The sequence below is a fragment of the Haloferula luteola genome, from assembly GCF_014201715.1.
Classification (GTDB): domain Bacteria; phylum Verrucomicrobiota; class Verrucomicrobiia; order Verrucomicrobiales; family Akkermansiaceae; genus Haloferula; species Haloferula luteola.
Genome location: NZ_JACHFD010000002.1, coordinates 1 through 57,671 on the forward strand (window position 1 = coordinate 1; position 57,671 = coordinate 57,671).

Genomic DNA, 57,671 nt, shown 5'->3' on the forward strand with positions numbered 1-57,671 from the left:
CGGTCACCGCAAAAGGCATGGAGGTACTCATGAATCGCCACCAGAGTGAACGCCCAGGCTCGAGGCGAACTGAAGTGCTTCACCGGTTCGAGGCCACGCTGGAAGAGCAGAGCGGAAAGGTTGCGGAAGCCCTCGTTTTGCGAGTGTCCGAGTGCCGTGCCGACCGCCCACAGCGCGCGTGCATGGCTGTCCTCAGAGCCTTTGCTTTCGAGCCAGTGCCGCTCATGGTTCATGAAGTTCCGGAAGCGGCGCGTGTTCGCGTCGAAGGCATACCACAGGAACGCGAGATAGGTGCTCGCCAGACGGTCGATCGCCGGATCAGGTCCATGCTCCCGCTCGTGGAAGACCGTGTAGATGAATGCCCGGGCGTTGTCGTCCGTACAGTAGGCCTCGTGGTAGTTCGGCACGCTGTAGATCGCATGCTGGAAAATTCCCGTGTGGTCGGTCATCCGGAACAGATGATCGAGCTTGACCGCGGGGATCGGATAGCTGCGCCGGTCCATCCCCGTGACAGCCGGCACGCTCAGTCCGGCGCGGGCGCGGTCGAAGCTCTCCATGTAGCGTCTCGCCACCTCCGGCCAGATCATGTTCCGGCCTTCCTTCCACGCCCGCTTGCGCATGGCGGTCATCCGCGTGGGATGCTCCAGCAAATCGTTCACCGCTGCCGCGATGGCCGACGCGTCGGCAAAGGGCACCAGCACCCCGCGGTCCCCCGCGAGCAGTTCCCTGGCGTGCCAGTAGGGCGTGGAGACGATCGCCTTCCCGGCCCCGAACGTGTAGGCCAACGTCCCCGACGTGATCTGTTCCTCGTTGCGGTACGGCGTGAGGTAGATGTCCGCTCCGCCGATGAATTCCTTCAGCTCGTCCACCGGAACAAAGCGGTCGTGAAAGACCACCTGCTCCGAAACCCCGAGCGTGACGGCAAGAGCCTCAAGGCTTTCCCGGTACACCTCGCCTTGCGTCGCGACAAGGTGCGGATGGGTTGCTCCGACCACGAGATAGACGAGCTCGGGATTCTCGGCGAGGATTGCCGGCAGCGCTTCAATCGCCGTTTCGATTCCCTTGTTGGGCGACAGCAGACCGAATGTCAGCAACACCGTCTTGCCCTCTGCGTCGAAGACGTCTTTGTAGAAATTCGAATCCACGAAGGGCATGTCGATGACCCCGTGCGGGATAAGGTCGATCTTCGCGGGGTCCACGCCGTAATCCTCCACAAGCAGTCTCTGGCCGCGTTCCGCCATCACGACGAACCGCTCCGACAGTCGATCGAGCCGGCTCATCACCTCGCGCTGTGCCGTATCGGGAGCCTTCAGCACCGTATGCAGCGTGGTGACAACCGGCTTCTTCAACTGGTCCAGGAAACCCAGCAGGTTGGAACCCGCAGGACCCCCGTAGATGCCGAATTCATGCTGTACCGAGACCACCTCGACGTTGTTGATGTGCAGGAACTCTGCCGCACGCGTGTAGGAGTCCGGGTCATTCTGGTCGATTTCAAAGCGGACACTCGGTGGATAGTCGTAGCCCTCGGCCCGGTCGTTGACCGCCCCGGCGAAACAGCTCGAATCGGGGAACTCCTCGGCAATCGCCTCGCAGATCGCCGCGGTGAATGTCGCAATCCCGCAACGCCGCGGCGTATGAGTGCCAATGAATGCAATGTGGCGGGTGGGCTGGGAACGCATCATGTCGGCGGAAATCAGAAACGATCTCGCGCACTTCATGGCAGCGGTGTCAAAAAACACCGACAAGCAGCCCGTTGGCCACCTACGAAACGAGTCACCCTAGACCTTCGTCGAGGCGAGTCAAAGACTATAAAATGGGTCGATCATCCGTCGGACCTCCGGAGACGTTGGATCTGTGACTGCATGGGAAGTCGCGGAGTCCCGCACCACCTCACGTAGGTGTCGGGGCAAGTGCCGAAACGCGCTCCACCAACTCGCGGGTCTGGCGACGCCAGCGGGCGAGGGTCCGCCGCGAGATCTCGGCTTTCCGGTCGATTGCCTCGCCGAGCTCGTGATACGCCAGCGCGAGTGTCTCCTCCAAGGCATGGACCGCTTGCAAGGCATTGTCACATACGCTGGTGCCCGATTGATGGATATCGGCGAGCTGCCGCCCGACGTGTTTCCTCGCCTCATCCATTTCCGCGAGCAGGATCTGGTGCTCCGGGACACGTCGCAACCCCGACACCAGGCCGACCTTGGCAAGGCACCAGGTCGCCCACTTGGTGGGATCGAAGGCCCACGCCTTCACGCCGTTGCGGTAGTCGTGTTGAAAGCGGTGGTGGAAATTGTGATAGCCCTCGCCGAAGGTGAGGAATGCCATCAGGGTCGAGTCCCTTGCGCTGCAAGTGCTGGAGTACGGCTGGCGGCCGATGGTGTGGCAGAGGCTGTTGATGAAGAAAGTGCACTGTTGGACCACGAAGACCCGCAGCGCGCCAACGATGAGGAAGCCGGCGAGCGCCCCTTCCGTCCCGTTCCACCAGTAACCGAGGGCGGCGGGCAGGATCAGTCCCACGCCCACGGCAATCAGCTTGTCCGTGCGATGCTGGAGCATCACCAGGCGGTCCCGGCGCAGATCGGCCACGTTGTCGAGCGGGGGCTCGGGAAGAACCTTGAAGAGGATCCAGCCGATGTGTGCCCACAAGAAGCCCTGCTGGATGTTGTAGGGATCGTCGTCGTGATCGGTGTGCTTGTGGTGGCGGCGATGGTCGGAGGCCCAGTTGAGCGCCGAATTCTCGAACGCGCAGGCCCCGAATACGAGGGTGAACAGTCTTACCGGCCACTTCGCCTTGAACGAGAGGTGGGAGAACAGCCGGTGGTAGCCGAGCGTGATGCTCATGCCGGTGGCGATCACGTAGAACGCGAACAGACCTCCGATGAACCAGTCCAAGCCGTGGCGGAACAGGTGGATCGGTGCTGCCACGAGGGCGAGGAGCGAGATCGCGAGGAGGAAGATCGTGTTGATCCAGTCAACGCGGGAGTAGGGAATTTTGAGAGCCATGTTGTTGAGCGATGGCCGGACTTATATGGTCCGGCGGTGTTGGGTGTAGGTTAATCTAAGGCCGACGGAGCTCGATACGAATCCTGTTAGTCCGGAACCGGCGTGCCCGTCTTCCCGAGCGACCCGTCGAACGAATGGAGTCGCCCCGAACTGAAACAAGGACGGCCCGGCAATCCCGGCCGCCCCTGTCCCATTCACGCATCTTGGGGGGGCGGATGTTTGAGCATTCAATGGAAGGGCGGCGCATGCTCGCCGTTTCCGTGTTCACCGTAGCGTCTACGCGAGGAAAGCGGACGTTTCGCCCATTGGGGGAGTGGGGAAGCGGGATGATTGGGGCTGGAGCTTGGGCGGGCATGGAGGTGGCGGCGGAAGGGTCCCGCGCCATTCCCGGCAAAGGGGCTCGTCACCCCGAAAGGGCACAGACGGACTGCCCTACGAAACTAGAGAAAGCATGATCCGTCACCCCCGGGAGGAGCACCGCCTTTTGAATGAGTCGCAGGAGAAGGGACTACCAGCGGCGCCCTCCGCCTCCACGGTTGCCGCCGCCACCGCGCTGGCCACCACCGTGACCGCCACCGCGTTCCTCGCGGGCCAGCGCTTCATTGACGCGCAGAGCGCGGCCCTGGAAGTCCTGGCCGTCGGTACCCTTGATCGCGGCTTCCATTTCATCCTTGGAACCCATCGTCACGAAGGCGAAGCCGCGCGGGCGGCCCGATTCGCGGTCGGTGGGCATGTGGACATCGGTTACGGTGCCGTATTCGCTGAACAGGCCCTGAAGGTCCTGGTCGCCGGAGGTGAAGGGGAGATTCCCCACATACATTTTCATAATATCAGGTGGCTCGCGCGATCCCTTGGGTATCGTGCAGACTGTTCCCGCTTATCGGGTTTCAGATTACCACCGAATCACTAAACTCACCTGGCAACGCTCCATGCCTTGAACATGCCAAGGCGCGGACCACAGGAGTACCTTGGGGCAGAAGACCATGGCGGGCAAGCTTATTCGCAAAAGTTTTTACACCAAGCGTGTCCGGAGTCATCGTCCAGTGTCAGCCGAAAGCCCGACTCCCAGCGCCCAGCGGTTCGACCCAGACCCCCACGTCCATCGAGGCTCCCGGGCAGCCGTGAAAAGATCCGGCGATCGGTGGCACGGATTCGGGGTCCCTCGCCACGGCTACCGGAATGTTGTCGATCCCGGCGAGCCCGCCGGTGGTCGGATCAAAGCCCTTCCAGCCGGCACCCGGGAGGTAGACCTCCAGCCATGCATGGGTGGAGCCGAAGTCGCGCGGGGACGGCGGCGCGTTGAGATAGCCGCTCACAAAGCGAGCCGCCAGGCCCAGTTGCCGGGCGGCTGCGATGAAGAGCGCCGAGAAGTCGCGACAGGATCCGCTGCCGAAGGCCAGCGTCTGCGCGGCCGACTGCACTCCCGGCTCCTCCCTGGTGCGGTATTGCAGGGTTTGGTGAATGCGGGAGTTGATCCGCCCCAACAACTCATAGGTTTCAATCCGCTCCGCCGGATTCCAGAGCGTCGCGATCCAATCCCGCACGGCAATTTCCGTCGGCCCTTTGCTAAGGTAGGGCACCAGAATGCCCCGGTCGGCGGCAGGATACTCGAAGGGATAGTTCGTAGCTGCTTCATGGACGACGAAGTCCAGCGGAGCCTCGTTGAATTGCTGGATGATCATCTCGCTCTCGATCGCCAGTCGGCTGGCGGGTTGGGAGAAGCTTGCCGTGGCGACGGAGTTGTCCTCGATGTCGCGGTGCCATCGGACGACCGCCGTGGGCGAAATGTCCAGCTTCGACGACTCGATCCTCAGGTCATGGCCCTCCCGCGGGCGCAGCAGGAGCTGGTGGGTGCCGAGGATCACCTGACCCGTGAATCCGTAGTAGGTTCGGTGAATGATGCGGAAGCGGTGCATGAGGGTCAGGGCTGGTGGCCGAGCGTGCAGCCGCGGATGGCCTCCTTGATCGCCGGCACCAGCGGAGGGGCGACACTCAGGGTCCGGATGCCGCACTGGAGAATGCGCGAGACCTGGTCCGGCCGCCCGGCCAGCTCGCCGCAGAGCGAGACGGCGAGGTCGCCCGCCTCCTCGCAACCGATCTCCAGCAACCGGAAGATGACGTCCGAGGCATCGTCGAAATAGCGCTCTACGGCGGCATTCTCCCGGTCCGCCGCAAAGGCGTACTGCGTCAGGTCGTTGGTTCCGAAGCTTACGAAATCGGAATGTCTCGCGATCTTCCGCACGTCGAGGACCGCGGCGGGGGTCTCGAGCATGGCCCCCAAGGGCGGGAGCTTCGAGATCCGCTGTCGCGTCGCGATCGCACGGAGCCGCTCCCGGACCGCGAGCATGTCCGCGGCCACGCAGACCATCGGCACCAGCACGCTGAGATCGAAATGCTCCGCAAGTTTCAGGATCGTCCGAAGCTGGGAATCGAGCAGTTCGGGATACTCCAGCAACAAGCGGATCCCCCGGCGCCCGAGGGAGGGATTGGACTCGGCGAGAAACCCGAGGAAGGGCAGCGGCTTGTCCGCTCCGATGTCCAACAGCCGAACGCAGACGGGCATCCCCCGGGCTGGATCGAGCGTTTGCTCCATTTCCTCGAAGAGCTCCTGCGGGTCCGGTGGTTGGGTCCGGCCGATGTAGGCTTGCTCGACCCGGTAGAGACCCACCCCCTCCGCCCCGCTCTCCATGGCCATCCGGGTGTCGTCGGCGTTCCCGACGTTCGCCATCACGGCGATCCGTACCCGATCGCGGGTCAACGCGGGACCCTTGGCGTGTTCCAATGCCATGCGGCTGGCTGCCTTCTTCCGCCTCACCGCGGCATGGAACGCTCTGACCTGATTCCGCGCTGGATGGACCGTCACCTTGCCGTGCTCGGCATCCACCAGCGCCAGAGCACCGATCGGCGCCAATGCGACCAGCCCGGCAAGGCCGGAGATGCAGGGAAGCCCCATTTCCCTGGCGAAAAGAGCGGCGTGGGATCCATGACTGCCATGCTCAAGGAGCACGGCGACCGTCGATCGCGAGCGGAGGATCATCGTGTCCGATGGCAGGAGGCGCATTGCCACCAACACACAACCCTCCGGAATGTCCTCCAAGGGGTGGGCGCTGATCCCTGCCAGTGCTCCCCGCAGGCGGCGGGAGAGATCCCGCATGTCGTCGCCCTTGTCGCGGGCGATCTGCGACTCCATCAGGAGAAACCGGTTCTCCCAACGCAGGAAGACCGTCTTCACAGCGCTGCCAGCACTGACGAGGTTCTCGGTGATCTCCCTACGTAGCTCTGCCTTGAGAGACGCGTCCTCCAGCAGAATGTGGTGCACGCTGAAAACCTGCGCGAGTTTCGCATCAATCTCCCTTTCCACTTTCTCCGCCAGCGCAAGGAGTTCCTCGGAGATGCTGAGTGTCGCTCTGTCGAGCCGCGAGATCTCCTCGTCCGAGTCATGCGGGCCCAGATCGTTCGCGAACCAACCATCGAAATAACCGCCGAGTGGATCGCCGACATGAAGGGGACCTTCGGCAAGGCCGGGAGAAATCGAAGTGCCGACGTAGATCTGAGGAGTGACAGCGTTCATAAATCCGTGCATTGGTGCCGGTGAATGCGTCGCGCCTTGATGACGGTACCAACGGCACGAATCGGCCGAGTTGAATTAAATTCACGCTGAACGCGATTCTTCCTCCTCGGTCAGGACACTGGCACCGATTCGCCACTGCGGCAAAGATAATCCGAAGCGGACCTGGGTGGCTGGAAGCGAAATTCGTCTCCCATCTCTGTGGGCGGGCTGCGTCACGAGGATCGCTCGGATCGGGGCTGGGGCTTCGCCTGACTCGGCAACTGGCGTTGTCTGGTCTTCAGACACAACGTGCGTTCTCACAGTCTATTCGAGACTTTTAAACTCGCCTGCTCGACGATCCTCGTTAAAAATCCTTAAACCACCAGCATCAGAAAAGTGCATTGGATCCCTAGATTTGAATCAAAAAGTTCGCAATAGAGAGATGCCGAGATGGCGGAGGGGGTGGGATTCGAACCCACGGACAGTTTCCCGTCTCCGGTTTTCAAGACCGGCGCATTCGACCACTCTGCCACCCCTCCGTTGCGCAGGGGTATGCACCGGCCCGATAGCGGTCGGCAAGCCCTGAATCACTGGGGAGGCAGTGGCCCGCGCCGAAATCGGTCATTTTGGCGCAGGATCTCAGGAAATAGCACCATCGGACCTTCAAACATCGCCAACGACTCGGAGGACCAATGAATCGCCTGTTCACGATCCCCACGGGCAAACCACACCTCCGCCAAGGTGTCCAAATAGGAGCTCGTTCCAGGCTCCCATTTCAGAGCGCGGGTCACCGCCGATTCGGCTTCGTCCAGTCGACGGTTGGCGCGGCTCGCTACCCATGCCGCAGTGTTGAGAGTGTTGGGACTGTCTGGAAAGCGCTCCAGCACGGCCTGAAAACGGGACCACCGAAAATCGAACCATTCGTCGTGTAGCTCGACCAATCCAGCTTCGCGAAATGCTCCGTCAAAGAAGTCCGCAAGGTCTTCGTCATCGCGGACAACTTTCTCCCACTTTCGCAGATGCGCCAGTCCTCCTGACCGGTCGCCCTCCGCAATTTTGGACATCCCGCGCGATAGCTCGATGCTCGACCGCAGCGTCACCAAATACGCTGGATTCGAATAGGCGGCCTCTCCATTCATCACGATCAGGAGAAGCTCAAACTCTTCCAATGAGGCGGCGACCTTCCAGTTCTGCAGGGTCTTTTCTTCCGACACCAATTGATGGCAGCTGTGGATGAATTCATCACCGCCGTCGATGCTCATCATGGCCGCACGAAAATACCACTCGCGAGCCCGCTGCATGTCCCCTTCCTCGCTGTAGATTTCCCCGACGATGCGCATGCTCGCCGAATCACCGAGGAGAATGGACTCCAATTTCCTCTCCAGCACTTCTGCCTCCTCTTCCTGGCCGACGCGGCGATAAGCCGTGGCCAAGTCCACCATCGGACGCGCACCCTTCGGAGTGGCGGAGAACCTCTCGACGTAGGCGTCCCTGACCTTCTTCCAATCGCCGAGAAGCTTGGAGCATTCGACCCGTCGACTTGCCAGATTGAAGTCTTCTGGCAAATCCCCAATGTCTTGCAAGGAGATCCCCGCCTGGGTGTATTGCTCGTCAATCTCGAGGAAGCGCCGGGCATTGGGATGATAGCTGGCCAACTGCAGCAGAAGACTGCCACGCAGCCGGTCCGAAGGATCTGCAGCGTCGGGCACGTCTTCGATTTGGCGCTTCCACCACCCTTCCCCCTGCTTGTCGACGTCAGGCAGGTTTCCCACCAAGATCTCGGCCAATTTCAAACGTTCAAGAAACGGGCGTCCCGATTCGGTCCGCTCCAATTCATCCCAGAGATCCGTGATCAGGGATCCATCGCCCAGCAGGTGATCCAGAATTCGTCCCTCGCGAGCGGGATCCTGCTCCACAAAACGCGCGGCGGATTCGATCACCCCTTCGCTGAGCCGATCACGGCGGTCCCTACTATCCGGACTGAACATGGAAGTAAGGACGTCGAGATACCAATCTTCATCCTTGCGGGAGAGTTCATCAAGAAGGGGGCCATACAGCGCGGCGGCTTCTTGGACCAAGCCACGGCGTTCCATGAAACCGGCCATCAATTTCAGCTCCTGTTGCAGGTCGTCTGCCGTATCTCGGTCTTCAAGCATTCGCCGAAATCGTGGACGAACCCACCCTTCGAAATCGGGTGCATCGGGATCCAATCCCAGCACCTGGAGCGCTTCATCCGTCCGTTCGCTCGAATCCAAATAATTGAATGCCCGATCGACTGACATCTGCACCAATGCCCCGTCGGCTTCCTGACGGGCACCGAGGGCATAGGCGACGGCGACCGAATGCCAACTTTCACTTCCCGGATCCCCGGAGACGTCCTGGGTCAATCCCTGAATCAAGTTCGGCGGCGGATTCTCGCCCTCCCACAAACCACGCACCGCATCGCGGTATGCCTCAAAGGACTCCGGCACGATCTGCAGCTCCGTGATCGGAACCGACATCACCCACGGAATAGGATCGCCCGCGAGCAACTTCCAGCGCGCTGCGGAGTCGGAAAAGCCTCCAGCCTCCGCCTCCCGGGCCGCTTCAGCGGGTCGTCCCGCCGCAGCCTGAAGATATGCCCGCCACAAATTCCCGGATTTCTTGCGGTTGGCGCGAGCCTTCTTCAGTTCGGCCTCCAGAGTGCCATGAACTCGGTGAAAATCGGCAAGCGCCATCAATTGGCCGGGGTCCGCCCGGCCCATCTCCAGGATTTCCCGAATCTTGTCGGTGTCCTCCTCCCCGGTCAAAATCCGTCGCCGAGCCTCGTTGATGGCCACTCCCCTCATCAGGGGCGACATCATTTCGATCCGCTCGGGATCCGTTTCGATTTCATAAAGTCTCAGCAAGATCACGGCGGCCTGCTTGCGGGAGAGCGCCGCGACAATTCTCCGCTGTTCCTGCAGATCAGCAGAATCGTATGCCTCGATCCACCCGATCCACTCCGGGTCGTCATCGGGTTGGAGACCGATGCGGATCTTTCTTTGGAGATCCCGAGCTCGCGCGACCACCTCTGGATCGGCGCTATGCATGGCCTCATCCAAAAAGGGCAGCACAGGTTTTCCCATCGACCACAGCTCCTGAGTGGCGGTTACCCGGACCGGATACGACTCATCGCCGAGATCCTCGACCAACGCAGCCGGGTCGAGGGGCACAGCCCTTTCTTCCTCGGCACCATCGGCGAGGATTCCAAGGAGGAGGATCAAAGAGAGGTGGCTCAGTTTCATGGAAAGATTCGAAAAAACGCCGTGAACCCTGCAACGGATCCACGAGCCATCACCTATCGTTTGCCCAGACATTCGTCCACCCAGGCAGGCACCTGCTCGCTCGCGAGACCGGTGCGATGTTCGTCAAAATCACGAGAAGTGCCCCCGGGGTCGAGATTGATTTCCAGCGTCCGTGCGCCGCTCTCTTTTGCTGCACCCACAAATCCGGCGGCCGGATAAACCTGCCCGGAGGTGCCAATCGCCACGAACAAGTCCGCGCGATTCAACTCGCGCTCAATCCACCCGAGGTGAAATGGCATTTCACCGAACCAGACGACATGAGGACGCATGCTATCCATTCCGCCACAGGCCTTGCACAGGTTGGCGCGCGACAAATCTTCGCGCCACGCCACCACGGCACCACACTGCCGGCAGCGGGCCTTCAACAGCTCGCCGTGCATGTGGATGACTTCCCTTGAACCCGCTCGTTCATGCAGGTCGTCGATGTTCTGGGTGATCAAGGTAAGCTGCCCGTCCAGCTCCCGCTCCAAGCGCGCCAATGCCCCATGGGCTGCATTCGGCTTGACCTCGAGGAGCTTTGCCCGCCGCCGATTGTAGAACTCGTGCACCAACTGGGGATCCCTGGCGAAGCCCTCCGGAGTGGCGACGTCTTCGACTCGGTGCCCTTCCCAAAGGCCGTCGGCACCCCGAAACACGGGGATCCCCGATTCGGCAGAGATGCCCGCTCCGGTCAGTACGACGATGTTCATTTTCCGATGCAAAATCGGCTGAAGATCTCGCCCAGAATCTCTTCGGTGTCCACCTGTCCGGCAATTTCGCCCAAGCCATCGAGCGCTTCGCGCAATTCGAGGGCCGTCATCTCCGCGGCCAGCCCACCCGCCAAGGATGCGCGAGCCCGCCCGATGGCGCCGGCCGCCTTGCGCAAACACTCGCGGTGCCGCGCATTGATCGCCACGGAGTGTTCTCCCCAATCGGCTTCCCCCAGCTCCGCCATTTCTCGGATCCGCGTGCGCAGGGCTTCGACGCCGGCTCCCTCCTCGCAGGAAATCCTTTCCGCCTCCACATCCCGCCACCCGGCATGCTCCCCGAGATCGGTCTTATTCAAAACCCGCAGCACCCGGGAAACTGGTGGCCATTCGTCGGGCCAGGCGACCTCAGGGGAAAGCGTCGCATCGGCGACCACAATGAGGAGGTCCGCTCTCTCCGCTTCCCGCCGGGATCGGCGGATCCCTTCTTCCTCAATCGCATCCCCAGCATCACGCAAGCCTGCGGTATCGACCAAGCGCAGTGGAACTCCATCCACCACCAAAGACTCCTCAATGGTGTCTCGAGTCGTACCCGCCGTCTGACTGACGATCGCCCGATCCGCACCAAGCAATCGGTTGAGCAAACTGGATTTGCCGGCGTTGGGTCGTCCGCAAATCACCGTTCGGAGTCCTTCACGAAGAATCCGGCCTTGGTCGGCTGTCGCCAACAAAGCCCTGATTCCTCGCTCAACCTCTTCCATCCGAGCATCGAGAGCTTCTCCCGTGTCCGGGTCGATGTCTTCCTCGGGAAAATCGATCCATGCTTCGATTTGTGCGACGATCCCCAGAACATCCGCTCGGAGGCCCTCGGTTCGCTGTCCCAGGCGGCCCTCAAGCTGCTCGTGGGCCGCGCGCAATGCCAAGTCACTCTGGGCAGAAATCAAGTCCATCACCGCCTCGGCCTGGGTCAGATCGAGCTTCCCGTGAAAAAAGGCCCTTTCGGTAAATTCGCCGGGCCGCGCCGATCGGGCGCCACTATCCAGCAGCCGCTCCAAGACTCGCTTCGTCACCCAGCGGCCTCCGTGAGTCGCCACCTCCACCGTGTCCTCGCCAGTGAAGCTCGCAGGGCCCCGAAAGGGCGTCACCAGCACCTGATCCAACACTCGCCCATCGGCATCGCGCAGCGATCTCAACACCGCGCGCCTTGCCTCACCCAATGGACGTCCGCAGGCCAGTTCGACGACTTGCCAAGCTTGTGGTCCGGAAACCCGGATCAACGCCACCGCCCCCGTCCCCCCTGGCGTGGCCAAGGCTGCAATCGTTTCACTTTCCACCATTCGTCACGCCTCCTCCTGGCAAGGCTTCTCCGCCCACTCCCAGAAACTCCCAGCAGATGAACCGGCTCATCTCCAACTGCGGAATCTCGTCGTCGGACCAGCGCAGTTCGACGGTCGCTGACTTGATCACTGGTCGACCTTCGTCCGTTCCCCGCCAGTTCAACACTGACAAGACCCGCCCAATCTCCGAATCCACCGGAATCTGCAGCCGTCCGCTATCTTCCGACGAGTAGGCGGGATCGACCGCTTGATAAACTCGCTCACCCGCCGGCAGCTCCCGATTTTCCGGAACGGTCTCCCAGAATTGCAGGCGAAACACCCCGGTCTTGCCCGATTCCGGAAGTTCCAGAAACTCACGGAAGAGGCGGTACTTGGTTTGCACAAACGCCTCCCAGTCGACCTTCAAGCCATCGGGGCCCTTTTTGAAGGGGGCCATCACCTTGACTGGATCAGAAGCAAAGTTCGCGGCCTGACCGGTCATTTCCGTCAGCAGGCTCGGCGCTTCCACTTGATACTGAACTCCTAGTGGCACCAGCGGAATGAAGAAATCACTGATACGGAAAGCGGGAGGCTGGTCATACATCAGCATGAAAATCCCCCTCTGGCGGTCCTTGATCTCGAGAGGATAGACGGCGAACGCCTCCTCCGGCGTGGTGCCATCCCACACCGGCCGATTTTTGTAGAAGGCCTGCATTTCGGGAAGCAGCTCCTCCCCGCGGATCGACAACTGAGCCAGTTGCTCGGGCGTCCGTGCCTGCAGGAACTCGGACAATACGCCTCGAGCGTCGGTCTCCCATCCTTTCTCCAGATAGTGCTCATCCATGCGCCCCACCATTCCCGGAGGAGGCTTGGGAATCTTGAGCCCCGGTGTGGCCGGCGTTTTCAGGAGAAACAAGGCCACACCCAAGCCGGCGAGCACGAGCACCATGACCACCACCGCTCCGACCAACAGACCTTTTCGTGAACCCCCTGAGGAAGGCTTCCCCGCCTTCCCTTGCGCAGGCTTTGGCTCTTCGCTCTCGGGACTCGCTGGCGCAGGCACCTCGGGCTGAGGAGGGGCACCTGCCACGTTTGATGCAGGAATCGGAGATACTGGCTCCGGCAACGGGACTGGCGAAGACACCACGACGTCCGGGATCCTCTCCCCCGCCGAAGCGGAGGGATGCCCCCCCGCAGGAATGGCGGGAGAACCCGGAAACTCCGGAACCGGAGAAGTGATCGGCTGCCCGCAATGTGGACATGGCCCCGTCGTCGGAGGCAAGTCGATCGGGATCAGAATCTTGCCATGGCAGTGATCGCACCGGAACTCACGCTGACCGGCAGGAATGGACTCGTTCGACATCGGGCCTCAATCTGGGACAAACCCTCGGTAAGCTCAAGCGGGCATCTTCGCTGATTCACGCATATCCGCGAGTGCCTCGTCGAAGACCTTCAAACCCCGGCGATTCTGCTCGCTCGTTCCGGTCGAAATCCTCACCCAGCCAGGAAGCTTGTAGCTCCGCATCGCACGGATGATGACCCCGCGTTTGAGCATCTCGCGAAACAGCGCATCCCCATCCCCCACTTCCACCAACACGAAATTCGCTTGGCTAGGAACATAGTTTAGCCCCCGCTCCTCAAAGGCACCCTGCCAAAACTTAAGCCCTTCGTCGTTCAGACGCCGGGTTTTCAGCATGTGCTCCTCGTCCTCCAACGCTGCCAGGGCTGCTGCCTGAGCCATCGCGCTCGCATTGAACGGCTGGCGGGCCTTCTGAAGAATCTGCGCCACGCCCTTGGATGCCAGACCGTAACCGATCCGCAGACCGGCAAGCCCGTGGATCTTCGAACAGGTCCGCAAAACACACACATTCCTCCCCTCCCGAACGTACTTCAGAGTGTTCGGGGGGCTTTCCACAAACTCAAAATACGCCTCGTCGAAGCACACGACGACGTGCTCCGGCACCTGATCCATGAAGCGATCGATCGCGGCTTCATCCACCAAGGTTCCAGTCGGATTATTGGGATTCGCGATGAATACCAATCGGGTCGCTGGTGTGATGGCAGCGACCATCGCTTCCAGGTCGTGAACAAATCCTGGGTCCGGGACTTCCACATACTTCGCCCCAAACAACGTCGCCATCAGTTTGTAGACCACAAAAGCGTGCTCAGCAGCAATCAGCTCCGCCTGCGGATTGAGAAACGAATGGCACAGCAACTCAATGATCTCGTTCGAGCCGTTACCGAGAACCACGTTGTCGATGTCGAGGTCCAGCTTTCGCGCAATCGCATCGCGCAGTCGATAACCGCCACCATCCGGATAAATGTGGATCCCGTCGATCGCGGCCAGCATGGCAGCCTTCGCTTTCGGTGAGGGTCCCAGTGGGTTTTCATTGGACGCCATCTTGATGATCGAAGCGGGATCGAGCCCCAGTTCACGAGCCGTTTCATCAATTGGCTTACCCGGCTCGTAAGCATGGAGGTCGCACACAAAAGCGTTGGCGGAATCGGCAATGGCCATGGCCAGACCGTAGCCGTCCCCTGCCACCGAGCAATGCAAACCCGTGAATGCCCAAATCCTTCGAGAGGCCACCCACCGAGGACGGAAATCCTATGCCCTAAAGCTGGCTCCGCGCTTTCTCCCAATCCGCTTTCTCCAGACAACAGGGATCGGCAGCGGCCCAATGTCCTGGATCAATCTCCACCAACGGCATGTCGAGCCCCACAGTGGATTCGTAGTCAGGATGGCCCAACCGATGCCCGAAAGCACTTCCTTCCGGCGGGTTGATCGGAGATGGAACGTCCCCTTCCAGCAGCATGCGGCGCACCTCCCGCGTAGGATCCGGATGCGGGATCGCAGACAGCAACGCCTTGGTATAGGCGTGCTTCGGATCGCGATAGATCGCCTCCGAACTGGCCATCTCGACCATCTTGCCAAGGTACATCACCGCCACCCGATCAGAGATATGTTTCACCACCGCAAGATCGTGAGCGATGAAAAGATAGGACAACCCCAATTCGCGCTGCAACTCGAGCAGCAGATTGAGAACCTGGGATTGCACCGAAACATCCAAGGCGGATACCGGCTCATCGCAAATGATCAATTTGGGCTCGAGGGCGATCGCCCGGGCAATCCCAATGCGTTGGCGCTGCCCCCCCGAAAACTCAAAGGGATAACGGTCGGCGCTCGCCGCCGGAAGTCCAACACGGTCCAGAAGCTCCGCGACTTTCTTGCGACGATCTGCTGGCGAAAATCCACCATGGATCACAAAAGGCTCCTCCAGGATTTCGCGCACACTGTGGCGGGCATTGAGCGATTCCACCGGGTCTTGAAAGACCATCTGCAGATCGCGCCGGATCGGCCTCATCCGCCCAGTCTTCGCCCGGGTGATATCCTCCCCTTCAAAAACAATCTTCCCGGCGGTCGGATCCACCAATCGAACCAAAGCTTTCGCAATCGTCGACTTGCCGCAACCGGACTCTCCCACCAGGCCAAGAGTCTCACCGGGCGCAATGCGGAGCGATACGCCATCCACCGCTTTCACCACCGCCTGACGGCGCATCATAAGCCCTCCACGGACGGGAAAGTGGACCTTAAGGTCCTCAACTCTCATCAAATCACTCATGCCTTCACCTCCTCGGCTTGATAGCATTCAGGGCAGGCTTCCACCCAGTGGCCAGGGCTGACTTCCAAGAAAGGTGGACGCTCCCGCAACGTGGGCCCCCGTCGCCCCATGCGCTGGCAGAATCGGCATCCTGGAACGAAATCCGAAAGCGCCGCGACCATTCCAGGAATGGTCGGAAGCACCGTTTTGGGTTCCGTCTCCAGCCGAGGAATCGAAGCCAGCAAACCCCGCGTGTAAGCGTGCAGTGGATTCGCGAAGAGTTCCTGCACGGGGGCCCGTTCGACCACCCGACCGGCATACATCACCACCACGTCGTCACAACTTTCGGCAATCACTCCAAGGTCGTGAGTGATAAGGATCAGTGCCATCCCCATCTCCTGTTGGAGACGCTTGATCAGATCCAAAATCTGCGCCTGCACCGTCACGTCCAGCGCCGTCGTGGGCTCATCCGCAATCACCAAATCGGGCCGGCAAGCCAAAGCCATGGCAATCACCACCCGCTGCCGCATCCCACCAGAGAGCTGGTGCGGATAGTCGCCCATTCGCATCTCCGGGGCCGGTATGCGCACCAAACGGAGCATTTCCACGGCCTCTTCCCATGCCTTGCGACGACTGATTTTTCGATGGAGCAAAATCCCCTCCATCAATTGGCGACCAATGCGATGCACCGGATTGAGGGCGGTCATCGGCTCCTGGAAAATGACTCCAATCTCACCGCCACGCACCTTCCGCAAATCCTTTGCACTCACCTGCGTCAAATCCCGCCCCTGAAACATAACGCGGCCACCAAGAATACGACCTGCAGGTTGAGGCAGGAGTCGAACGATCGACATCGCCGTCACGCTCTTCCCACATCCCGACTCTCCTACGATGCCGAGAGTGCGGCCTTTTCCAACCGAAAACCCGACCTGATCCACGGCACGGATCAACCCACGATCCGTATCAAATGCCGTGATCAAACCGTCCACTTCCAGCACCGCATCACTCATCGCCACCTCCTTCTTCCTGCATGTCGTCGTCCGAGTTCTCTGGAGCTACCGCGGGCTCCGGTGCCACGGGTTCCACCTCGGGCTCGATGGCTTCCGGTTGTTGGAAAATCCGGTACTGATCGTAGACGCGATTCACCTCGCCAAACGACCTCCCCGAGCGCATCGCCTCCAAAGTCTCCTGCTTGATCTCCGAATCGATCCAAAACACGTGAGAGACTTCTGGTTCGTTGGCGATCTTCACATTGAAGTCTTCCGGCCAGCGGAGCCAACGCCAGTATCCCACACGGTAAAAGGGCCTCTGATAGGCAGGCACCCAGACCGCGCGGTCATGGAAAATGCGCTCCAGTTCATGGCTGGTCCGAATCACGGTCTCCAAGCTGCGGGCGTTGCGATTCTCCTCGAGGATCTTATCGACCTCCTTGTCGGCAAAACTTGAGAGGTTGTTGGTCATCGGACGCGGCGTCTTGCCATCCTCAAGGAAGGCTTCCTTCGAATGGAACTGCTGGAAATAATCTGGAAACGGCGGCGTGATCGCCCATCCCGCAAAAGCGATTTCATGCTCCTTGCGTGACGTCTTTTGGAAGGCCGCCGTCGCATCCAGACCCTCTAGCTTGAATTCGACCCCGGCCTTCTTGGCCTCCTCTTTGAGCCGCAGCATCATGGGATCAATCGCTGGATGCTTCACGTAGGTGATGGGAAACGACAATCTCTCCCCTCGATCATTGCGAAGAATCCCATCCTTCCCCCGCTTGGAATAACCGGCTCGTGCAAACGCATCCAAAGCCTTCGCCACCGAGAATTCCCGGGCTTTGACATCTTTCGGTGAAATCTCGCCGAAACCTTCATTCAACAAATTCAATCGTTCCGCGTCTCCCCGCAGATCAAGGTTGATCACCTTGTCCCAGTTCGTCGCGTGGCTCAAACCCATACGAACATCGAGATTGTCAAGAGGCGGGCGGGCGAGATTGAAATACAACCCCCGAGACGGCCGGGGATAGTCGTTGTAAAACGTCACCCGCTCAATGTATCCCTTGAAAACCGGATCCACCTCGGTCTGCTCATACCAGCGCTTGGCATCGTTCAACCAATAGATATCGATATCCCCGCGGAGGAACATTTGGAAAATCTTCTCCTCATCGCGCACCAAACGATATTCGATGCGATCGACGTTGAATCGATTTTTGTAGTATTTGCGGTCTTTCGCCCACCAATCCTGCACTCGGCTCAGCGAAATCGAGCGACCCTTGAGGATGTCCTCCTTTCGAATCTGATAGGCTCCCGTCGTTGGGCGCGGGCGCCAATTGTAGCGCTCCTCAAAGTCGGGGCCGAACTGACGGTAGAACTCCTCCTGATACGGGGTGGCCGCTGCGAAATACGCCGCCATCGGTTTGGGAAACGCATTGCGGATGCAGACGTAGTCTTTTCCGTAGGTCGCGATGCCCCAGAATTGGTCGCCGTAATAAATCCGGTAGTAGGGCTCCGTGAGATACGGAGAAAGGGCCACATAGTAAGTCATCAAGAAGTCCGCCGAGGTGACTTCCTTTCCATCCGACCAACGGGCGTCGTCATCGATGTGGTAGTAGACGGTCTGACCATCTTCGGCCACCGCCCATCGATCCGCTAGGCCCGGAATGATTTCCCCCGTGTTGGGGTGAAGCGTCACCAGAGCCATCTCCACATCATCCCAATGGAAAGCCCGGAACGAATTGTTCGCCTCCTTGCCCACCACTCGGATCGTTGGAGGAAACGCGTTGCCTTGAATGTAAGTGTGAAGGGTGCCGCCCTTCTTCGCCTGTTCGGAGCCCAGCTCCGGTTGGTCCATGCCATCCTCCCACTGCAAGCCCTCAGGGAGGTCCGCCTCGGACAACTCCTCAAAGTAGTCAGGACGCTGCAATCGCCGCTCCAAATCTCCGAGATCACGCTGCGAATCCGCGTCACTGGGATCCGCCGCGATCGCCTGCTCAAGCTCCTGCTTCCGCTGGTCGAGCTTCTCGCGCACATCCCGGTTGTAGCGCTGATAAAACGCTTCTCGCTCGGCGGTGTTGTCGTAGGCCGGAAATTCGCGGGCTTCCCGACATTGGGTCAGCCACGGCACCACGGCCAACAGGGAGATGGAAACGAACTTCCGGATCATTGGTAGGTGGTGAATTTTTTCGGGTCGAAAGCCTCACGAATCGCTTCGCCGACAAAAGTGATCAGCAGCAACAGCAACACCATGATCACGAACACTGAAGAAACGATCCACGGCGCGCCGAGGTTCTCGACGCCATCATTGAGCACCCGGCCCCAACTGGGGTAGGAGTCCGGAACGCCAAATCCCAGGAAATCCAGCGCGGTGAGGGAGGCCACCACAGAAGACACACTGAACGGCACCAGTGTGACGATGGTGGAAATGGTGTTCGGCAGAATGTGCCGGAAAATCACCCGTGACGTTCCCGCCCCCAGAACCCTGGCGGCACTCACATAGTCACGGGCCTTTTCCTTGAAGGTCGAAGTCCGCAGATAGATGGCCACGCTGATCCACGAAAAGATGCCGAGCACCACGATGATCGTCGCCAAGCTGATGTTATCGCGACCAATCTGCGCAGTGATGATCAACACCACCAAGAGAAAGGGCACATTGCTCAGGATCTCGATGATCCGCTGCATGAACAGATCGAAAAAGCCTCCGAAGTAACCCATCATCGATCCCAAAACCGTGCCGATCACATAGGTCAGCAACAGGTAAAACACCGAGGCCTTGAAGACCACCTGCATCCCACCAAAGAGTTGGGCGAGAATGTCCCAACCCTTCGAATCGGTCCCCAGCAAGTGCCCCCTCTCGAGACTGGGGGGCAGTGGCATGTAGATCCGCCGCACCCATTTCCCGCCCGACGGGGCATCCACTCGCGCAGGAACGCTTGAGTTCACCATAGCACCATTCTGCCACACCTCGCGGCCCACCGGCGCACCGTCGGGCCCGTAGACTTCCGCGGGCCCCTCAGGTCGACCTTGGCGAATCCGGGCCGAGCGCAACAGATGCTCGCCTTGATCCGGATGATATGCGTAGGCGAATCCGTTGTAAGGTTGCGATTCCCCCTCCTCATAAAGCTGCCCATTCCGCACTTCGAGTGAGCGTTCCATCCATTCGTCCGAATCAAAGGTAGGATCCCATGGCACTGGCGGCATCCACACCTGAGTGGCCGTCCCTTCCGATTGCTTCTTGAGCTCGCGGTAATTGGCCTCCCCCCTGCCTTCCTGCCCAAAGGTGGTGGCATCGTAGGGCTTGGAAACAAAGGCCGGAAAATACCAGGAACCCTCGTACTTCACGGCGAGCGCACGGCGTCCCACCAGGGCCTGGTCGGCCATCGCCACCAGCACCAACAACAGTAGGAGGATGTAGGAACCGTAACCCCGCCCGATCGACCGGAAGCGTTCCATTTTTCGCAAAGTCAGTGGATTCCAATGAAATCCCCGGCTCTTCCACAAAAACACCCCGCCTACCAAAGCAAGCAACGCCGAGAAGGCGATGCCCACCACCGTCGCCTGATGCGCGCGCCAACTCTCCGGCTCGAAAGAACCAGGCGGAGCCGCAAAGGAGTAAAACCAACGCAGGGTGGGAATCTCCCAACCACGATAGTGCCCGTACGACGCCAATGCGGCGCATAGGATCAACAAGAATCCGGTCTTCCTCGGGAAATTCATTTCACTTGTAGCTCACCCTCGGATCGACCAGCGCAACACAAAGGTCCGAGATCACATTTCCCACCAGCATCAGCAGAGCGGAAACAAACAACACGCCCATGATCACCGGCTCATCAAATTCCAGAATGGAACTGAAACTCAGCAATCCAAATCCATTGATGTCGAAAACCTTCTCAATCAACACGCTGCCCGCGACAAAGATCGAGAGATTCGCCCCAAAAGTGGTTGCGATCGGAATGATCGAATTCCGGAAAGCATGCCGAAATACCGCCGTGCGGAACCCCGTGCCCTTCGCAATGGCCGTCCGCACATAATCCGCGGCGAGGTTGTCCATCAGGTTGTTTTTCATCAGCATCGTCATCATCGCAAAGGAACTCACCACATAGCACAGCATCGGCAGCGTCATGTGGTAAGCGAGATCCTTGAGCTTTCCTGCCAAAGAAAGCGTCGCGAAGTCATCGCCAATGAATCCGCCCAAGGCGAACCAGCGCCATTTCGCCGCCAGATAAACCACTAGCAAGGCTCCGAGCGCATAGCCGGGAATCGCGTAGCCACCGAACACCACGAGCGAGCTCAAGCTATCGAGCCAAGAGCGGTGTTTGATGGCCTTCACCACGCCCAGCGGCAGGCAAATCGCATAGATCAACACCAGCGAAATCCCTCCGAAAGTCAGCGAAACCGGCATCCGCTCAAGGATCATCGTCCACACGGGGTCCTGGTATTTCCTTGAGAAACCCAAGCTCCCCTGCAGCAGCCCGGCATACTTCGGCCGGAACAGCACCGCCCGGTATTCGGGCATCTTCGTGAGCGGCATGGACCCATCCACCCAGCGCTGCCAACGCTGCAACTGCTCATCGGGGGAAACCACCCGAGCTTCCCATCCCTCCGTAGAAACTCCCTCGGGGGCCCGGATCGCGGCCGTCTCTCCGGATCGGACAATCGTCACCTCGTCGATCGTTCCCGGCAGCGCAATCTTCACCTCGCTCTTTCCCTCAGGAAACTCCTTCCCAAGCTTGTCGGTATCCTTGGGCAACGCGCCCAACCACTCCAGATAGGCCCGCAAAATGCCCTTATCGCGATCGAATTCCTCCTCGATCTCCAGCACCTGAGCGGCGGTCAGTGAGAAACCCGCTTCCGCTCGGCTCCGTTTGGCGCCATCTCCCATCAACCGGGAAAGCGCCTGTTCCACCGGTCCGCCAGGGGTCAGTCGCACGATCGCGAAGACAAGCAGGGTGATCCCAATCAAAGTGACCGGTATCAACAGCAGGCGACGAAGGAAATAGGCTTTCAAGAGGGGCTTCTAAGGGCAGGGAAACTCTAAAGAAAAGGCGGCCGGACTAGCAGCCGCCATGCCGTTCTAGCTCTGCTCCGCGGCCATGCAAGCAAGGGATACCCGGATTCCGAAAGCCCTTTGCGAAAATTCGACCCATCTTTCAGTAGATTCCGAAGTTTCCGCCCTTTCGGGGCCCCTAACGCCCCGACTTCCCCGCCCCCCCTTGCCCCTCACCTGCCCTCCATCGCTGTCGCAAGGAAATCCATCAGATCGGCCACCAATCGGCTCGGAATCTGCAACAGAATCGCCCAACCATTCTCTAGCCCCCCAAGCCCATTGTTCGCTCTGACTTTTCGCCTCCACCCATCACTCCGACCTCTTTCCAAAAATCGCCCCAGCTCCCTTTGGCAAAAATCGCTCAAAGGTGCGAGCCACGGCCTGATTTTCCGGTCGGCGCATGCCCAGTCGCTCCCCCATGGGTCCGATTTTCCAACTTTTTCCCTGCCAAGCGGCATTCCCGCCCGCTAAGTCACGCCCGAGTCATGCCACGCCGTTTTCTCTTTCTGGCCGCCGCCGCCCTCGCCCTTGTCTCCTGTTCGCGTGAGACTCAGGTCGAGCGCGCCAATCGGGAAGGCATCCTGATTCTCGGCAATTCCGGTGAGCCCAAGTCCCTGGACCCCCAACTCGTCACCGGGGTCATCGAAAGTAAGATCATCAACTCCCTGATGGAAGGCTTGGTCGCCGATGATCCCGAAAATGACGACGGCCTGCCCCCTGGCGCCGCGGCCTCCTGGGAGCACAATGACGACCTCACCGAGTGGACCTTCCACCTGCGTCCCGAGGGACGATGGTCCGATGGAGTCCCGTTGACCGCTTCCGACTACGTCTTCTCCTTTCATCGCATGCTCCACCCGGACCTGATCGCTCCGTATGTGGAAATGCTCTATTTCATCGAAAACGCGGAAGCCTTCAACAAAGGCGAAATCTCCGACTTTTCCAAGGTCGGCGTGTGGGCGGACGATGACCTCACCCTGCGCTTCAAACTCCGGGAGCCAGTTCCTTTCCTCCCTTCCCTCACCCGCCACTACACTTGGTTCGCCGTTCCTCGCCACGTCATCCTCCAGCACGGAAAGATGACCGACCGCTTCACCGACTGGAGCGAGCCCCCCAACATGGTCGGCAATGGCCCATTTCGACTGAAATCCTGGAAGTTTCATGACTCCATCGAAGTCGAAAAAAACCCTCACTACTGGGGGGCGGACCAAGTCGCCCTCAATGGCATTCGCTTCCTGCCGATCGAAAACCCCTACACCGAGGCTCGGGCGTTTTTCTCCGGCCAGCTCCATAGCTCCTACACCCTGCCGCCCGACCTGATCGACTCGGTGCGTAAGAAATCCCCCAAATATCTCCGCCAGGAACCCTACGTCGGCACCGTCTTTGTGCGCCTCAACACCACTCGTAAGGGCCTCGACGACCCCCGTGTTCGCAGGGCCCTCGGTCTCGCCATCGACCGCGCCGCACTCACCGAATACGTCCTTGAAGGCTACTTCCCCGCCACCTCACTGACCCCAAAAATGGGCCAGTATGAGCCGGATCCCGTGCTTCGCTTCGACCCGGAAGAAGCCCGTCGGCTCCTCGCCGAAGCGGGCTATCCCGATGGCAAAGGCTTCCCTCGGTTTTCCGTTCTGATCAGCCGCCCGGCTGCCCGTGCCAGCACCGAAGCCCTTCAGGCCATGTGGCGCGAGCACCTCAACATCATCGTCGACATCCAAAACAAAGACTGGGGCTCCTACATCTCCGCCCAACAGTCACTCGACTTCGACATCGCTTCTGCAGGATGGATTGGCGACTACCTCGATCCCACCACCTTCCTCAACCTGTGGACCCAAGGCAACGGCAACAACAACACCGGGTGGAGCAATCCCGAATTCGAAAACCTCCTCGACCAAGCGGCCCACGAGTCCGACGCCGCCCAGCGCCTTGAAATCCTGCGCAAAGCCGAGTCCGTCGTCATGGCCGAACAACCCATCCTGCCCGTCGCCTACTACTCCCGCAACTACCTCCTCCGCCCGGAGGTGAAAGGCTGGCATCCGCTGCTCCTCGACAACCACCCGTTCAAAACCCTCCGCCTCGATCCCTGACATGCTCCGCGCCATTCTTCAGCGACTGCTCCAGGGCGTGCTCGTGCTCTTCGTCCTGTTCACGGTCACCTTCTTCCTCGTCAAAAAACTGCCATACGGCCCGTTCCAGCAGGAGAAAGCGATCCCGGACCACATCCGCGCCAAGGTCGAAGCCTACTACGGGCTCGATCAGCCGACTTCCGTTCAATATTTCAAGCGCCTCGGCAACTACCTGCATGGCGACACCGGGCTCAGCTTGCGGCTTGAAGGCCAACCGGTATCGGCCATCATCGCCCAGGCTTTCCCGACATCCCTTCAGCTCGGTCTCGCAGCCATGGTGGTTTCCCTCGGCGTCGGCATTCCTCTGGGCACACTCGCCGCCGCCAAGAAGAACTCCATGATCGACTTCGGCGCCATGGGCCTGGCCATGATTGGCATCTGCCTTCCTGCCTTCGTCATCGGCCCGATTCTTGCCGAAATCTTCGGCAGGGGTCTTCAACTGCTCCCCGCCATCGGCTGGGAGCCTGCCGACCCCCGCTCGTGGATTCTTCCTGCCATCACCCTGGGTCTCGCCACCGCCGCCTACCTCTCGCGCCTCACCCGCGCCGGCATGCTCGACACCCTTTCCCAAGACTTCGTGCGCACCGCCAAGGCCAAGGGAGTTCCCGGCACCACCATCCTTCTCCGCCACTGCCTGCGGGGCGGCCTCATCCCTGCCGTCGCCTACGTTGGCCCCGCCTTTGCCGGTTTGATTTCCGGATCGGTCGTCATCGAAAGCATCTTCCAAATTCCAGGCCTCGGTCAGCACTTCATCAAGGCCATCGAGACTGGCGATGAACCTGTCATCCTCGCTTCCGTCATGCTTTTCGGCACCTTGATCATCCTCGCGAACTTCCTCACCGACCTTGTCTCCGTGTGGCTCAACCCGCGCCTCCGCACCCGATGAGCACCGCTGCATCTTCTCCCGCTTCCCGCATCGAAAAAGGCGCCTCCCTATGGCAGGACGCTTGGCGACGTTTGTCCAAAAACCGTGCTGCCATGGTCAGCGTCGGCGTCCTCGCCGTCATTCTCCTTGCCTGCATCATCCTGCCCGCCATCCCGAAGTTCCTTCAGGACCCAGGCATGCAGAGCCTCGAAAACAAAAACCTCCCACCCAGTGCGGCTCACTGGTTTGGCACCGACCACCTCGGTCGCGACCTTTTCAGCCGGATCTTATTCGGCGGACGCGTGTCCATCATGGTCGGCCTCATCACCACAATGGTCTCCGTCACCATCGGTATCACTTGGGGGGCGATTTCAGGCTACGTGGGAGGCCGCACCGATGCCTTCATGATGCGGACGGTCGACACCCTCTACGCCTTGCCTTTCCTCGTCATCGTGATCCTGCTCGGTGCGGTCTTGGAGCCCATCACGGGCCACGTCACTGAATTCACCGTGCGTCTCTTCACGCCATCGGGCAGCAGCGCAGCCAAGGCCAATGAGGTGCGCACGGCCGTCGAACCTTTCACCACCCTGGTTCCGCTGTTCATTGCCATCGGCGCCCTGTCCTGGCTCAACGTCTCACGGATCGTTCGCGCCCAAGTTCAAAGCGTCGCCAAACTCGAGTTCGTCGAGGCGGCCCGTTCGCTCGGGCTCGGGCATCTCCGCATCCTTTTCCGCCATATCCTCCCCAACACCCTGGGCCCCATCATCGTCTATACCACGCTGACCATCCCCGGTGTCATGCTTTTCGAAGCCACCCTTTCTTTCCTCGGACTCGGCGTGAAACCCCCGAACTCCTCGTGGGGCATCCTTATCGAAGAAGGAGCCAACCGCATGCTGTCCAACCCGCTTTTGCTCTTCTTCCCCGCCCTCTTTTTCTCCACCACTCTGTTCGCACTGAATTTCCTCGGCGATGGGCTGCGCGACGCACTCGATCCCAAGTCCTCCAAGGACTGATTCTTGGAATGCTCCCGCCGCCTATCCATCGCGGCCGACGCAAAAATACCGACGGGCACACATGATCCTTGAGAATCAGGGAGGGATGAGCTTCAGATAGAAGCCTCCTCCCCTGCCATGAATCTGATTCGCCACCTGCCCAGCGACGAGCGCCCCCGGGAAAAGCTTGCCCGTCTCGGCCCTTCCGCCCTCGACAATTCTGAGCTCATCGCCCTGTTCCTTCGCACCGGGATCAAAGGCAAAAGCGCCATCGAAGTCGGCCGTGATATCCTCCGTCACTTCGGCTCCCTCCATGGGCTCGGCGCCGCCGGCCTCAGCGGCCTCCAGAACTGCCCCGGCCTCGGCCTCGCCAAAGCCAGCCAACTCGCCGCCGCCTTTGAACTTGGCGCCCGCCTCGCTCGAGAACGCATGAATCAACGGCCGCTCGATTCCCCAGAGCGCATCCACGAGGCCTTCGCCCCCCAACTGGCTCACCTCCCCCAGGAAAAACTCCTCCTCGCCATGGTCAATACCCGCCTCGAGCACCTCGGCACGGTCGAAGTCTCCAGTGGCACCCTCACCGAAACGGCCGCTCACCCGCGCGATATCTTTCGCCCCTGCCTCCTCCATCACGCCTGGGGATTCATTCTCATTCACAATCATCCCTCCGGCGATCCCCGCCCAAGCGCTGCAGATACCGAATTCACTCATCGCCTCCACGATGCCGCGGAAATCCTCAACATCCGTTTCCTCGACCACATCATCATCGGCCGCGCAACCGACCACCGCGATCCGTTCTTCTCCTATCGCGAAATGGGAATGATCCACCGCCGTTCCGCCTAACCCCCAACCCTTTCCCATCCATGGGACAGCCGAAGTGCTTGCACACCTCGGCTGCCTCGGGCTCCCGGGACCGTCCGCAACCCACGGACGGGAGTTCCCGGTCGATCAACCCCGAAATCATTCCTCCTCCACTCGGAAAAACCTCTGCTCCGAACCTTCGAACGGCACCGTCTTGGTCGTCAGCCCCACCTCTCCGGGGATCCCGCTTTCCAGCACTTCCGACCAATCCAAGAGATCCTCTGAGGCCGTGATCCGATAGCTCTGCCCCACACCACCCTGCCAGGAAAGGGTCACTTCCTCCAACAGGCGATCCACCGACCAATCGACGAGTTCGAACGCCACCGGCAGAGGAATCACCGACTCCCCCGGAAAAGGAATGAAGTCCGTATAACTTTGGCGGTTTGTCGGCACCGGAAGATCGAATGCCGTCATGTTCTCAATCAAAGTCCACGACTCTCCGTCCGCACTCCCCTCCATATAATAGCGCACCGGATCCCAGCCCGGCAGATTGCCCGCCGTCCCCATCGCATACTCCGTCACCCCGGGTGCCACCGATCCGAAATCAAAGACCACCGGAGCCTTCGCGTCATCGACCCACTTGGTTGTGGGGTCCCCGTCCAGCAAACTCTCCGGACCTTCCTCCGGCACCGGGTTCACCCCGCCGGGATTCGTCACGGCCACTGGAACCACCAAAAAACCCAGTTCATCGTAGAACTCGAATTCGGACAACTGCACAAAGTCCGCCGCGGCATCCCGTGTCGTCACCGGCGTGAACCTCACATAGCGGAAGTTCATTTCCCCTCCCACCACCGACCTTAGCACCAGCGTGCTGGTCGCCGTCACCCCAGACTCCGAGTCCCCAGCCGTGATGGTCAATTCGGTGTCGCCCACTGCCAGCGCCACAGGCGTCGAACCGAACGATGCATTCCCCGTCTCCACCCCGGGCGTGATCGTGATCTCATCAGCAAATGAGGTCTCCCAATCGATCACCGGCTCCTCTCCCTGACGGGAAATGATGCGATCCGCCGTGAACAACTCCACACTTGGCGGCCCCTTGGGCAAGGTTTCCACCACCAGACTGCCCACTGCCACGTCCCCGTTGTTGCCATTCGCAATCCGAATTCGATCAAACTCCAGACCCGCAGTGTACTGAGCTGCCGCCACCGGTGGCTCCGTCAAGTCGTCTCCCGCATACAGTCGAGTACGACCTGTATCGTAGTCGTAGGTCAAGGTCACGATCCCAGGCGTCAGAGGCATGGATGCCACGGCTCGCTCCAGAACCGGAGCCCCTTCCATGCCGATCGAATCGTGCTGGCCGGCCAATTCTCCTAAAAAGATCAACTCCTGATCGCCATCATACAGCGATACACCCGCATAGCCGTCATTGTCACTCAGGAAAGTGAAATCCACCGTCAGCTTCAATACCCGCTCCGCTCCGTCAAACGTGTCGGCGAAATCGGCGAAAATCAATCGGGCTGCCCCTCGCGTATCGATCGCTCCATCCTGCACGGTCAGCACGGATCCGTCATTCTGGGACCACGCCAGACCGACGTCCGGCAGCTTGCCGGGCAATTCAGTGCCGTTGGGATCATCCAAATCATCGGAAAAAAGCACTTCCGCTCGGAGCGGGGAGGAGACGACCAACAAACAAGACACCGCCAACAGGCGGGAAGGACGGAGGATGGGTTTCACAATCAGGGTTTGAGATGGGGTTCAATCGCCGGGCCTGGGTGACCCGCCGGAGCCGATGAAAACGTCGACTCTTCCCATCCATGCGGATTCCGCACCTCTCCTCCGCCAGGGAATTCCGAAAAAGCACAACTCCACCTCGCAATCCCCATCCCCAAATCCATCGAAAGCCGGCCACTCGTGAGAATGACCGGCTTCCTTGATTCCCCAGAAAAACCTTACGGCTGCTCCTCGACGGTCAGCCGCAGAAATTGCCGCGACTCCCCATCGGTTGAAATCTCAACTGCTCGCCACTCCAGAGGCGGCTCGCTCGCTTCCACCACATCCGTCATCGTCTGCCATTCCACCAGATCCGTAGATCCCTCCACGCCCAGCACAACATCCGTTGCTTCAACGTTTCGTGGGAAACGCACGCGGAAAGTGCCATCGGCCCATTCGGTCGTCACCGGATTGGCCTCCTGGCTTCGGGGATCGGTGCCCGTCGCATATTCCCACAAATTGCTGCGACCGTCGCCATCAGGATCCGCCCCATTCCCCCACAAACTCGCTTCCAGCTCGGCATCGGCCAGCTCCGCCTCACTGAAGTGGGCTGCTCTCCAGGTCACCAGCCCCGGCGGTGCATCCGCTGCCGAAACCACCACCTCCATCGCTCCGATGTAAGCGAAGCCCCCTGCCACCGACAGCATGTCGATGAACACCTGGCCATAGGCATCCGGTCGCACACCCGAGATGACCACAACCTCGTCATCGTTGCCGGCATAGGTTCCATTGCTCCCAATGCTGGGACCACTCGTTTGCAAAGTCGCCGCCTGCCGCTCTGTGCCATAAATTGCATATTCGGTGGAACGCACATCGCTGGTTTCCCGCGTGGCAAAAATCCGAAACTCATAGGAAAAATCCGGATCCAATCCACTGAACATGAATCCACCGGGCACGTCATCACTGCCACCATCGTCGAGATCATCCGCCGTGGAATAGAAGTAATCCTCCGTGGCCGTCTCCACCGCCAGATCCCCCAACAAGGCCTCACTTGGGCCATTGCCGCCGAATAGGCCTCCATTGCGCCGGCCATTGACCGCATAGCCTCCCGTGATCACCCAGCGCACTCCGGTTGCACTGCCATCCGTGGTCACAATCCCGCGCTTATGTTCACCAGAATTGATACCAACTCCGCCGTTCAGCGTGTACCAGTTGTTCCAATAGTGCCCACGCACATCAGGACTCGCCGTATCGTGGCCATCCAGCTCCAGAACATCGTCCGGTCCGAAATCGAACAACATCCGATCTCCTGCCACCCATTCACGTTCCAACGATTCTCCATCGTAGATCGGTTGATTCGGGTCGACCACCGCCTCCAAAGCCGGTCGAACCACCTCCAACCACTTCGCGTAGCCGGCACGATTCAAATGGATCGGATCCACATACAAATCGTCCAATTCCTGGGTGGTTAAGTCCTCGAAGATCGAGGGGAGATCGACGAAATAGGTGTGGGGATCGGTCTCCGCCGTCGCCTCGATCAACGCATTCGCGGTCAAGCGAGCATCCTTCGTCCCATCATTGGCCGGAGTCCGCGTCACCCCCAAATAAAGAAATGGAACTTCCGGCAATTCACGCCGCAGCAACATCAGGAAGGTCCGAAAATCTTCATGCACTTCCTCGCCCGTCCGGCCTCCGGACAAATCATTGGTGCCTGCCCACATCACAATCGCCGAGGGCTGATAGGGTTTCACCAAATGAGGAATCGTCGTATCCATGTCGGCGAGCCACGAACCACCCCAGCCACGCTGGAGCACCCGATAGTCGGCAAAATCCCGCGTCACCGACTCCCAGCGACGAATGCTGGAACTGCCCACGAACAGGACCGCGCCTTGACCCGGATCATCCAATCCGTCCTGGGTCACCCAGGTCGCGAGGTCCGCAGGCACATCGCCGTCGATCACCGGCACCTCTTCTCCTTCCACGATCTCCATGAGACCCAGATATGCGTAGGCTCCTTCGGCCACGGTCAGAGTCACCTCCACCGAACCATTGCTGTCGGCTTGAATCCCATCAAACTGTAAAATCGTATCGTCATTCCCATTCGGATAGCTCGCGCTTCCCGACCCAGAACCGGAAGTTTGCAGCTCCTGGGATTGCACCCCGCTCGCCGCCGTCACCGTGTAGAGAGAGCGTCGGATATCCGTCGTATTGCGGGTTCCAAAAAAGCGAAACTGATACCGTCGATCCGGCTTCAAACCCGAAATCGTCAAACTCCCCGTTCCACCTCCACCGCTCCCGGTTTCCACGAAAAAGTAGTCTTGCGTCGCCGACGCAATCGCGAGGTCCCCCAACCATGTTTCCTCGGGAGCGAGCAAACCGCCATTGAGGATCCCATTCGATCGCCAGATTCCCGCACTGCAAGTCACCGCCAACGGCGTCGGCGTCCCATCCGTCTCCACCAAGTTCACCGCGGCCAAGCCGGTCGGCTGATCAAACTCTGCCAGACCCAGATTGTTCCAATAGGCACCGTTCCCATCGGGACTTTCCGTCACCGCTCCGTCCACGCCATTATTCCGGCCAAAGTCGACGCGAATCGTTCCCGTCTCTGCATACGCGATCCCTGCCACCAACAGGAGCGACGCGGACGCAATTTTCCTCAATTTCCATGGGTCTTTTCTCATCTTGGGTAGGCGATACCAACCGCCCCCCTCACCTCCTGTCGAGATTATTGTATACAAAGAAAGTCATCGCTCGTGGGCGCTTTCTCAGTGCCCCCCAGTGCCCCTTCACACCCCAAATAAGGCGGCAACTTCCCTCTTCGCCACTTTGCCCATCGCGTTGCGCGGCAGAGCCTCGACCTCCAACCACTGCCGGGGCTGCTTGTAGTCCGATAGTTTGTCGGATGCCCAATCCCTCAAACTCTCCAAGCCGGGCAAAGGCACCAAGCCGGATCCGACCACCACCATCGCGACGGTTTCCCCCCACTTTTCATCCGGCAACCCGACCACCGCACATTCCTGCACCGCAGGATGCTCCAGAAACACCGCCTCAATTTCCAACGCCGAGAGCTTATACCCGCCGCTTTTGATGATATCCACCGAAAGCCGACCCAAGATCCGGTATTGCCCATCCTCCCTTACCGCGAGGTCCCCCGTACGGAACCAATCTCCGTCAAAGGCTTCTGCCGTCGCTTCCGGTCGGTTCCAATAGCCACGAAACACGGCAGGCCCACGAACCTGCACCTCACCAGGATCCCGCTCTCCCTCCACCGATTCCCCGGTTTCTGATACCAGCCGAACCTCAACCCCCGGAAGCGGCACCCCCACCGATCCACAACGCCGCTCCCCACGAAGTTCGTGCGAAAGAATCATCCCGGTCTCCGTCATGCCATAGCGCTCCAAAAGCACCTGTCCCGTCAGCCGCCGCCACCTTTCATGGAGAGAAGCAGGCAGTGCAGCCGATCCCGAAACCATCAGTCGCAAATCCCGAAAACCCGCCACGGCCGCCGGATCCTCACCTGCCTCCAATCGATCGAGGAGCATCGCATAGATCGTCGGCACCGCCATGAATACCGTGAAAGCACCGGCTCCCACCCGATCAAGCACTGCCTTCATCTCAAAGCGCGGGAAAGCCTCCACACGGGCACCCGAGGCGAGAGCACAGCTCAGGATATTGACGATTCCATGCACATGGTGGAGCGGCAAGAATAGCGGTATGCGATCCTCAGCACTCCACTCCCAGGCCTCCCTCAACGCGTCGATTTGAGCCGCCATCGCTCCATGGGTCGTCACCACCCCTTTCGGCCGGCTGGTCGTTCCACTGGTGAACAACATCATCGCCGGATCCTCCGCAGACATCTGAGGCAAAGCCTGGCATTCGCCAGCCAACAGACCCTCAAAAGAGGCCACCTCCACACCTGGAATGCCGGTATCTGCCCCCTCCTTGGAAAGAAACAGTCCGGCTCCAGTCTCCTCCAAAAGAAAGGCCTTCTCCCGCTCCGTCGCAGAACCCGAAATCGGCACCGCGACCCCACCCGCACGCCAGATGCCCCACTGCGTCACCACATACTCCCATCCTGATGGCATCTGAAAAGCCACCCTCGCTCCGCCGAGACTCCGGCGCCCCTTCAACAAAAATCCCGCCACCCTCGCCGAGGCCTCCACCAACTCGTCATAACGATACTCTCCCGCCCGATCACGAATCGCGATCCGGTCAGAAAATTGCAAAGCTCGAGAAATCCATTCACTCATGAGTCAAACCATCCAGCGCAGCACAATGAACAAAATCGAAGGGCACAACAAACATCCTAACCCCGTGAAAAACGTCGCCGTCATCGCCCCATAAGGCACCAACTTCGGGTCAGTCGCCGCCAACCCTCCGGCCACCCCACTCGTGGTTCCCATCAATCCCCCAAAAACCATCGCCGAACGTGGATTGTCGAGCCCGATGCGCCGCGCCACCACAGGCGTAAAAATCATCACCAGAATCGATTTCACCAAGCCCGTCGCGATGCTCAACGCGATCACTTCAGGAGTCGCCCCCAACGCCGTCCCCGTGACGGGCCCAACAATATAGGTCGCCGCCCCCGCACCCAGCGTCGCCAGGCTCACAGGATCACGATAACCCGCCGAAAACGCCACCGCCGCGCCCACCGCAAACGATCCCACGACCCCCACCAACAACGCCACCACCCCACCCGGGCCAGAGCGACGCAACTCATCCAACCCCACCCCCATGGCCGTCGCCACAATCGCAATATCCCGAATCATCGCCCCTCCCAGAAGACCCACACCCGCCAAAAGGGGCACATCGGCGAGCCCTTTCGTGCCCCCCGTCCAAAGCCCCCCAAGATAGGCCAACACAAGCCCCAGAAAGATCGCGATCGCCGATCCATGGATCCGATTTCGCGTCCCCTTCGCCGAAATGACCCAAGAGACTCCCATGAGAGCCCCAATGAAAATGAAGGCGATCACCAAAGGATACTTGTCAGCAAGCTCGTCCAGAATCGCCCTCACTTCGCCCCTCCCTCTTGGTCGCCAATCCGCCGGATCCACGGCACCAACGCAAATCCCCCCACCACCACCCCCGCCCCTGCAGCCAAGGCAATCCATCCCCCCATCACCGCCGCCCGCACATTTTGCGAAGCCGCCATCGCGACAGTCACGGGAAGATAGATCGAACTCCAGAATCTCACCCCTTCTCCCGTCAACTGCGGCAGCTTGGACGTGCGCCGAAGTCGATCGTTCCCCGCCACCAGCAGCAGCATCGCCAACCCCACCCCTCCCACATCCGCATGGATTCCCAATGCCGCACCCAATAAGCGTCCTGCCAGAAGTCCGAGAAACAGACATCCACAAAGCAAGGCAGTTCCGTAAATCACCATGGGTTGGGTTTTTGGGCTTCTCTCCCGCTACGAAAGCGACCCTTTCGCCGACAAGCGAAAAGGCCATTGGACGATGGGCGATGACACTCTAGCATGTGCCCACCATGGCGAGGCGCAGCGCTGACGACATCCGACAATCCCTTGAAGAACAGATTGTTGAGGGACAATGGAAGAACGGTGAACGGCTTGACGAAGTCCAGCTGGCGGAACGCTTTGGCGTTTCCCGCACCCCGCTTCGTGAAGCCCTCCGAATGCTGGCAGGCTCCGGACTCATCGAATTGATCCCCCGCCGGGGAGCCTTCGTTCGCCACCCCGGAGTGGTCGAATTGGTCGAAATGTTCGAGGTCATGGCCGAACTCGAAGCCCTTTGCGGTCGCCTTGCCGCCCGGCGCATCGGTCCTGGAGAAATGGTCAAGGTCTCCGCCGCCGTCGCCGCCTGCGAGGCCGCACTCAAAACGGACGACACCGACGCCTACTACCTCGCCAACGAACGATTCCACCAGGCAATCTACCAAGCCGCCGGGAATGACTTCCTGACATCCGAAACCATCCGTCTCCAGAAGCGGCTCCGGCCATTCCGCCGCATGCAACTCCGCGCCGCAGGTCGGCTCCGGCAATCGATGGAAGAACACGCCGCCATTCACCAGGCCCTGCAAGCCCACGACTCCGAGGCGGCGGCTGACGCACTGCGCACCCACGTCGCCGTTCAGGGTGAAAAATTTCACCTGCTATTCTCCCTTCTCGAGAATTCCCAGGCCTCCTGATCGACTCCGATCCACCCTGAATACGGCTTTTCTCGTAGCCACCTCAAGGCACTTTCCCACTGATCTTCAGCGCTTTCCCGCAACATCGACAATACCCTCACAGGAATCGTTTCACTTCCTGGACCCTTAGCCACATTTGTCGTGACGATTTTCTCACGGCGAGCCTCTTTCCCAGCAGGGGAATGACGTCCACCACGCGTGCCGCCCGTCCGTCAGGACGGTTTCCGACACCCCAAATACGACGTCTCGATGACTTCCCGTTCCATCCATCGCGGGTGGGCTCGTCTCGCACACCATGCGACCCGGACCTGCCTCACTACCCTGCTACTTTCCACCACACTGCCCAGCGCACTCTCCGAAGAAATCCGGAGTTTCGGCGTGGTTTTTCTTCCCGACACCCAGTTCTACTCACGCTACGCGACCGAAGCTGAGGGTGACCAATTTCTCAACCGCTACGGCTCCAATCCGTTTGAAGCCCAAACGGCCTGGCTCGCCGACAACCTCCGCGAGCTTGAGATTCCCATGGTGGCTCACCTCGGCGACATCGTCGACCAGGTCTCGCTTTGGCCCCAATGGAATCACGCCACCATCGCGATGCGCACCCTCGACGATGCCGGCATTTCCTACTCCATCCTCGCTGGGAACCACGACGTCCTCGACCAAAGCAGCTGGGACACCGGTCGCAACCTCTCCAACGAGCCCTTTCGTACCTACTTCCCGCTCAGTCGCGCCCGCCAGCAGTCCACCTTCGGAGGCATGGATCCCCGCGGATTCCATCAGTACCACATTTTTGAGTTCCAGGGGCAGCGATTCCTGAACCTCGCCTTGTCGTGGAATGCCTCACTCACCGCCCTGCGCTGGGCTCAGGATATCATCGACACCCATCCTGAACTTCCCGTCATTCTTACCACTCACGAACTCCTCGGGGTCGATAGCGATGGCGTCACCGCCAAATCCACCAGCTACGGCGACTACCTTTGGGAGAACCTGATTCGCAAGAATGACCAAATCTTCATGGCCATCGGCGGTCACCATCACGGCTCCGCCCACCGAGTCCGCCAAAACGACGAAGGGCATGACGTGCTCGAAGTTGTGGCCGACTATCAGATGTCCTATCAGGGGGGCAATGGCTACCTGCGACTCTGCGAATTTGACCTGACGCACAACGAAATCCGTTCGATGACCTTCTCTCCTTGGGTCCCCACCAAGCCTGAAGCGACCATCAACGAGTTTGACCGAGCGGTGCTCGACGACGCCAGCAACGAGTACGTGACCCCCATGAACTTCGCGGAGCGCTTTGCGGGATTTGCCGGCACCCTGGCAAGTGGCCCCGCCAACCGCGATGAGCCGCTGATTGAAACCGTCCGCAAGAAGATCCTCGCGGAATATGAGGAACCCGAAGCCGCCACTCCCATGACGCCCTTCGACAGTGAGGACTACCCCCACAATGGCGATCAAACTTTAGCCCACTGGCGTTTCGACTCCGGTCAATCGGGCACCACTGTCGCCACGGACACAGAGATCCCCGATCTTTCCGAGCAGTCCAACAATCCTCTGGTTCGCTCCGCTCTGACCGACGGCGCAGAACTCGGTGATCTCCTGTGGTCCGACGAACGCCATGCGCTCTCCGCAGCCAATGGTAGCGTGCAATTCCTCGGCAACACCTCCGCGGGTTGGGGCAAGAGCTTCTTCAAAACGCTCCAAGAAGCTCCTCTCAATAGCGAGTTCCTGCGCAATGGCTATACCGTGGAAGCCATCTTCAAAATCCATGCTGACTGGACTCGCGGAAACAACTCATGGATGAACGTGATGACCCGAGATGGCAACCGCGGCAACCTCTCGGGCTGGAGTGGTGGCGATGCCGAATCCACTCCCTTGTTGTTCTCCATTTCCAATCTCCGGGAGATCCAGTGGGAGCCCACCACCTACACAAGCTGGGGGTACCAGGCTCGCACCAACTGGTCCGGCGAGATCATGCCCGAAGTTTGGACCCACGTCGCCATCGTCAATGAACCCGGCAGCCACAACTCAACGATGTATGTCGCTGGCGCCCCGGTTCTTCGCAATGTGAACGGTGCTGATGGCATCGCCGGATTCTCCCAGCAATCCTGGGTCATCGGTGCCGGCCTCTGGGGAAGCAATCGCACCGATGGCTTCTTCGGAAGCATCAGCGAAATCCGTGTTTCCAAATCTGCCCTTCGCTCCGACCAATGGCTGACTGCCCGGAAGAACCGGATCGTTGGCAACGGAGGCCGCGAAACCCTCGTCGGCACCGATAGGGATGACCAAGTCTTCCAAAATGCCGCCGCCGATACCCTCTCTGGAGGTGCTGGACGCGATACCTTCGTCTACCAAAGCCAACGCGACGGCATGGATACCATCATCGACTTCGAACCGATGATGGACCGCATCAACATCACCCGGCTCCTCAACGATCTGGGCTACGCGGGAGACGATCCTGTGGGCGACGGGCAAATCCGCTTCATCGATAGCACGCGCGGCGCGCTCGTGCAGATCGTCAATCCCTCCCGCCCGGGAACCTTCCGCAACTTGATTTTGCTTCAGGGCACCTCCCTTGGAGCCATCGATCCAGCCTTCACTTTGATCTACTAAATTCATCATTTTTCCATGAAATCATTTCTTTTCCCTGCCACCCTCCTTGTCGCCGTTCCGGCTCACGCTGCCGTGATCTTCACCGATGACTTCAGCGGCTCACTGTCCGCCTGGTCTGCAGGGGGCGACGTCAGCATCCAGTCAGGCGCCGCTCTCCTGACCACGGCTCACACCAGCTTCGAATCCGGAGTGGATGCCGTGAATGCCTCGGGCACCGATCCCCTGGAAGCCGCCGGAGATCTGGAAACCTTCGTCGACCTCACCGTGGGCGGACTCGATCTCGATGTTGTCGATCAAGCCACCGAAGGCTCAGCACTGCGCGTGACCATCGATGTGCACCCGGGAGACACTCTCCGCTTCGATTGGCAACTGTTGACCTCGGACATGGTCGGTCTCGATTCGGCCTTCCTCGTCATCAATGGCTCCCTCATTCGGCTGGCGAGCGCCGCCGACGCCGTCGGGGTCTCCTCCGGCGACTATGCCTATGAAACCCTGACGAGCAGCTACTCCCATGTCTTTACCGACAGCGGCGCTGTCACCGTTGCCTTCGGCATCACGGATATCTCCGACTACAGCGGCACCAGTGCCCTGCGCATCGACAACGTCCTCGTACAAGCCGTGCCCGAGCCCACCGCCGGCCTCCTTGCCCTTCTCGGAGGACTCGCCTTTGCCGCCCGCCGTCACCGCAACGTTACCCGATAAAATCGATGAAGTTTCTTCCCATTTTGTTTGTCGCTACCCCTGCCTTCGCTGCCAACATCGTGCTCAATGCCGATGACAGCTACGGCAACTCCTCATTCAATTCAGCAGGGAATTGGAGCAGCGCGTCTTATCCTGATCCAGGAAACGACTACTTCACCCAGGGTCACCTGCTCCGCACTCCGACCAGCAGCTCCAGCTACAACTTTGCCGGCGACTCCCTAACGGTAACCGGGTCCGCTGCATTCTCCGCTGCCAACAATGAAGCGTTGATGTGGAAAGGATCTGGAACGACGGCCACGATCACCATTTCGAACCTCATCGTCGATGGAGGTCAGATTCGCCACGGCGCGGGAGATGGTGACTCCGTGACTTTCTTCGGAAGCATCACCGTGGGCGCCAGCGGGATGGGAATTGCCAGCCAAGGAGGATTCAACATCGCCTCTGCCATCCATGGAGATTCCACCATCTACATCCTCGGGAATGGCACTGGCTCCACCCAGCGGATGGTCACATTCACCAGCGCCGCCAGCACCTTCCACGGCGACTTGATCCTTAACTCTGAGAACAGCCTCGCCACCTTGGCGGAGAACTCGGTGTTTCATTTCAAGATGGGCTCTGATGGCATCAACAACTCGATTGAAGGGATCGGATGGATCGCTCTCAACGGCTCCTTCGCTCTTGATCTCTCCGGCGCATCCACCACTTACGGGGATGCCTGGTCGTTGGTCTCCGTGGCCACCGCCGAATATGGCGACGAGTTTTCGATCGAAGGATTTCATGACCTCGGCGAGGGACGCTGGGCCCAGGGGATCTATCAATTCGATCAGGCCACTGGAACCCTCAGCGTGGTTCCGGAACCCTCGGCCATTCTCCTCAGCGGCATAGCGCTTGGTCTGGGTCTTCATCGGCGCCGGCCCTGAACCCCTCTCCTTCAACGGCCGGTCTCCCTCAGGAGCCCGGCCGCTTTTTTGCCGACATGGCAGCACCACCTCGCCATTGACCCCACGGGAACGCTGTTGGATAGACTGGGGTCTGCCATGAAAAATGCCCGTCGCTCCTCATCTTCATCGGTCCTCAGCAAGTGGCAGTGGCGGTGGCGTCGTCTCTCCGAGAAAATCTGGCCCCGGGTCACTCTCTACGCCATCGCCTCCGGCATGGTCGCCATCGCCGGCGTCTTCCTCGGTCCGTTTCTCCCCTATGAAATCGCCATTCAGTTCGATGCCGATTCAGTCGCTTCCAAGCTGTCCATTCTCGCTTCCTCGATGCTCGCGGTTTCGACCTTCTCCCTGGGCGTCATGACCAACGCCTTTGCCAGCGCAGCCACGGCCGCCACTCCTCGCGTTACGCAGCTTCTCCTGGCAGACAAGACCTCTCAGAACGTCCTCGCCACCTTTCTTGGCGCTTTTGTCTTCAGCCTCGTCGGCACGATCACCCTTGAATTGGGAATCTATGGTGCCCAAGGCAGGCTCCTCCTTTTTGTCGCCACTCTCGCGATCTACGTCATCATCGTCGCCACCATGGTCCGCTGGGTGCAGATGTTGCGGACCTTCGGACGCCTCGACGACTCGATTTCCCGGGTTCAAAAGGTTGCCCTTGAAGCCTTCGACGAGCGTGTTCGTGATCCTTTTCTCGGATGCCATCCGATCAAGAATCCGCACGCCATCCCCGACGGATCCAAACCCTTGATCACCCCTCGCTCGGGCTACCTCACTCATATCGACTTTGCTGCCCTCAACGATCTTGCCGACGAAGCCGGACTCCAGCTCCGCCTCCCCCGCGCTCCCGGAGGCTTTCTCTTTCCCGCCGATCCTCTCGTGCACATCTTCCCGGCGGAAGCCGTCGACGACGAGCTTCTCGATCGCATCCGCCAAGCCTTCAGTCTCGGCGATCATCGCACCTTCCTCCAAGACCCTCGCTTCGGCATGGTCGTTCTTTCGGAAATCGCATCCCGTGCCCTTTCTCCGGCGGTCAATGACCCAGGCACGGCCATTTCCATTCTCACTCATGGCGTCCGCATTCTTTCCCATTGGGAAGATCGCGAGCCCGCTGAAATCCGCTTCCCTCACCTATGGCTTGAACCACTTGCGGTGCAGGAGTTGTTTGACGACTTCTTTCGTCCCATCGCGCGCGACGCCGCCGGACACATTGAAGTCCAGCAATGGATCCAACACAGCCTGCTTGGCCTCGCTCAATCGTCGCCTCAGATCTTTTCACGCGCCTGCCGAGAACACTCTCGCGAAGCTCTCGCCCGAGCGGAGAGTTCCCTTCCTCTGGACCAGGAAAAAGTGCTGGTTCGGGCCATCGCGCTTCAAGTCGAGGAGATCACCTCTGGATGCCCCACGACTCTTCCTCCGCTGCACGAGTCAACTCCCCCACGAGATCGCGCCCACTGATTACCGACAAGCACTCCAGCTCCATGTGCAAAGTCACCCGCGCCGGTGGACCGCCCTCACAAACCATTCCGCAAGGAGTCTGCGAACCAAATCCCGGATAGTCAGGCCCCGCCGCAGGATCGTTTCCCGCCTGGGCCAAGGTCAACACAGGGCGCCCACCACGTTCCCGCGGACGCAGGAGGAGCGGATGCATCCAGCACGAAACCGGTTTCCAAAACCACGGGTGCCGACCGTCATCCACCGCCAAGCGCTGGAGCACACATCGGTGCTCTGCATCCAGAAAAACACACCGCGTTTTTGGGAAATGAGCGGGAAACTCCTCGGCCAACTCACTGAGACCGGCGGGCAGGGTCACTGTGCGTTCGCGACCTCCTCCATGAGTCAACGGATCGGGATGGTCCCAACCATAGCTGGCCAAGAGACCCCGGCGGGCTGTCATCACCTCTCGAATCGCGCGACTCTCTTCAGGCTCAAGCAAAGCCCCGTCATGACAGCACGTCGCCCGACAGCGCGACAGTTCGCAAACTTTCAGCGGCAGCGAAAACACCTCATGGTCGAGCTCTGCCTCGCGCAATTGACGGGCCAGCTCTTTCTCCAAACCAGGATACGCGGTAAGAGGATGCATCCGGGGAGTTTGTGACGCTCTTGCGACGGCCTCACAAGTTCGCAAACCACTAACGACGCACTACGGTCGGAGGAAAGGAGCCCTGATTCACCGCGACAAACACCGCCAACCGCCCTTTCCGCAAACGCAGCTCCTGCGCGGCCTGTTCGGCGGGCGTGCCCTCACAAATCATCTCAAACTCTTGGACTCCACCCAGGAAAAGTGGGCAGCCCTCCGTTTTGGGACTCCGCCCCACAAAGCGGAAGACCGCAAACCACTTGTCTCCTGTATCGGGATGCTCGACCACCGCATAGATCCCCAATCCTGCGACCCGATCGAGGGAAGCCGAACTTGCATCCTCAAATGGATGAATATCTTCGAATTGATACTTCAGTCGCAATCGATTCGACAATGAAGTTGGTTCGGCAATGGAAACCAACAAACGCCCTCCTGTTCTCAAGCGGAGCGAACCTCCACGAGGAAGGTCGACATCTCCCGCCTTCTCCAATCGAGTCACAGTTCCATACGCCTTCCAGTCCCATTGGGACGGATCGTCAGATCGTTCAGCCTCATTCTCGCCATCCTGCCCTGTGACCCATGGATGCAGACGAGGTTTTTGAAACATGGCTTGAACTCCTTCCCGATTTCTTCGGGTCCATGGCTCGAGCTTTTCGTTCGGATACCAGCGATTCTGGATCTCATCACTTATCAGCTCGGTGCCACCCCATTCGGCCGTCTCGCCCGTCCCTTTGATCACCGGCCATTCGAGCCAATCATACCCCTCCCCCTCTTTTCTCATCCCGATTTTCGGAGTCCATGTCGCTCTCCAGCGAGAGTCCTTGGACTCTCCGATCAGAAATCCCCCCATTCCGAATTCGCCTTTTTGAAGCCCCTTAATCGTCAAAAGTTCGCTACATGGAACCTCGTGCCATTCGCCTGCCGGGGGGTGGAGCTCGATCGATTCGATGTGCTCGACGAACTTCTCGGTGGTCATCCCATTCGACACTTTTTTCGGAAAGAACTGCCCGTGAACCATGATCCAAGGAATCAGGGCTCCAAACCACATCATGAGTCCGAGCCCCGTCCTCCATTTCCGCCGCGAGGCCACCAACCACCAAATGGCCGGCAGAATCGACACCGCCGCGAGGATCAGCAAGCTCGCTGGAGTGATGAAGAAGGAACCTTTCATTTCAAGATTCAGGTCGCCTCGCATCGTTGCCAATCCCGCTCCGGAAAGAATCGGCGCCGCCAGCAAGGTGAGAATCAACCAAATCAACGGGCGCTGGCGACGCGTCGCAAGACACGCGACCACCGCCCATAGCCAAGCCCACGCGAGCGCCGGAAGTACCAACAACAGGATGCCCTCCAAGGCAGCTCGGCCGCTGAAGTTGTGCCCGAATACATAGATCATCACCCACAAGGCCACGCCCCCAAAAACCGCGGCCATCAATCCCAACATTCTCCGCATGCCGAAACCATCCGTTACTGGCCGCGTCCGATAGAAAGCGCGCGGCTCAAAGACAGGCCACGATCGCTGGGCGCTCACCATCAGTACTAACAATAGCAAAGGAAGCAGGACCAGCGCCTGAGCCCCCCAATGATGTGCACGCGGATTCGGCCAAAAAAGGAAGAAGCCATAGCTGGCCACGATCGCCGCAGCCAACAAACGGGTAAATGGAGAAAATGGCATGATCGTTAGGATTGAGGGGTGGTTCGAAAACTGCGGGCCAAGGTGACAAAGATTTCGCGCAAGCTCATCGGCCTTACCTCGTAGTGCACAGGATTGGAAAAGTGCTCCAGCAGCACGGCTTTACTACGAACTTCATCGTAGTCACCGTGAACCAAGCGCACAGCCCGCCCCTCAACCCGGAGGTGAACCCAGTCGGGAGGCAAGGCAAGGGGTGCGGAGAGATCCTCTTCCGTCACCAACTCGATCTGGCGAAATCGCGCCTGAAGTGCCGTCACCTCTTCCTGAAGGTGGACCATTCCGTCGCGAAGAATCGCCACTCGATCCGCGAACCGTTCGACCTCCTCGATGTCGTGCGAAGAGATCCACACTGTCCATCCCTCGGTTTCAGTCAGCTCAAGCAAACTGGTGAGAAACTCATCTCGCACCAGGGCATCAAGGCCGGTGAAGGGTTCATCGAGCACCACCAACTGAGGCCGATACGCGAGCGACGAGACCAGTGCGGCCTTCATCCGTTGCCCCCGAGAAAGTGACCTCAACGGCGTCTTCTGCGGCAGGTCAAGGTCCCGAAGCAATCGCTTCTCAAAATCCCGGTCCCACTGTTTGCCATACATCGGCCGTACGTAATCGAGCAGCTTCGGAACCGTCAGCCACTCGGGCATGCATTGGTTCTCCGAAACATATCCCATGCGCTTCCAGAGCTCCGGAGACAATCGCCGGGCTCCCATGACCTCAATGTGACCGGCATCGGGCTCAAGCAATCCCATCGCACATTGCAGCGTCGTCGTCTTGCCTGCCCCATTCGGGCCCAAAAAGGCGGTCACCTTGCCCTCCGGCACATCGAGGTCGACACCGCGCAACGCAGGCTTGCCCCGGAATTTCTTTTGCAGTCCACGGATCGTGATCATCACCAGCGTTCGGGTTGAATTTCAGAGTCAGGATCAGAAAGGCGACGCAGCACGGCTTCCGTTTCTTCAGCCGTCAGATGCAACGCGCGGGCTTCTTCCAAAAACCTCCGCGCAGCCGGCTCCAACAGAGCCTGACGTTTTTCCACAGGCGGGAGTTGCGGCGCTTGAACGACCATCCCCACGCCCGGCCGACTCACCAAAAATCCCAGGTCCTTCAACTCCTGCACCACCTTGAATGCGGTCGTTGGCGATATCTTTAACTCCTGCGCCAACCCACGCACCGAGGGAAAAAGATCCCCCTCACGCAGCTCACCATTCGCCAAAGCTCGATGCGCCGCCCTCACCACCTGGTCAGAAACCGGCTCGCCATCACGAAGTTGGAGGACAAATGGAAGCATCACCCACTCGGGCACCACGCCCGTTGTGATACTGGTGTTACAGCACTCCTGTTACACCGTCCAGAGATTTTTCATTTCCCGATCGGCGCCATCGCTCCGGAGACGAATTCACTGAGGGTTCATCACAGATTCACACGGCTCGCAGAGAACCCCGCCATGTGGAAATGCGTCCGCCGCGGCCTGCTTCATCTCATTGCCTGGCTCGCGTGCGGACTCTTGGTGGCGACGGTGGCGGTCGGCTGGTTGGGAGCCGGCCGCCTGGTCGAGCCGCCGCGACGGGTCCTTCAGGATTACCATCGCGAGCGGCTCGACCAACCCGCCGCGTTTGGCCTCCGCATCACGGCCTACACCGGCCCTCAGCAGACTCCATGTTTGCTTGTCGAGCCTGAGCCGAGCCGAAATCGCAACTCCTGGCGAGGAACCGAGCTTCGCCAATCTCTCCAATCCTCGCTACCCTGGGGCACCGTGGTGGGCACTGTGGTGATGCTTCACGGCCATACCGGCCGCAAAGAAGACCATCTGCCGAGCTGCGAACGCTTCTGTGCCGCGGGATTTCGCTGCCTGCTTCTCGATTTGCCCGGCCACGGAGATCATCCGGCGCCGCATGCGACATTCGGGAAAAAGGAAAGCGCCCTTGTCGAGGCTCTCGTCGACGACCTCCCCGGTAGGTTTGCGATCAGCCCCGAGCCTCTCTTCCTCTATGGCGTCTCCCAGGGTGCTGCAATTGCCCTCCAGACGGCTGCACGGCACCCCGAACGCTGGGCCGGAGTGATCAGCGTCTCCTCCTTCGCCGCCCTCGACCGGACCCTCACCCATTCGGCCGAGGCATTCGCCCCGAACCACGCCGAGTGGGCCCCTCTCGCCACCGCCTCCGTTGGCTGTGCCGCCTGGTTCCGAGCAGGCTACACTCCCTGGGAAATTCAGCCCATCCGCGTAGCTCAAAAACTGACCATGCCGGTGATGATCGTTCACGGCCGGGAGGATCGCTTCATTCCATTCACGGACGCTGAAGCTCTTTTCTCTCGAATTCCCAGTTCTCGGAAAGTTCTCCGGCCCGTCGAGGGGGCTGGCCACGACAACATGCTCTCGACCGATGCCAAGCACCTCTATCCGGAAATGTGTCGGTTTCTGCTCGAAGCTCGTTCGCGCTAAGCCAGATCCCATCCGCCACCAAGACATTTCGTCGACCGTGGAACCGACCGCGACCCTCCTGCCGGTGTGACCCACAACCCAGCAGGGGACGGCGCCCGGACTTCCGCCTTGTCGATCCCCGACTGCTGCCCTAATTCCGTCCGCACATGGACCCCGCCCAAGCGATGCACCCCTACGAGAAGCTTCCGCTTTTCGGCACCGGTCTCATCCTCGGCCTGCTCATGGTGGCCGGACACCTGCTCATGCTTGTCAAAGCCGCGCCGGTGCAAACTTTCCTGAAACGCTTCCCGCGCAATCAGCAACTTGGCCAGGTCCTCATGGGACTCGGGCTGATTTGGTTCTGGCTGTTGGTGGCATCCCCGGGGAAAGGCATCTTCCATGCCCTCTCGATGGACTTCGGTGACCAATTCAACGCCGCCAAGCCCATCCTCCGCATCGCTGTGCCTGTGTTGATCTTTGCCCTCAGCATCGCCATCAAGGAGTTTCTCGCCGTGCGCGCCCTCGGACTTCTGGGCCTCATGGCCGCCGCTCCGATTTTAGAAGCGCACTTCCAAAAATGGCCCACTGGACACGTGCTGATCCCCCTGTGGACCTACGGCATGATCATCGCTTCTCTCTATTTCGTCGGCATGCCCTACCTCTTCCGCGACGCCGTGAGCTGGGCAACGGCCAGCGCATCTCGCTGGAAAACGCTCAGCCTCGCGGGCCTCGTCTACGGCGCTGCAGTCGTCGCCTGTGCGCTGCTCTTCTGGCGCGGCTATTGAGGCGGAAAAGCGGGCGCTCATCCACTCATCGGCGGGGTCTCCTTGCCGATTAAGATCTCATCCCATGCGTCCCACGTTTTTCCTGCTACCTCTGGTCGCTGTCACAACGGCAGCTCCGATGGATTCCGAAGTCGAGGACCTGCCGGCCACCGTCATCCTCGCCGAGCGCCGTGAGTCCCGCCCCAGCGTCCTTGCCGAGTGGGATCGGACCACCATCGAAGATTCCGCTCCCCGCACCCTCGACGAACTGCTAGCTCGCGATCCCTCATTCTCCCTCTATCGCCCCTCATCGGGAATCTTCGCCAATCCCACCGCAGCAGGAGTCAGTCTCCGCAACACCGGAGCCACAGCGGCGTCCCGCACCTTGGTCCTCCGCGACGGCATTCCCCAAAATGACCCATTCGGCGGCTGGGTCGAGTGGGCGAGATTCGATCCTTGGACGATCGAAAATGCCGCCCTGATCCCCGCTTCCCGCTCCGCCGCTTGGGGCAACATGAGCCCCGCGGGCTCGATCCGCATCACCCGCCGGGAGATTGACACCCAGCGCGCCCTTCTCCGGGTGACCGCAGGTTCCCACGGCACCTACGGCGGAACGGCCGCCGCCGATCTGGTGGCCGATGACGGAAGCTTGGGAATCTCCATCGTCACCTTCGGCCTCCACAGTGACGGATTCGAAACCGTTCCCGCCGAACAACGTGGCCCTATCGACCGAAAACTCGATCTCGACGCTGCCGGAGCTGATTTACGCGCCATCTGGCGGCCGGACTCCTGGTTGACCGTTGAGCCATCCCTTTCCTACTACGAAGAAGACCGTGGAAACGGCACTCCGCTCACAGGCAACCGCACCGAAGCCGTCGATGCCTCGCTCCGACTCACTTCCGAGGACGCCGACCATGCCTGGCAAATCCTCGCTTACTACCAACGCCGTCGCTTTTCTTCCGTCTTCAGCTCGGTCGATGCCAGCCGCAGCACGGAAACCTTGGCCCTCGACCAATTCCATGTTCCTGGAGACGGCGTCGGAGGAGCCCTCACCCTTCGTCAGGAAATCGGAGACCGCTTCGAATTCTCTGCTGGCACCGATTTCCGTCTCCTCCATGGAGAGACGCAGGAGGACGCTGGCGTGTTTCGTCGTCGCATCGCCGGAGGCGAGCAGTCGCTGGCCGGCATCTTTGCCACTGGCCATGCCGAGTTTCAGCGTGGAACTCAACTCGATGGCTCCCTGCGCCTCGATCACTGGTCGCTCGACGACGGCAAACGCATCGAACGCTCCCTGACAACCGGCTCGCTCCTCCGGAGCGATTTTCCGGCAGACCGTGATGGCTGGGAACCCAGTGCCGCGCTATCACTCGATCAGTCGCTCGGCGACCTTCTCAGCGCCTCCCTTTCCGCCTCCACCAGCTTCCGCTTGCCCACTCTGAACGAGCTTCATCGCCCCTATCGCGTGCGCAATGACCTCACCGAGGCCAACCCGCGATTGGAGCCGGAACGCTTCATCAGCCTTGAAGGCGGCCTCGAATGGCATCCCCGCACCGACCTCACCGTCAGTGCCGACGCTTTTCACCATTGGATCGAAGACGCGATCGCCAATGTGCCGATCACCGACCCCGCCGCCATCGCCTCCATCTTTGGCACCCTGCCAGCCGGTGGCACCGGCATGCAGCGGCAAAACGTCGACCAAGCCCGCGTCTACGGCATCCAAGCTCAAGCAGCTTGGGCGCCCGATCCTTGCTGGGCGTTCCGCTTCGATGCGCTCTGGTCCGAAACTGAGTTCACCTCATCCCGCTCTCAGCCGCTTCTCGACGGCCAGGCTTTTCCCCTCGCTCCCGACCTCCGCCTGCTCGGAAATCTGGAATTTCGCCCGTCCGACCCATGGTGTTTCTCCGCCGGCGTCGAGTACGGCGCCTCTCGTTTCGATGACGCTCTCGGCACCCGCGAATTGCCATCCTATACCACCGTTCGCCTCGGCGCCCGCTGGCAGGCCACCGATTCGTTCGCGCTCCACGCACGCATCGAAAACTTACTCAACGAAGACATTCCCACCGCCATCGCCGGCAACGGAATTCGCTCTTACGGCCAACCCCGTGCCTTCTGGGTCACCGCCGAGTGGGCATTTTGATCCAAGATTGCAGAAAGACGAATCCAAAGTAGGAGTATCGGTCATCCGATGAAACGCCTGCTCCCATTCGCCCTCCTTCCGGTCACTGCCTTTGCCCAAGACACTCCGGATTACTCGAAAATGAAGGCGGACGAGCTGTTCAATACGCTCTGCTCCAGCTGCCACGGCAAAGACCTCAATTCCGGACTCGGCGGCTCTCTGGTCGATGGACAATGGAAGCACGGCGACACCGACGCGGACCTCCGGAAGAGCATTTCCGAAGGCAACGCCCAACTCGGGATGACGCCATTCAAGACCGTTCTCAGCGATGATCAGATTCGCCAGTTGGTCATCTACGTCCGGGAAAAAGAGAAGGAAGCCCTCGCCAAAGGCATCGAGTATCCCAAGCCCGAACCCGGCAAAGTGACCCATACCGACCACGCCGATTACCAAATCGAAATGGTCGTTGAAAATGGCCTCGATATCCCTTGGGCCATCGCATTTCTCCCGGACGGACGGAAACTCGTCACCGAGCGCCCCGGACGCCTTCGCCTCATGGGATCCGATGACACCCTCGATCCCCAGCCCATCGAAGGCACCCCGAAAGTCATCCACCACGGCCAAGGCGGACTGATGGAAGTCGCAGTGCATCCCGACTACGCGAAGAACGGTTGGATCTACCTCGGATTCGCCGATGGCGAGCGAGACGGCGACAAAGTCCGCACCATCACCAAGTACGTCCGCGGCCGAATCAAAGACCACCAATGGGTCGACGAAGAAGAAATCTGGAAGGCGGATGATCGCTTCTATGGAGGAGACGGCGTCCACTTTGGCACCCGTTTGGTCTTCAAGGACGGCTACATCTTCTTCCCCGTCGGTGAGCGCGGAGGTTGGAAACAGGCCCAAGACATCACCAATGCCAAAGGAAAGATTTACCGCCTCAATGAGGATGGAAGCGAACCCGAAGACAATCCATTTGTCGGCCAGCCAGGAGCTGTCAAAGGCCTCTGGTCCTATGGGCACCGCAATCCCCAGGGCCTCGCCCTCGACCCGCGCGACGGTTCCATTTGGGAAACCGAGCACGGCCCGCGTGGTGGAGACGAACTCAACCGCATCGAAGGCGGAAAGAACTACGGCTGGCCAATTATCACCTACGGAATGAACTATGATGGCACCCCCATCACCGGTGAAACCGAAAAGGAAGGCATGGAACAGCCCGTCATTTACTGGCAGCCGAGCATCGCCGCCTGCGGCCTCGATTTCTATACAGGGGATGCCTTCCCTGGTTGGAAAAATGACCTCTTCGCCGGTGCCCTCGCCCAACAGGAAATCCGCCGACTCCGCATCGTGGACCACAAAGTCACCGAACAAGAAGTCATCTTGAAAAACATCGGGCGGGTCCGCGACGTCGCCAGCGGCCCCGAGGGAGCCCTCTACGTCGTTCTCAACGATCCCCATCGCATCGTACGCCTCGTTCCCGCGCCTTGATTCCTTCTGACAACCGGGCCCGCAAGCTTGTCTGGCAGGCTTGTGTGCCCTTTTCTTCGAATTCATTTGCCATTGGCTCACGAATCCCGCATGCCTCCCGCAGTGGTCCGCGGCCTGGAGAATTCAAGGCGTGGAGTGTTGCCAGGTGAGTTTTGTGATTCGGTGGTAATCTGAAACCCGATTTTCGGGAACAGTCGACAAGATCCGAACTCGCGATAGCCACCTGACAACCATGAAAATGTACGTAGGGAACATCCCTTTTGACACCACCTCGCAAGACCTCGAATCCCTCTTCTCGGAGTACGGTGCCGTCACCGATGTCCACATGCCGATGGATCGTGAAAGCGGTCGCCCACGTGGCTTTGCCTTTGTGACCATGGACTCCAACGAATCCATGCAAGCCGCCATCAAGGGCCTGGACGGTGCCGATTTCCACGGCCGCGGTCTGCGTATCAATGAGGCCCAACCGCGCGAAGAGCGTGGCGGTGGTGGCCGCCCTCAACGTGGTGACCAACGCCGCGGTGGCGGTGGTGGTGGCAACCGCCGTTGGTGAGATTTCACGGCGGAACTTCAAGTCGAGGTTCCGCCGCCTCATCGGCCGCTCTCCTTACAAAACCGTGTTCCACCACGGATCTCGGGCCAGCTCGATATGAATCGGCGGCCAGGCCTCACAGGCCATCTTGATCGACTTTCTTGCCGAGGCCATCCGGTCCGCCGCCACCTCCGAGTGCGCCCGCGCCGAATAAAAGCGAGCCACCGCTTCACGATCCCTCTCGCTGCCTTTTTCGAGCGCCTCTGCGACGCTCACGCCCATTTTCCAGGCCTGGCTTCCTTGACTGCACCGCAGACGGATCCGTAGCGCCTCCGGAGAACTCCGTTGCTCAACGGGCAACGACTGAATGGCCTCCCAGGCATCATGCCACATGCCGAGCATCGCATATCCTTCGGCTTCCTCCGTCATTGCCCGAATCGCTATCTCCGAATCCATCCTTTCTCAAGCACCCACTGGCATTTTCGCTCAACTGGGATGCGCGAGATTTCCCCGTCACCGCCTGGCGCACCCCAGCCCCCCCCACGAAGACCAAGGAGCCCTAGACGCTCCCAAACGATGGCACCGATCTCTTGGCGCTAAAGAATCTTCAGCCGCCCCCTGATTCACACGGAAGGCCCCATCGTCATCCCCGATTCGCGAATCACCGCTTTTTGCTGGGCTCCCGATCGGCAGTCGTTAGTGTTCAAGCCTTGTGAAATCTCTTTGCCTCGCCCTCTTCGGGGTCAGTGCCTCTGCCGCCCCACTTTTGGTGTCCGAGCCGCAGAACGCCGCTCTGGTCACCCCCCATCGCATCGAGACCGTCGCCAGCGGCCTGCGGGTCCCTTGGGAACTGCGACTTCTGCCTGATGGACGACAAATCTTTACCGAACGGGAGGGCCGCGTTCGGATCATCAAAGAAGGCCGACTTCTCGATGAACCCGCACTGACGCTGCCCGTTTCCGCTCGCATCAAAATGGGGCTTCTTGGCCTCGCCATCACACCCGAAGCCGTCACCCCACCTGCCGTCTTTCTTGCTTGGAATCGGGAAACCACTGAGGGCCACTTTGAACTCCGCGTCGAACGGTATCACTGGGATGGCGATCACCTCGTCGATCCTCATCCACTTCTCGAAGGCATTCCCGCTTGGGAAAACCATACCGGCTGCCGCCTCGAATGGGGCCCCGACAACAACCTCTGGGTCACCACCGGCGATGCCAACGACCCGCCACTCGCCCAAAACCTGGAGCGCCTCGCAGGGAAAATCCTGCGCATTCACCCCGATGGCACGATCCCCGAAGACAACCCGCTGGTCGGAGAGGCGAACGTCCGCACGCAAATCTGGTCCTACGGACATCGTAATCCCCAAGGCATCGCTTTCCAGCCCGGCACTGGCCGACTCTATGCCTCCGAGCACGGCCCCAACCACGGCGACGAACTCAATCTCGTCGAGAAAGGCGCCAATTATGGCTGGCCGATCATTTCCCACTCCCGCGAGGCCGAGGGCATGAAATCACCCCTCATCGAAATGACTCCTGCTGTCGGGCCGGGTCGACTCTTGTTTTATCAAGGCACCGCCTTCCCTGAACTCCGGGGCACCCTCCTCCTCGCCTGTCTCCGTGGCGCCTCCGTACTGCGCATTGCTCTTGATGGCGAGGGACATCCAGCATCCGTCGACCGCCTTTGGAACCAGAAATGGGGACGCATCCGCTTCATCACCGAGGCCCCCGACGGATCCCTTTGGATCTCCACCTCCATGTTCGATCCTCCTGAAGCTCATGGCAATGCACCCGACGATCGAATTCTCCGAATCGTCGCCGACCCCGCAGGCACCATCGAATCTCCCGTCACCTCCTCGGCTCCCGCTCCTCCCATCTTCACCCCGGAAACACGCGACCCGGCAACGCTCATTGCCTTCGCCTGTGCCGCCTGTCATGGCCCCGAGCTCCAAGGAGGCTTGCAGCGCAACCTCCTCTCCGGGGAGTGGAAGTTCGCCCACGACGACCAGGATCTTGAGCGAATCCTTTCCGAAGGACTCCCGCTCGCAGGGATGCCTCCCTCGAAGGATCTCTTGAATCCCGCGCAAATCCAGATCATCGCGGAGTTCATCCGCCACCACCGAAATTCGCCACAATCAGAACCGGAATCAAATTAGAATTATTCTTGCTCTTGTTCCAAGGGGGCCTACCTTCCGCGTCCCGCATGGTCTCTCCTACTCCAGATAGCAAGCCTGATCCGGCCGGCACAATGCCGGGCGAAATCGCAGGCCTGCGCATGACCAAGCAGCGCTGGGAAGTTTACCGTCTTTTGATGGATCAACGGGACCACCCCACGGCGAACGATGTCTTCATCCGCATCAAGGATCGGCTCCCCAACATCTCTCTCGCCACCGTTTACAATTGCCTCGAAGCGCTCACTCAACACGGCATCGTCCGTCAGGTGAATTTCGATCGGGAGCCTTCTCGCTTCTGCCCGAACCTAGAGGAGCACGGCCACTTTCACGATCGCAAATCCGGCTCGATCCACGACGTGACTTTCAAGCCCGGCATCAACTTGGCCGACTTGCTCGATCTCCCGCCCGGCACCGTGATCACCGATGTGGAGATCACCCTTCGCGGCGAACTGCCCGCTTCCACCACCGCTCACTGATTTCTCGACCACTTTTCATTCAAGCCATGTCCCTCGTCATCACCGACCTCCACGCCCAACTCGAAGACGGCACCGAAATCCTCAAAGGCGTCACCCTGGAAATCCCAGCCGGTGAAGTTCACGCCATCATGGGCCCGAACGGCTCCGGAAAATCGACCCTCTCCAAAGTCATCTCAGGCCACGAAGGCTACGAGGTGACCGCCGGTTCGGTGACTCTCGATGGCGAGGACATCCTCGAAATGAGCATCGACGAGCGTTCTCGCGCTGGCGTCTTCCTCGCCTTCCAATATCCGGCCGAAGTTCCCGGCGTTTCGAATGCCAACTTCATCCGCGCTGCCCTCCAAGCCCGCCTGCCCAAAGGACAGGAGCTGGATGCCGTCGCCTACTACAAGTCCCTCTACGAAAAGATGGACCTGCTCGAAATGGATCGAAAATTCACCGCCCGCGCCGTCAACGAGGGCTTCTCCGGCGGCGAGAAGAAGCGCAATGAGATCCTCCAGATGCTGATGCTCGAACCGAAGTACTGCATCCTCGACGAAACCGACTCCGGCCTCGATATCGACGCCCTCAAAATCGTCGCCAAGGGCGTCAACGCCATGCGCTCCACCGATCGCGGCATGCTGCTGATCACCCACTACCAACGGCTTCTCGATTACATCAAGCCCGACGTCGTCCATGTCATGTCCGCAGGCCGGATCGTCAAAACCGGCGGACCCGAGCTCGCCCTTGAGCTCGAAGAAAAAGGCTACGACTTCCTCAAGGAACTTACCGTCGCCTGAACCGTGGCGGCGGAACGCATCCGCCACGCCGAAACTCCAACTCCCGGCATCCATGTCTTACGATTCTTCCACCACCATCGACCAGGAAACGCAAACCGCGATCGACATCGACCGCAGCAAGGGGGACTTCAAATTCCCCGAGCGCCACAAATACGATGCCGGTCGTGGCCTGACCGAACGCACAGTCGATTACATCAGCGACGTCAAACAAGATCCCGAGTGGGTCCGCGAGTTCCGCCAAAAGGCACTCAAGGTGTTCCTCGAAAAACCCATGCCCACCAACTGGGCGACCAAGGACCTTGAGAACATCGATTTCGACAACATTCGCTACTATCTCTCCGACGGAGAGAAACCGAAGCGCTCCTGGGACGAAGTCCCTGAAGAAGTCCTCAAGACCTTCGACCGCCTTGGCATTCCCGAACAGGAACGAGCATTTCTGGCCGGGGTCGAGGCTCAATACGACTCCGAGGCTGCTTACTCCAACATGAAGGAGGAGCTCACCCAGCAAGGAGTGATCTTCGTCAACTCCACCGAAGGTCTCAAGGAATACGAAGAGGTATTCCGCCCCTGGTTCGGCAAGGTCATCCCCACGGGTGACAACAAGTTCTCCGCCCTCAACAGCGCTGTCTTTTCTGGTGGCTCCTTCATCTACATTCCCAAGGGAGTGAAGCTGAAGCAGCCCTTGCAGGCCTATTTCCGCATCAACTCGGAATCCTTTGGGCAATTCGAACGCACCCTCATCATTGCCGACGAAGGAGCTGAAGTCATGTACATGGAAGGCTGCACCGCTCCCAAGTTCGAGACCTCCACTCTCCACTCCGCGGTGGTCGAGCTGGTGGCCTTGAAAGGTGCTAAAATCCAATACGTCACAGTCCAAAACTGGAGCAGTAACGTCTACAACTTGGTCACCAAACGGGGCCTTGCGATGGAAGACGCCGAGGTCCGCTGGATTGACTGCAACATCGGCAGCCGCCTCACCATGAAATACCCCGGTGTCATCATGAAAGGCGAGCGCGCCCGCGGTGAGGTCATTTCCATCGCCCTGGCCAATTCCGGCCAGCATCAGGACACTGGCGCCAAAATGATCCACGCCGCCAACCACACGACCTCCAACGTGGTCTCCAAGTCCATCTCCGTCGGCGAGGGTCGCTCAACCTATCGCGGTCAGGTTCACATTCCCAAACACCTCAAAGGCTGCAAAAACAACACCGAGTGTGACGCCTTGCTCATCAACACCAAGAGCCGTACCGACACCTATCCGGCCATCACCGTGAAGGGCAATCAACACGCCACCCAACACGAGGCGAGTGTCTCTCAGGTGTCGGAAGAAATGCTCTTCTACATGCAGCAACGCGGGATCGACGAAGGCCACGCCATGTCCCTCGCCGTCAACGGCTTCATCAACGACCTCGTCCGTGAGTTCCCCATGGAATACTCCGTCGAACTCAAACGACTCATCGACCTCGAAATGGAGGGCTCGGTTGGCTGATCTTCAGTCGCTCAATTGCTCCCCGTTCACGGATCCCATTTTCCCATGTCCGCCACTCTGGAACCCACCGCCTCCATCCTCGATCTCGCCCCGGAAACCGCCCCGGACCTTCCCGCTTGGTTCGCCGAGCGGCAACGTGCCGCATGGCAGCGCTTTCTTGAGACGCCCGCGCCCACTCGCCGGGACGAAACCTGGCGCTTTTCCAACCTCAAGCAGCTCGACTTCTCTTCCTACCTCGCCGACGTCCCCGTCCCGGAAGATACCGGATCGATCATCGAAACTTCGGTGGGAGTCGAATCCCCGGCGGCGAAATATATTTTCGTCAACGAGACCTTGATTGAGATCGACTCCAAGTTGCCGGAGAACGTCATCTGCCTGCCACTCGCTGAAGCTCTCCTCCTGCATCCGGATCTCGTCGAAAAGACCTTCATGCTGCAGGACACCCGTCTCGGCTCGGCCAAGTGGGCGGCCCTCCATGAAGCACGGGTCTCCAATGGCCTTTTCGTGCACGTGCCCGATGGCGTCGAAGTGGAAGGGACCATTGAAGTCTTCCACTGGCTGGCTGGCGATCGAGCCGCCATCTTTCCCCACACCTTGATCGTCACCGGGGCGCAATCGAAGGTCCGCGTCATCGACTATTTTCAATCCGCCGAGTCGGAGCAGGAAGGACTTTGCATTGCCTTCAACGACCTCTGTGCAGGCCCCGGCTCGAAGCTCGACTACCTCGCGATCCAAGCCTTCAACGAGAAAACTCGGGTCATTCAGATCAATGAAACCGGCGTTGCGAAAGAAGCCTCGGCGACCGGCTTCATCCTCAACACGGGAGCCGCTTGGGCCCGCAATGAGGCCATGTCCCGCCTTACCGGGGAAGGATCTCGTTCCGACATGCTCAGCGTCAGCGTTCCCGCCCGCGAGCAGGAATTCGACCAGCGCACCTTCCAGCACCACGTTTCTCCCGGTGCTACCAGTGATCTGCTCTACAAGAACTCCCTCTACGATCGCGCCCGCACCATTTTCTCCGGGCTGATCTTTGTCGACGAAGGCGCCCATCGCACGGACGCCTATCAGACCTGCCGGAATCTCTTCATGAGCGAAGATGCCGAGGCCCATTCCATGCCGGGTCTCGAAATCAATGCAGATGACGTGAAATGCTCCCATGGCAGCACCAGCGCCCAGATCAGCGAGGAGGAGATCTTCTACCTGCGTGCCCGAGGCATCGACCCTCATCGCGCTCGCCAACTCATCGCCCGCGGATTCTCCGTGGAAGTGATCGAGCGTCTCGGAGACGAAAAAGTTGAAGAAACGGTGCTCCGCTTCCTCGACGACAAGTTTTCGCGCATCGCCGGCGGCGGCGCCTGAATCCGCCAATCTTTCCGTCCGCGGTGGGCCCATTCACCGCGGCGAAAGTCATTCTCAGCGCGGGATGAAAGCGATCCCGCAGCCCGATCGTAGGGTGGTTCCGCCGAACCCAGCGGCCACCCAAGATCATGCTTCCCAGCACCTGCCCGAACGTTTCGCGCGCCCTGCTTCTTGGGCTCGCCACCTTTCTGAACTGCCTACCGACCTCCGCCGCGACCGCTCCGGACCTTCACCAAGCGGGGCCGCCGGTTCATCGGCCAGACCGCGGGCTGGATTGGCCCGATGGCCAAGCCCTGCCCACGTTCGCCCAACCCGCCGAAGATCTGGACGCACTCATGGTGCAGCAACTCGCCCCAGACGAGCAGATCACTTTTTCCGCCTTCCAAGGCTTGGTCAATCGTACCCAACCCCGCTTTATCCTCCTTGATGAACGTGCCGGAGAAGGTCGCGACACCTGGCTCCAAACCAAGGGAATGGATGTCCGTCACTTCCATCTCCACGCCAAAGACAAACGCTTTGGCCTGATCGCCAAATATGCCACGGAATTGCGAGGGGTCGTGCTTTACGATCCCTCCCGGAGTCCCCATTTCCGGAATCTCGCGGGGACGGTTGCCGGCTTGGAACAAGCCCTTCCCGTCACTCCCGAAATTCTCCGCGAACTCCTCTCGGCAGGCTGGGATCCTAAAATCCTCGTTGATCTAACGGAGCTTCCTTTCACCACCTCCCGCGAGATCTACCAGCATCTCATCGAGAACTACTGGGAGAGATGCAACAAGCGCCTGATCATCAGCGCCCGTCCGGAAGATCACGGGGACCTCCATCACACCCGAGATCTCGCCGCCGCCTGCGGCGCGGCGGTCATTTGGTTGGACCCTCGCAACTCCCAGGAAAGAAAAGACCTCGGCCGCTTCTTTCAGGACATGAAGCCAGGCCATGCCATCGCTCTCGGCTGGTACAGCACCGAACGCTCGGGCATCACGGCCGCCTCAGAATATGGAATCGGCACGATGCCCGCCGACTTCTTCAATGGTGCCACGGTTTTTTCCGGTGGCCCCCGCGAGATCCATGTTCCTCCTGTGCCCAAAATGCCCCTTCTGGAAAATAAGGTGTACGTGGCCATGTTCATCAGCGATGGTGACAACATCCAGTATGTTCAGCACGCGATGCGAAGCTTCTGGGACCAGGGCGCCAACTTGCGCGGAAAGGTGCCCATGAATTGGACCATTGCCCCCGGATTGGTCGATATCGCCCCGGGGATGCTCAACTACTACTACGAAACCTCGACCCCCATGGAGTGCTTCGTCTCCGGCCCCTCAGGGATGGGCTACCTCATCCCCTTCAATACCCTCAAGGAAGAGGGAGCGGACGTGGGAGCCACCACCACACAACGGGAGCGGATGGACGGCTACACCCGCATGACCGGCAACTACATGGAACGCGCAGGCCTCCGAGTCACCACCATCTGGGATGATGCCACTCCGGATCAACGCGCCTCCTACGCCGAAAATTGCCGACAACTTTACGGACTCACCGTTCAGAACTTCCGCGACGTCCCCTCCGTCGCCAGCAGCGTAGAGGAGAAGCGACTCCGATTCGAAAAACTCGGCATCCCCTATGCTGGATCCTACGACCACATTCATGGCGACCTCACCCGCGCCATTGGCCGCTGGAATGGCAAGGAACCTCTATTCCTCGCCTACCAAATGGACGTCTGGCACGAAATGAAGCCTCAGCGTATTCTCGATCTCTATCACAACCTTCAGAAAGAATTCCCTGATCAGGTCGAATTCGTGCGTGCGGATCACTACTTCAATCTTCGAAACCAAGCCGAAGGCATTGCCTACAACCTCTGCATGGATCCCGAAACCACTGTCCGCTCCACCAGCGGCGATGGCACCACCGCCACCGATGGAACATCCCAAA

Annotated in this window: 45 protein-coding genes and 1 tRNA gene (1 of these 46 running past the window's edge); 20 read left to right on the forward strand and 26 right to left on the reverse strand. The window is 59.9% G+C overall.

Going from position 1 to position 57,671, the window contains the following annotated elements:
* The 16 genes from HNR46_RS01965 to HNR46_RS02040 all read right to left on the reverse strand — a co-directional run.
* Window positions 1-1,718 (reverse strand): glycosyltransferase family 4 protein (locus HNR46_RS01965; RefSeq protein ID WP_246417870.1); only part of this gene is annotated, 1,718 nt, incomplete at its 3' end.
* 172 nt (window positions 1,719-1,890) lie between these two features.
* Window positions 1,891-2,997, reverse strand: a complete 1,107-nt coding sequence (locus tag HNR46_RS01970; RefSeq protein ID WP_184015308.1) for an acyl-CoA desaturase — start codon at window positions 2,995-2,997, stop codon at window positions 1,891-1,893.
* A 508-nt stretch (window positions 2,998-3,505) separates the two neighbouring features.
* A complete protein-coding gene (locus HNR46_RS01975) occupies window positions 3,506-3,823 on the reverse strand; it encodes an RNA recognition motif domain-containing protein (RefSeq protein WP_184015310.1) in 318 nt (105 codons plus the stop codon).
* Between the two features lie 220 nt (window positions 3,824-4,043).
* Window positions 4,044-4,913, reverse strand: coding sequence for a transglutaminase family protein (locus HNR46_RS01980; protein WP_184015312.1), 870 nt, complete (start codon window positions 4,911-4,913; stop codon window positions 4,044-4,046).
* A gap of 5 nt (window positions 4,914-4,918) precedes the next feature.
* Window positions 4,919-6,568 (reverse strand): putative PEP-binding protein, encoded by a 1,650-nt coding sequence (locus HNR46_RS01985; protein ID WP_184015314.1) that lies wholly within the window; start codon window positions 6,566-6,568, stop codon window positions 4,919-4,921.
* Between the two features lie 430 nt (window positions 6,569-6,998).
* A tRNA-Ser gene (locus tag HNR46_RS01990) sits at window positions 6,999-7,086 on the reverse strand.
* A gap of 48 nt (window positions 7,087-7,134) precedes the next feature.
* On the reverse strand, window positions 7,135-9,813 hold the full coding sequence (locus HNR46_RS01995) for a tetratricopeptide repeat protein (protein WP_184015316.1): 2,679 nt from the start codon (window positions 9,811-9,813) through the stop codon (window positions 7,135-7,137).
* Between the two features lie 53 nt (window positions 9,814-9,866).
* The gene (gene cobB / locus HNR46_RS02000) at window positions 9,867-10,562 is read right to left on the reverse strand and encodes a Sir2 family NAD+-dependent deacetylase (RefSeq protein ID WP_184015318.1); all 696 of its coding nucleotides are present in this window, start codon (window positions 10,560-10,562) and stop codon (window positions 9,867-9,869) included.
* Window positions 10,559-11,869, reverse strand: coding sequence for a tRNA uridine-5-carboxymethylaminomethyl(34) synthesis GTPase MnmE (gene mnmE / locus HNR46_RS02005; RefSeq protein ID WP_246417871.1), 1,311 nt, complete (start codon window positions 11,867-11,869; stop codon window positions 10,559-10,561). The genes cobB and mnmE overlap by 4 nt, the downstream gene beginning before the upstream one ends.
* A 13-nt stretch (window positions 11,870-11,882) precedes the next feature.
* Window positions 11,883-13,238, reverse strand: a complete 1,356-nt coding sequence (locus tag HNR46_RS02010) for a hypothetical protein (RefSeq protein ID WP_184015322.1) — start codon at window positions 13,236-13,238, stop codon at window positions 11,883-11,885.
* 33 nt (window positions 13,239-13,271) lie between these two features.
* Window positions 13,272-14,465, reverse strand: a complete 1,194-nt coding sequence (gene hisC, locus HNR46_RS02015) for a histidinol-phosphate transaminase (RefSeq protein WP_425491671.1) — start codon at window positions 14,463-14,465, stop codon at window positions 13,272-13,274.
* A gap of 25 nt (window positions 14,466-14,490) precedes the next feature.
* Window positions 14,491-15,498, reverse strand: a complete 1,008-nt coding sequence (locus HNR46_RS02020) for an oligopeptide/dipeptide ABC transporter ATP-binding protein (RefSeq protein ID WP_184015324.1) — start codon at window positions 15,496-15,498, stop codon at window positions 14,491-14,493.
* A complete protein-coding gene (locus tag HNR46_RS02025) occupies window positions 15,495-16,487 on the reverse strand; it encodes an ABC transporter ATP-binding protein (protein ID WP_184015326.1) in 993 nt (330 codons plus the stop codon). The genes HNR46_RS02020 and HNR46_RS02025 overlap by 4 nt, the downstream gene beginning before the upstream one ends.
* Complete coding sequence (locus HNR46_RS02030; protein ID WP_184015328.1) at window positions 16,480-18,621, reverse strand: extracellular solute-binding protein; 2,142 nt, start codon at window positions 18,619-18,621, stop codon at window positions 16,480-16,482. The genes HNR46_RS02025 and HNR46_RS02030 overlap by 8 nt, the downstream gene beginning before the upstream one ends.
* Window positions 18,618-20,171 (reverse strand): ABC transporter permease subunit, encoded by a 1,554-nt coding sequence (locus HNR46_RS02035; protein WP_184015330.1) that lies wholly within the window; start codon window positions 20,169-20,171, stop codon window positions 18,618-18,620. The genes HNR46_RS02030 and HNR46_RS02035 overlap by 4 nt, the downstream gene beginning before the upstream one ends.
* 1 nt (window position 20,172) lies before the next feature.
* Window positions 20,173-21,462, reverse strand: a complete 1,290-nt coding sequence (locus HNR46_RS02040; RefSeq protein ID WP_184015332.1) for an ABC transporter permease subunit — start codon at window positions 21,460-21,462, stop codon at window positions 20,173-20,175.
* A gap of 524 nt (window positions 21,463-21,986) precedes the next feature.
* On the opposite strand from HNR46_RS02040, the gene HNR46_RS02045 reads away from it, so the two are divergent.
* The 4 genes from HNR46_RS02045 (at window position 21,987) to radC (ending at window position 26,324) form a co-directional block, all read left to right on the forward strand.
* Window positions 21,987-23,585 (forward strand): peptide ABC transporter substrate-binding protein, encoded by a 1,599-nt coding sequence (locus HNR46_RS02045; RefSeq protein ID WP_184015334.1) that lies wholly within the window; start codon window positions 21,987-21,989, stop codon window positions 23,583-23,585.
* A 1-nt stretch (window position 23,586) separates the two neighbouring features.
* Entirely contained in the window at window positions 23,587-24,510 is a 924-nt protein-coding gene (locus HNR46_RS02050; protein ID WP_184015336.1) for an ABC transporter permease, read from the forward strand.
* Window positions 24,507-25,502, forward strand: coding sequence for an ABC transporter permease (locus HNR46_RS02055; protein ID WP_184015338.1), 996 nt, complete (start codon window positions 24,507-24,509; stop codon window positions 25,500-25,502). Before HNR46_RS02050 ends, HNR46_RS02055 begins: the two co-directional genes overlap by 4 nt.
* A gap of 117 nt (window positions 25,503-25,619) precedes the next feature.
* Window positions 25,620-26,324, forward strand: coding sequence for a RadC family protein (radC, locus tag HNR46_RS02060; protein ID WP_184015339.1), 705 nt, complete (start codon window positions 25,620-25,622; stop codon window positions 26,322-26,324).
* A gap of 117 nt (window positions 26,325-26,441) precedes the next feature.
* Here radC and HNR46_RS02065 read toward each other — a convergent pair whose 3' ends face one another.
* The 5 genes from HNR46_RS02065 to madL all read right to left on the reverse strand — a co-directional run bounded on the left by HNR46_RS02065 (window position 26,442) and on the right by madL (window position 33,375).
* Window positions 26,442-28,016, reverse strand: coding sequence for a discoidin/SUN/FTP domain-containing protein (locus HNR46_RS02065; protein WP_184015341.1), 1,575 nt, complete (start codon window positions 28,014-28,016; stop codon window positions 26,442-26,444).
* 215 nt (window positions 28,017-28,231) lie between these two features.
* Window positions 28,232-30,673 carry a GDSL-type esterase/lipase family protein gene (locus tag HNR46_RS02070; RefSeq protein WP_184015343.1) on the reverse strand — a complete coding sequence of 814 codons (2,442 nt, stop codon included), beginning with the start codon at window positions 30,671-30,673 and terminating at the stop codon, window positions 28,232-28,234.
* A gap of 105 nt (window positions 30,674-30,778) precedes the next feature.
* Window positions 30,779-32,242, reverse strand: coding sequence for an acyl-CoA synthetase (locus tag HNR46_RS02075; RefSeq protein WP_184015345.1), 1,464 nt, complete (start codon window positions 32,240-32,242; stop codon window positions 30,779-30,781).
* A 3-nt stretch (window positions 32,243-32,245) separates the two neighbouring features.
* Complete coding sequence (madM, locus tag HNR46_RS02080) at window positions 32,246-33,007, reverse strand: malonate transporter subunit MadM (RefSeq protein WP_343076006.1); 762 nt, start codon at window positions 33,005-33,007, stop codon at window positions 32,246-32,248.
* Window positions 33,004-33,375 (reverse strand): malonate transporter subunit MadL, encoded by a 372-nt coding sequence (gene madL, locus HNR46_RS02085; protein WP_184015349.1) that lies wholly within the window; start codon window positions 33,373-33,375, stop codon window positions 33,004-33,006. Before madL ends, madM begins: the two co-directional genes overlap by 4 nt.
* Window positions 33,376-33,479: 104 nt before the next feature.
* Here madL and HNR46_RS02090 point away from each other — a divergent pair, with 104 nt between their 5' ends.
* The 5 genes from HNR46_RS02090 to HNR46_RS02110 all read left to right on the forward strand — a co-directional run bounded on the left by HNR46_RS02090 (window position 33,480) and on the right by HNR46_RS02110 (window position 39,847).
* Window positions 33,480-34,139 (forward strand): GntR family transcriptional regulator, encoded by a 660-nt coding sequence (locus tag HNR46_RS02090; protein ID WP_184015351.1) that lies wholly within the window; start codon window positions 33,480-33,482, stop codon window positions 34,137-34,139.
* A gap of 249 nt (window positions 34,140-34,388) precedes the next feature.
* The gene (locus HNR46_RS02095; RefSeq protein ID WP_184015353.1) at window positions 34,389-36,752 is read left to right on the forward strand and encodes a metallophosphoesterase; all 2,364 of its coding nucleotides are present in this window, start codon (window positions 34,389-34,391) and stop codon (window positions 36,750-36,752) included.
* Window positions 36,753-36,767: 15 nt separating this feature from the next.
* On the forward strand, window positions 36,768-37,454 hold the full coding sequence (locus HNR46_RS02100) for a PEP-CTERM sorting domain-containing protein (RefSeq protein WP_184015355.1): 687 nt from the start codon (window positions 36,768-36,770) through the stop codon (window positions 37,452-37,454).
* A 5-nt stretch (window positions 37,455-37,459) separates the two neighbouring features.
* Window positions 37,460-38,374, forward strand: coding sequence for a PEP-CTERM sorting domain-containing protein (locus HNR46_RS02105; RefSeq protein ID WP_184015358.1), 915 nt, complete (start codon window positions 37,460-37,462; stop codon window positions 38,372-38,374).
* A 117-nt stretch (window positions 38,375-38,491) separates the two neighbouring features.
* Window positions 38,492-39,847 carry a DUF2254 domain-containing protein gene (locus HNR46_RS02110; RefSeq protein ID WP_184015359.1) on the forward strand — a complete coding sequence of 452 codons (1,356 nt, stop codon included), beginning with the start codon at window positions 38,492-38,494 and terminating at the stop codon, window positions 39,845-39,847.
* Here HNR46_RS02110 and HNR46_RS02115 read toward each other — a convergent pair.
* The 4 genes from HNR46_RS02115 to HNR46_RS02130 are packed head-to-tail and all read right to left on the reverse strand — an operon-like array spanning window position 39,777 to window position 43,462.
* A complete protein-coding gene (locus tag HNR46_RS02115; protein ID WP_184015360.1) occupies window positions 39,777-40,472 on the reverse strand; it encodes a DUF3109 family protein in 696 nt (231 codons plus the stop codon). The genes HNR46_RS02110 and HNR46_RS02115 overlap by 71 nt on opposite strands.
* A gap of 49 nt (window positions 40,473-40,521) precedes the next feature.
* Complete coding sequence (locus HNR46_RS02120; protein WP_184015361.1) at window positions 40,522-42,141, reverse strand: hypothetical protein; 1,620 nt, start codon at window positions 42,139-42,141, stop codon at window positions 40,522-40,524.
* A 5-nt stretch (window positions 42,142-42,146) separates the two neighbouring features.
* Window positions 42,147-43,046, reverse strand: a complete 900-nt coding sequence (locus HNR46_RS02125) for an ABC transporter ATP-binding protein (RefSeq protein ID WP_184015362.1) — start codon at window positions 43,044-43,046, stop codon at window positions 42,147-42,149.
* Entirely contained in the window at window positions 43,046-43,462 is a 417-nt protein-coding gene (locus tag HNR46_RS02130) for a GntR family transcriptional regulator (protein WP_184015363.1), read from the reverse strand. The genes HNR46_RS02125 and HNR46_RS02130 overlap by 1 nt, the downstream gene beginning before the upstream one ends.
* A gap of 138 nt (window positions 43,463-43,600) precedes the next feature.
* Here HNR46_RS02130 and HNR46_RS02135 point away from each other — a divergent pair, with 138 nt between their 5' ends.
* The 5 genes from HNR46_RS02135 (at window position 43,601) to HNR46_RS02155 (ending at window position 49,496) form a co-directional block, all read left to right on the forward strand.
* On the forward strand, window positions 43,601-44,596 hold the full coding sequence (locus HNR46_RS02135; RefSeq protein ID WP_184015364.1) for an alpha/beta hydrolase: 996 nt from the start codon (window positions 43,601-43,603) through the stop codon (window positions 44,594-44,596).
* Window positions 44,597-44,742: 146 nt separating this feature from the next.
* Window positions 44,743-45,360, forward strand: a complete 618-nt coding sequence (locus HNR46_RS02140; RefSeq protein WP_184015366.1) for a hypothetical protein — start codon at window positions 44,743-44,745, stop codon at window positions 45,358-45,360.
* A gap of 64 nt (window positions 45,361-45,424) precedes the next feature.
* Window positions 45,425-47,476 carry a TonB-dependent receptor gene (locus HNR46_RS02145; protein ID WP_184015368.1) on the forward strand — a complete coding sequence of 684 codons (2,052 nt, stop codon included), beginning with the start codon at window positions 45,425-45,427 and terminating at the stop codon, window positions 47,474-47,476.
* Between the two features lie 48 nt (window positions 47,477-47,524).
* The gene (locus tag HNR46_RS02150) at window positions 47,525-48,943 is read left to right on the forward strand and encodes a PQQ-dependent sugar dehydrogenase (RefSeq protein WP_221284965.1); all 1,419 of its coding nucleotides are present in this window, start codon (window positions 47,525-47,527) and stop codon (window positions 48,941-48,943) included.
* 232 nt (window positions 48,944-49,175) lie between these two features.
* Window positions 49,176-49,496 carry an RNA recognition motif domain-containing protein gene (locus HNR46_RS02155; RefSeq protein WP_184015370.1) on the forward strand — a complete coding sequence of 107 codons (321 nt, stop codon included), beginning with the start codon at window positions 49,176-49,178 and terminating at the stop codon, window positions 49,494-49,496.
* Between the two features lie 54 nt (window positions 49,497-49,550).
* On the opposite strand, the gene HNR46_RS02160 is transcribed toward HNR46_RS02155, so the two are convergent.
* Window positions 49,551-49,931 (reverse strand): hypothetical protein, encoded by a 381-nt coding sequence (locus tag HNR46_RS02160; protein WP_184015372.1) that lies wholly within the window; start codon window positions 49,929-49,931, stop codon window positions 49,551-49,553.
* Between the two features lie 256 nt (window positions 49,932-50,187).
* Here HNR46_RS02160 and HNR46_RS02165 point away from each other — a divergent pair, with 256 nt between their 5' ends.
* The 6 genes from HNR46_RS02165 to HNR46_RS02190 form a co-directional block, all read left to right on the forward strand.
* Window positions 50,188-51,627 carry a PQQ-dependent sugar dehydrogenase gene (locus HNR46_RS02165; RefSeq protein WP_184015374.1) on the forward strand — a complete coding sequence of 480 codons (1,440 nt, stop codon included), beginning with the start codon at window positions 50,188-50,190 and terminating at the stop codon, window positions 51,625-51,627.
* Window positions 51,628-51,719: 92 nt separating this feature from the next.
* Entirely contained in the window at window positions 51,720-52,121 is a 402-nt protein-coding gene (locus HNR46_RS02170) for a Fur family transcriptional regulator (RefSeq protein ID WP_246417875.1), read from the forward strand.
* 26 nt (window positions 52,122-52,147) lie between these two features.
* Window positions 52,148-52,900, forward strand: coding sequence for a Fe-S cluster assembly ATPase SufC (gene sufC / locus HNR46_RS02175; RefSeq protein ID WP_184015378.1), 753 nt, complete (start codon window positions 52,148-52,150; stop codon window positions 52,898-52,900).
* A 52-nt stretch (window positions 52,901-52,952) separates the two neighbouring features.
* Window positions 52,953-54,389 (forward strand): Fe-S cluster assembly protein SufB, encoded by a 1,437-nt coding sequence (sufB, locus tag HNR46_RS02180; RefSeq protein WP_184015380.1) that lies wholly within the window; start codon window positions 52,953-52,955, stop codon window positions 54,387-54,389.
* 45 nt (window positions 54,390-54,434) lie between these two features.
* A complete protein-coding gene (gene sufD, locus HNR46_RS02185; RefSeq protein ID WP_184015382.1) occupies window positions 54,435-55,748 on the forward strand; it encodes a Fe-S cluster assembly protein SufD in 1,314 nt (437 codons plus the stop codon).
* Window positions 55,749-55,876: 128 nt separating this feature from the next.
* Window positions 55,877-57,671 carry the 5' portion of a discoidin domain-containing protein gene (locus HNR46_RS02190; protein ID WP_184015384.1) on the forward strand. Its footprint extends 302 nt past the window's final position, so the window shows 1,795 of its 2,097 coding nt (coding positions 1-1,795); it begins with the start codon at window positions 55,877-55,879; its stop codon lies beyond the right edge, outside the window.

Coding starts and splice junctions, on each gene's coding strand:
- HNR46_RS01970 (WP_184015308.1), bottom strand. CDS start 2,997: ATGGCTCTCAAAATTCCCTACTCCCGCGTTGACTGGATCAACACGATC.
- HNR46_RS01975 (WP_184015310.1), bottom strand. CDS start 3,823: ATGAAAATGTATGTGGGGAATCTCCCCTTCACCTCCGGCGACCAGGAC.
- HNR46_RS01980 (WP_184015312.1), bottom strand. CDS start 4,913: ATGCACCGCTTCCGCATCATTCACCGAACCTACTACGGATTCACGGGT.
- HNR46_RS01985 (WP_184015314.1), bottom strand. CDS start 6,568: ATGAACGCTGTCACTCCTCAGATCTACGTCGGCACTTCGATTTCTCCC.
- HNR46_RS01995 (WP_184015316.1), bottom strand. CDS start 9,813: ATGAAACTGAGCCACCTCTCTTTGATCCTCCTCCTTGGAATCCTCGCC.
- cobB (WP_184015318.1), bottom strand. CDS start 10,562: ATGAACATCGTCGTACTGACCGGAGCGGGCATCTCTGCCGAATCGGGG.
- HNR46_RS02010 (WP_184015322.1), bottom strand. CDS start 13,238: ATGTCGAACGAGTCCATTCCTGCCGGTCAGCGTGAGTTCCGGTGCGAT.
- HNR46_RS02020 (WP_184015324.1), bottom strand. CDS start 15,498: ATGAGTGATTTGATGAGAGTTGAGGACCTTAAGGTCCACTTTCCCGTC.
- HNR46_RS02025 (WP_184015326.1), bottom strand. CDS start 16,487: ATGAGTGATGCGGTGCTGGAAGTGGACGGTTTGATCACGGCATTTGAT.
- HNR46_RS02030 (WP_184015328.1), bottom strand. CDS start 18,621: ATGATCCGGAAGTTCGTTTCCATCTCCCTGTTGGCCGTGGTGCCGTGG.
- HNR46_RS02035 (WP_184015330.1), bottom strand. CDS start 20,171: ATGAATTTCCCGAGGAAGACCGGATTCTTGTTGATCCTATGCGCCGCA.
- HNR46_RS02045 (WP_184015334.1), top strand. CDS start 21,987: ATGCCACGCCGTTTTCTCTTTCTGGCCGCCGCCGCCCTCGCCCTTGTC.
- HNR46_RS02050 (WP_184015336.1), top strand. CDS start 23,587: ATGCTCCGCGCCATTCTTCAGCGACTGCTCCAGGGCGTGCTCGTGCTC.
- HNR46_RS02055 (WP_184015338.1), top strand. CDS start 24,507: ATGAGCACCGCTGCATCTTCTCCCGCTTCCCGCATCGAAAAAGGCGCC.
- radC (WP_184015339.1), top strand. CDS start 25,620: ATGAATCTGATTCGCCACCTGCCCAGCGACGAGCGCCCCCGGGAAAAG.
- HNR46_RS02070 (WP_184015343.1), bottom strand. CDS start 30,673: ATGAGAAAAGACCCATGGAAATTGAGGAAAATTGCGTCCGCGTCGCTC.
- HNR46_RS02075 (WP_184015345.1), bottom strand. CDS start 32,242: ATGAGTGAATGGATTTCTCGAGCTTTGCAATTTTCTGACCGGATCGCG.
- madL (WP_184015349.1), bottom strand. CDS start 33,375: ATGGTGATTTACGGAACTGCCTTGCTTTGTGGATGTCTGTTTCTCGGA.
- HNR46_RS02090 (WP_184015351.1), top strand. CDS start 33,480: ATGGCGAGGCGCAGCGCTGACGACATCCGACAATCCCTTGAAGAACAG.
- HNR46_RS02095 (WP_184015353.1), top strand. CDS start 34,389: ATGACTTCCCGTTCCATCCATCGCGGGTGGGCTCGTCTCGCACACCAT.
- HNR46_RS02100 (WP_184015355.1), top strand. CDS start 36,768: ATGAAATCATTTCTTTTCCCTGCCACCCTCCTTGTCGCCGTTCCGGCT.
- HNR46_RS02105 (WP_184015358.1), top strand. CDS start 37,460: ATGAAGTTTCTTCCCATTTTGTTTGTCGCTACCCCTGCCTTCGCTGCC.
- HNR46_RS02110 (WP_184015359.1), top strand. CDS start 38,492: ATGAAAAATGCCCGTCGCTCCTCATCTTCATCGGTCCTCAGCAAGTGG.
- HNR46_RS02115 (WP_184015360.1), bottom strand. CDS start 40,472: ATGCATCCTCTTACCGCGTATCCTGGTTTGGAGAAAGAGCTGGCCCGT.
- HNR46_RS02120 (WP_184015361.1), bottom strand. CDS start 42,141: ATGCCATTTTCTCCATTTACCCGTTTGTTGGCTGCGGCGATCGTGGCC.
- HNR46_RS02125 (WP_184015362.1), bottom strand. CDS start 43,046: ATGATCACGATCCGTGGACTGCAAAAGAAATTCCGGGGCAAGCCTGCG.
- HNR46_RS02135 (WP_184015364.1), top strand. CDS start 43,601: ATGTGGAAATGCGTCCGCCGCGGCCTGCTTCATCTCATTGCCTGGCTC.
- HNR46_RS02140 (WP_184015366.1), top strand. CDS start 44,743: ATGGACCCCGCCCAAGCGATGCACCCCTACGAGAAGCTTCCGCTTTTC.
- HNR46_RS02145 (WP_184015368.1), top strand. CDS start 45,425: ATGCGTCCCACGTTTTTCCTGCTACCTCTGGTCGCTGTCACAACGGCA.
- HNR46_RS02150 (WP_221284965.1), top strand. CDS start 47,525: ATGAAACGCCTGCTCCCATTCGCCCTCCTTCCGGTCACTGCCTTTGCC.
- HNR46_RS02155 (WP_184015370.1), top strand. CDS start 49,176: ATGAAAATGTACGTAGGGAACATCCCTTTTGACACCACCTCGCAAGAC.
- HNR46_RS02160 (WP_184015372.1), bottom strand. CDS start 49,931: ATGGATTCGGAGATAGCGATTCGGGCAATGACGGAGGAAGCCGAAGGA.
- HNR46_RS02170 (WP_246417875.1), top strand. CDS start 51,720: ATGCCGGGCGAAATCGCAGGCCTGCGCATGACCAAGCAGCGCTGGGAA.
- sufC (WP_184015378.1), top strand. CDS start 52,148: ATGTCCCTCGTCATCACCGACCTCCACGCCCAACTCGAAGACGGCACC.
- sufB (WP_184015380.1), top strand. CDS start 52,953: ATGTCTTACGATTCTTCCACCACCATCGACCAGGAAACGCAAACCGCG.
- sufD (WP_184015382.1), top strand. CDS start 54,435: ATGTCCGCCACTCTGGAACCCACCGCCTCCATCCTCGATCTCGCCCCG.